The sequence below is a fragment of the Microbacterium sp. SORGH_AS_0969 genome (genome assembly GCF_030818255.1).
Taxonomy (GTDB): Bacteria; Actinomycetota; Actinomycetes; order Actinomycetales; family Microbacteriaceae; genus Microbacterium.
Genome location: NZ_JAUTAG010000001.1, coordinates 3540826 through 3597660 on the forward strand (window position 1 = coordinate 3540826; position 56835 = coordinate 3597660).

The following is a 56835-nucleotide window of genomic DNA, read 5'->3' on the forward strand; positions in this document are numbered from 1 at the left end:
GAGTGGTGTTCGGCTGCTCCCACGCCCCCGGCCCACGGGATGCGGATGACCAGTGGCATCCGGATCCGTCCGTTGCTGCGGTAGTGGAGTTTGGCGACCTGGCAGACGATCTGGTCGAACGCCGGGTACACGAAGCCGTCGAACTGGATCTCGACGACCGGGCGATATCCGCGCAGGGCCAGGCCGACGGCGGTGCCGACGATGCCCGCCTCGGCGAGGGGGGTGTCGACGACCCGCTGCGCGCCGAAGCGCTGCTGCAGACCGTCGGTCACGCGGAAGACGCCGCCGAGCTTGCCGATGTCCTCCCCCATGAGCAGGACTCTGTCGTCGTTCTCGAGCGCCTTCGCGAGGCCCGCGTTGATCGCGGCGCCGAGGGTAAGAGCGGTCATCGCGAGGTCTCCTCGTCGTCGTTCTCGAGCGCACGGAACAGCCCCGTGTTGATCGCGGCACCGAGAGTCAGCACCTTCATCGCGAGCCCTCACCCTCGAACCCGGCCAAGTACTCCACGTACTCCGCCTTCTGCCGCTCCAGCCCACCGTGGGGTTCCGCGTACACGTGGTCGAACATCGTCTCGGGCGCGCGCGTCGTGGCGCCGATGCAGGCCGCACGGACCTCGGCGGCGAGCGCGTCGGCGGCCCGGGCGACCTCCTCCAGCCCTCCGTCGTCGAGGATCCCCTCGGCCCGCAGGTAGGCCTCGAGCCGCTCGACGGGGTCGCGCTGTGCCCAGGCCTCGACCTCGGCCGGTTCCCGGTAGCGGGTCGGGTCGTCGCTCGTGGTGTGCGGGCCCATGCGGTAGGTGACCGCCTCGATGAACGAAGGCCCTTCTCCGCGCCGCGCGCGATCCAGCGCCCACCGCATCGCCGCGACGCACGCGAGCGCGTCGTTGCCGTCGATCCGCAGACTCGGGATGCCGAACCCCGGCGCGCGGCCCGCGATGGGGTACTTCGCCTGGACGGTGACGGGCTCCGAGATCGCCCACTGGTTGTTCGAGCAGACGAAGACGACCGGGGCACGGAACGAGGAGGCGAAGACCATCGCCTCGTTGACGTCACCCTGGCTCGTGGCACCGTCGCCGTAGTACGCGACGGCGACGTCGGTCGAGCCGTCGCGCTGCGCTCCCATGGCCCAGCCGGTGGCGTGCAGCGACTGCGCGCCGATGATGATCTGGGGCGGAGCGGCGTTGATGGTGGTGTGGTCGTAGGCGGAGTGCTCCTCCCCGCGCCACGCGAGCACGTAATCCGCGGGCTGCGCGCCTCGGCCGAGCAGAACCCCGTGCTCGCGGTAGCTCGGGAAGACGAAGTCGCCGGGGGCGAGTGCGTGCGCGGTACCGACCTGCACGGCCTCCTGGCCGCGGCACGGTGCCCACAGGGCGAGCTGACCCTGTCGCTGGAGGGCGACGCCCTCGGCATCCAGTCGCCGGGTCAGGACCATATCGCGGTGGAGGGCCCGCAGCTCGTGCGGCGAGAGGTCGGACACCCACGGGTCGAGGGTGGCGTCGGGCACGCGGGAGCCGTCGGGCTCGAGCACCCGCAGCACCTCTCCCTGGTCGGGGACTCCTCCGGTGAGAGAGTCCTGGGTCTGGGTGTACGTCATCGTCATCCCTCCAGCTGCGGCCCGAGCTCCTCGTGAGAGCCGGGGCGTTCCGGGTGTCGGCAACGTCGCCGACACGGCCGACCGTACGCGCGGAAGGCAGGGCGCTCAAGACCTCGGTACATAACTCAGCATTCTGCGCACTACGAGGGGTGGGTCCCCTGCTAATGTTTCGCAGCATGAGCAAGCTCGACGCCGTGGACCTCGACCTCCTCCGCGCTTTGTCCGCCGATCCGCGTGCCACCGTCGTCGCGCTCGCCGAGAAGCTCGGCCTCTCGCGCAACACCGTGCAGGCACGCATGAGTCGGCTCGAACGCGGGGGCGTGTTCCTCTCCTACGAGCGCACGCTGTCGGCCGAAGCCCTCGGGTTCCCGATCGAGGCGTTCCTCCAGGTCACGGTGCGGCAGGCCGAGCTCCCGGCGATCCGCGAGGAGCTCGCGAAGGTTCCCGAGGTGCTTCAGGCCCACGGCCTGAGCGGACAGGTCGACCTGCTCGTGCGGGTCGCGTGCCGCGACACTCAGCACCTGTTCGACACCGACGCGCGCATCCTCGCGATCGAGGGCGTCGAACGCACCGAGACGTCGCTCGTGATGGGCGAGGTCATCGGGTACCGCGTCGGCCCGCTGATGGACCTCGCGCGCGGCGAGATCTAGCCCGCGCGCCGCGTCCCCCGCGGGCGTCCGAGGTCCCTGAGCGTGCGAGCCCCAGGTCCCTGAGCCTGTCGAAGGGACCGGAACCCACTCCCGCGGTCCCCGCGAGCACCTGAGGCCCCCGAGCCTGTCGAAGGGACCGGAACCCCCTCCTGCGGCCCCCGCGAGCACCCGAGGTCCCTGAGCGTGCGAGCCCCAGGACCCTGAGCCTGTCGAAGGGACCGGAACCCCCTCCTGCGGTCCCCGCGAGCACCTGAGGTCCCTGAGCCTGTCGAAGGGACCGGAACCCGCCTCAGCTCACGGCGCCGGCACCACCGGGATGCTCGCCGTCTCGGTCTTCGGTTCGGCCGGGCTCCCGGCATCCAGCCGCACGAGCACAACCCCCACGAGGATCAGCGCCCCACCCGCGAACTGCACCGGAGCGGGAGTCTCGCCCAGCAGCAGCCAGGCGAAGCCGAGGGCGAAGAGCACCTCGCTGAGGCCGACGAACGACGCCAGGCGCGAACCGATGAGCGGCACCGCGATCACGCCGAGCGCGTAGCCGAGCGTCGTCGCCACGGCCCCCACCCAGAGCAGGGGCAGGATGCCGGGAACCTGAAGACCCGCGAGCGACACCGTGATCGAGGGAGCGGCGAAGGGAAGGATGCCGGTGCCCACGAGGATCCCCATGAGGACCGCGCCCACGATCAGCCCTCCTGCGGCGAGGGCCAGGGGCGGGAGGTCGTCGCCCGCGCGTCCCGCGATCACGAAGTAGGCCGCCGCGCAGACCGCCGCGCAGAGGGCGAAGACGGTGCCGAGCAGGTCGAAACGTGCGCCGCTGATGTCGACGACGAGAACGAGCCCCGTCATCGCGACGACCGACCCGATGAGCACCGCCTTCGATGGGGCTCGACGGGTGCGGACCCACACCGCGATGACGATGAGCACCGGCGCGATGTACTGGATGAGCAGGGCGACGGCCACCGGCATCCGCTGCATCGCGGCGAAGTAGAAGAGCTGGCACCCGGCGACGGCCGTGAGTCCGAACGAGACGATCAGCAGGCCGTGGCGTCGGAGGAACCCGCGCTGCCGACGGATCGCGACGACGAGAGCGGGCGAGAGCAGGAGAGCCGCGACGCTCATCCGCACCAGGAGCACCGTGCCGAGCGACCACCCGCCGTCGAGGAGCGGCTTCACGAACGGGCCGCTGCTCGAGAACGCGAGGGCGGAGGCGACCGCGATGGCGAGGCCCGTGACGGCGCCGGAGCCACGGTGAGTGGGGCGAGGGAGGGTGACGGACGACGTGGTCATGCGGGCCTGCTGTCAGGAGTGAAGAACGTTTACACTCGTGACAGTAGGACCTCGGCATGTCAGGAGTCAACATGGTCTTCATTCGTGACACCGAACTGGTGCTGCGCGCGACCGTCGAGCTGGTCAACACCCTGCCCCAGACCGACGTGAGCGGGGTCGACAGCCTGACCACGATGGCCGAGCTCGATGACTTCGCCGAGCGACACACCTACACCGGTTCGCGCGCGAGAGACGAGCACGAGCTCGCCGAGGTGCGTGGCATCCGTTCCCGCATCCAACAGCTGTGGAACGTCGATCGCGATGGAGCGGTACCCCTCGTCAACGCGATGCTGCGCGACGGACGGGCACTGCCGCAGCTCGTACGGCACGACGAGTTCGACTGGCACATCCACGCGTCGGAGCCCTCGGACCATCTCGCCCAGCGCATGCTCGTCGAGACGGCGATGGCTTTCGTCGACGTCATCCGCGCCGATGAGTACGCGCGCGTCCGCGTGTGCGACGCCGACGATTGCAACGGCGTCTACGTCGACTTCTCGAAGAACGGGTCCAAGCGATACTGCGACGCCGGCAATTGCGGAAATCGCATGAACGTCAACGCGTACCGCAAGCGGAAGGCGGAGACGACCTAGGGCTCTCGTCGCCCGAGCCGTGCGCGATCGGGCGCGTCAGCTGACGTCGAGGAACGTCCGGATGGCGGATGCCGCTGCCTCCGGCGTCTCGTAGTGGATCAGGTGGCCGACCTCGGGGATCTCGACCAAGGCGGCGTCGGGGAAGAGGGTCGCCAGGTGCCGCTCGGCCTCGATCGGCGTGATGTCGTCTTTCTCGGCCGCGATCAGGAGCGTGGGCTGCGCGATGCGCGGGGCGAACTCGCGCACGTCGTGCGAGACGCTCGTGACGAAGGCCTCGTGCAGCACGTCGCGGTCGGCGAACCGCGAGAAGTACTCGTCGTGCTGCTCGTGGACGAAGCGCCGCAGCGCGGGGTCTCGCGTCTTGGCCATCGCGTTGCTCATCACGCGGACGATGAGACCGTTGCGCAGCAGCGCGTCGCCCACGGCGCGCGGCAGCTTCGCCCCCGCGAGGTAGTAGAACACGGCGAGCCGGGTCAGGATGCCGCGCGGCCCCTCGAGCGCGGGCGCGCCGATCGGGTTGACCAGGATGAGCTTCGGCGTCGCGAGACCGCCCGCGACGGCCGCCGATGACACGATCGAGCCGAACGAATGGCCGAGGACGACGGCCCCCGGAGCCACGGCGTCGACGAACGCGCGCAACCACGCGGCGTAACCGTCGAGGTCGTGGGCACGTCCACGCAGCGGCGGCGTCTCGCCGAAGCCGGGCAGGTCGGGCGAGATCACGCGGATGCCAGGGAGGTGGGCGACCACCGGATCGAGCCCGTGGTGCTCACCGCGGAACCCGTGCACCGCCACGATCGTGGTCTCGGCGGCGTCATTACCGTAGACCCAGTACGCCGTCTCGCCCCCGAGCGCGTCGACCGTGCGGCGCTCGACCGGTATCGCGGCGAGGAGGTCGGCGTACGGGTTGGGCATGGCATCGAGTTTACGAGGGGGTTCCGACATCGCGGGTTCCGGCGGCGAAGCAGCCCGCCTGCACGACTGGGGGTTCCGACATCGCTGGTTCCGGAGGCGAGGCAGCCCATGTCCACAGCCGGGCGTGCCGGCATCCCCGGCGCCGGCGGCGAAGCAGCCCGCCTGCACGACTGGGGGTTCCGACCTCGCTGGTTCCGGAGGCGAGGCAGCCCGTGTCCACAGCCGTGCGTGCCGGCATCCCCGGCGCCGGCGACGAGGCAGCCCGCCTGCACGACTGGGGGTTCCGACATCGCTGGTTCCGGAGGCGAGGCAGCCCATGTCCACAGCCGGGCGTGCCGGCATCCCCGGCGCCGGCGGCGAGGCAGCCCGCCTTCACGACTGGGGGTTCCGACATCCCCGGCGCCGGCGGCGAGCACTCCCCGTGCACAACCCGGAGTTCCTGGCATCCCTCCCCCATTCCTGCGCGCCTCGCGGGTCGTGTCGGACCCCCGATCTACGGTGACCACATGACCCTGTGGCAGGCCGAGCCGCTTCCGCTCTTCCAGACCCCCGAATGGACGCGCCTCGTCGGCGTCTTTGATCTCGAGACGACCGGCGTCGACGTCGAGAACGACCGCATCGTGACCGCGCACGTGGGCGTGCTCGACGCGGACGGCCACGTGGTCGACGCTCGAGATTGGCTGGCCGACCCGGGAGTCGAGATCCCCGACGGCGCGGCCGCCATCCACGGGGTCACCACTGAGCGAGCGCGGGCCGACGGCGCTCCCGCGCCACGCGTCGTCGCCGAGGTGATCGAGGCGCTCAGTGCACTCTTCGCCGCCGGGATCCCGGTCGTCGCGTACAACGCGCCGTTCGACTTCTCGATGCTCAAGCACGAGGCGGTGCGGCACGGCATCGCTCCCATCGACTCCCCCTCTCCGGTGATCGACCCCCTCGTCGTCGACAAGACCTACGACCGCTACCGGCGTGGCAAACGCACGCTGTCGGTCGTGGCCGAGCATTACGCGGTGCCGTTGGAGTCGGCGCACGAAGCGTGTGCCGACGCGGTCGCCGCGGGCCGGCTCGCCCTGGCGCTCGCCGAACGCTTCGCGCCGTGGCTGCCTTCGACCGTCGAAGAACTGCACACGCGCCAGATCGCCTGGGCTCGCGCTCAGGCCGCGAGTCTCACCGAGTATTTCGTGAAGATCGGGCGTCTGGATGCCACGGCTCCCCCGCTCGACGGGGCGTGGCCGATCCGCTGAGACGCCTGCGGTTCTCCTCGATGTTCGGCGTCCCGGTCAATGTCGGAGGTCCCCGATAGCGTTTCGACATGGACACCTCCGCTCCACCCGCCGACCGGCCGTCGCCGGCGGTGCGGTCGTGCGATGGAGTCCCGTGGCCCGACGAAGACGAGCTCGAGAACGAGGCGGCATGGGCGCGCCTGTTGGATCTCGAAATGTCGATTCCCGCCGAGGCGTCGGAGCGTTTCGACGACGCCGACCTCACGTTCCCCGGCGGCGCTGACACCCGCGCCGAAGCCGCCTCTGCCGCGGTCTCCGATCTCGACGCCGTCCTCGGCCATCTCGAACTGATCGCCGCCGAACGGCACCGCCTCGCGGCCGAGGAGGGCCGCATCATCGCCGCTGTTCTCCGCGACGCCGCAGCCGACCCGACGCCCTGGGTCGGCCCCGACCCGACCCTCGACCTGGCGTGGAGCGATCCGCGAGGGCGCACCGTCCGCGCTGTCCGACGCGACCGCGTCGATCTCGCTCAGCGGGCCGCGGCAGCCGAGATGGCCGTGCGTCTGCGCGTATCCGAGCAGACCATCCGGACGCGCGCCACGCACGTCGAGGTGCTGCAAGAGCGCTGCCCCCGGCTGTGGGACGAGTTCGCCGACGGACGCACGTCCGAGCGTCACGCCGTCGAGACGGCCCGCCTCGCGACCTCTCTTCCCGAGGATGTCGGAGCCTGGAGCGCGTTCGACGAGGGCGTCGCCGACAGAGCGACGCAGCTGACCCCCACGAAGTTCGCCGTCTCTGCACGCGCTCTCCGTGAACGCGTCCACGCCGAGTCGATCGACGCCCGACACCGACGCGCCGCACGCGATCGCGGTGTGTGGATGACACCCGAGCTCGACGGCATGGCCTCGCTCACCGCGCTCCTGCCCGCCGACCGGGCGCGCAGCATCATGTCGCGCCTGGATCGCGCGGCCCGCCATCTCCACGCCGCGCCCGACGAGGAGCGCACCTTGGCGCAGCTACGGGCGGACGTCCTCGCGGATCTCGTGACCTCTCCCGAGCCCGACATGCCGGCTTCGGCGTCACTCCACGCCCCGTCCGCCGTCGCCGACGAGCGACCTGCCCCACCCGCCGCAGCGGAGCACCGCTCCCCGGCACCGCCCACCTCGCCCACCGTCGTCGTCACCATCCCCGCCCTGACTCTTCTCGGCGCCGACGCCGAACCCGCCACGCTCGAGGGGTACGGTCCGATCGACCTCGACACCGCGCGCCGCCTCGCCGGCGAAGCACGCTCGTGGGTCCGCCTGCTCACGCACCCCGTGTCCGGCGCTCCCCTCGTGCTGGATCGACAGACCTATCGGGTTCCCGCTGCGCTTCGTCGCTGGCTGGGGGTTACCTCACCCACCTGCATCTTCCCCGGATGCAACCGCACCGCTCGCGATTGCGACCTCGACCACCTCACCGCCTGGGCCGATGGCGGAACCACGGATGCCGACAACCTCGAGCCGGAATGCCGACACCACCATCGCCTCCGCCACGAGACCCGATGGACACCGACGCGCGATCCCGCCACGGGTCAGATGAGCTGGCATTCACCGCTCGGCGGAGCCTACGACGCCGATCCACCCCCGTTCTGAGCCCGCAGCACCCTCGCCCGCATGACCGTGTCACCGACCCGCATGACCGATGGCCTCTGCGCCTCTTGGCGCACCTGTGGGCGCCGCGGCGACCCTTCGAGGAGACGCCCAAGACTCACGCGCGGCCGCGCCGTGCGCGGCCTTCCGCAGCTCTCCACACGCTCGAAGGAGCAGCAGACAGAGCAGCGAAACAGAGCAGCGAAACAGAGCGGAGAAACAGCGCAGAGAAACAGAACGGCGAAACCACGCTCAAACGCTCCGTCAGCCCTCGACTGCCAGACTGATCCAGTGACCTGCCGCATCGCCACCGTCCAAATGGAGGCCGTTCCGAATGCCATCGACGGAAACGTCGCGCGCATCGCGCGCCTGGTCGAGGAGGCAGCGGCGGGAGGAGCCGACCTCGTGCTCTTCCCGGAAGCGGCCGTCACGGGTTATGACGACGGCACCTTCGCGCGACCACTGCCCGAGCTCGCCGATCCCACCTGGTGGGCTCGCCTTCAAGACGCCGTCGACCACGGCGGCGTCACCGCCATCGTCAACACCGCGATCCAGCGGGACGGATGCCGCTTCCTCGGCGACGTGATCCTGAGCCCGGGACGCGACCCGCTCCCCGCCTACGACAAGCAGCACCTGTACGACAGCGAGCGTTCCGTTTTCACGCCTGGCGCTCACGGCGCCTCCTTCACTCTCAAAGGCCTCCGGTTCGCGCTCTCCGTCTGTTATGACGCGAACTTCCCCGAGCACGCGGCCGCCGCGGCGCGAGCCGGCGCGCACGTGTACCTCAACAGCGGCGCCTACTTCCCCGGCGGTGAGCATCGCCGGGACCTCCACTACGCCGCGCGCGCCCTCGACAACGGCATGTACGTGGTCTTCAGCGGGCTCGTCGGCGCACCACACGACTTCATCGGTGGCGCCGCTGTCTTCGATCCGCTCGGTCGACGCATCACCGTCCCCGGTGAAGGCGAACACATCGCTTTCGCCGACCTCGATCCGGATGCCGTTGACGACGCGCGCCAGCACCAGCGCATGTGGGCGCAGCGTCGCGAGTCCCTCGGCGGCCATGAGCACGTGGGTTCGTTCGACAAGCCCGGCACCCGCCTCTGATCGCGAGCAACATCCGCACGAGGGGGCAAACACCCGCCCGACACGGTGCGGCGCCGTGCGCGTGGCCTTCGAGAGCATCCCTCACGCCCGAACAAGGTCGCCGAGCACCGCTCTCCCCCATGCCCACTCCCCGAGACCGCTCGCGGCGTTCAGGTGTCCGAGCGCACCGGCGTTCCGCAAGGTGCTCCCCCACCCGGAGGCGAGACCCTGCGCGACCTCCACCGAGCAGTACGGGTCGTCGGAACTCGCCACCACCGTGGTTGGACACGCCAGCGGCCGCACCGCGAGGCCGACGAAGCTCGGTGCCGCAGCTCGAGGAAAGGCATCGCCAGTCGGATCCGGAGGCGCCACGAGCAGCATCCCCGTCACCGGCGCGCGTTCGACCTGCTCGACTCGCTCGGGCTGCCTCTGGTCCCCGGTCCGCGCGTCCCACTCGGTCGCCGCCCAACACCCCAGACTGTGCGCGACGACGATCACCCGATCGGTCTGTCGCGCGAGGTCGGTCACGCATCGATCCACCGCGTCGACCCAGTCGTCGAGGTCGGGCTCATCCCACGATCGGGGCTCTACTCGCCGCGCATCACGGCCCCAACGCCGCTCCCAGTGCGTCTGCCAATGCTGCTCGCCTGACCCCCCGATGCCGGGAACGATCACATACGCCACCATCGACGACCACCTCTCGACTCTTGCGTCTTCAGTCGCGCTCTCCGTGAGCGCGCGACGCCGCTTCGGCGAGCATGATGGACTCACTCGCTCCGCGCATTTCGCGCGAGCGATCCATAAGCAAAGGGAACGGAACACGATGGAACCACTCGACGCGATCGACCGGCGCATCCTCGAACTCCTGCAGCACGACGGTCGACTGTCGGGTGCCGAGGTGGGGCGGAGAGTCGGCCTGTCGCAGCCCGCCGCGAGCGCGCGCATCCTGCGGCTCGAGCGCGCGGGCGTCATCGCCGGCTACCGCGCGGTGATCGACCCGGCCGCGGTGGGACTCGTCATCCACGCCGTCATCCGACTGCGCACGACCCACGCGCAGCTCTCGCCGGCCCGCGAGCTCGCCGAACGCCTCCCGGAGGTCACGGCGATGGTCCGCGTGACGGGCGAGGACTGTCTCCTCTTCGACGTCAACTGCCCCGATGCCGCGCGGCTGGAGAAGGTGGTCGACGCGCTGGCGCGATTCGGCCCGGTGACGACGTCGCTCGTGCTCAGCACCTACCCACCGAAGCCGCTGCTTCCCTCGCAGCGCGGGTGATCGAAGACCTTCGCGCACGCATCCCTTTCGAAGCCGCGGCTCCCCACCCCGCACGGCTGATCGAAGACCTTCGCGCACGCATCCCTTTCGAAGCCGCGGCTCCCCACCCCGCACGGCTGATCGAAGACCTTCGCGCACGCATCTCTTTCGAAGCCGCGGCTCCCCACCCCGCACGGCTGATCGACGACACCCGCACACCCCTACCCGCCCGGGCCACCCCCGCGCACACGCACCCGTCGCTGACAGCCCCCTCGAAACCAAAAGCCCCCATCCCGAAGGATGAGGGCTTTCGAAGCGAAACCGCTGAGGATCAACGACCGCCGAAGTTCTTGAAGCGCTGGTTGAACTTCTCGACACGACCGGCCGAGTCCATGATGCGCTGCTTGCCCGTGTAGAACGGGTGCGAAGCCGACGAGATTTCCACGTCGATGACGGGGTACTCCACGCCGTCCAGCTCGATCGTCTTGTCGCTCGAGACGGTCGAACGGGTGAGGAACGTGTCGCCCGAACCGAGGTCGCGGAACACGACGGCCTTGTACGTGGGGTGGATGTCAGTCTTCATGGGAGGTCCTTTGAGAAGTGGTGCCCTGGATTCTGCCAGGACGTCAAAGTCTGCGGCGCCGAAGGCACCAACAGGAGAGTCTACCAGGCGTGCGGAATGATTCGCGCGCAGTGATTCCCGCGCGACGTCAGACCGCGCGAGCGGCGTAGCGCCCCGCTTCGTGCGTGAGCGTGATCTCGAGGCCGAACGTCTTCGACAGGTTCTCGGCCGTGAGGGCCTCGCCGAGGGGCCCGGATGCCACGATCTCGCCGTCGCGGAGCAGGAGCACGTGCGTGAACCCGACGGGGATCTCCTCCACGTGGTGCGTCACCATCACCATGGCGGGCGTCGTGGGCGCCTGGGCGTACCCCGAGAGCAGCGCGAGCAGCTCTTCCCGGGCGCCGAGGTCGAGGCTGGCGGTGGGCTCGTCGAGCAGCAGCAGCTCGGGGTCGGTCATCACGGCCCGGGCGATCTGGACGCGCTTCTGCTCGCCGTCGCTCAGCGTGCCGAACGTGCGGTCCGCCAGGTGATCGAGTCGCCACTCCGCGAGCACGCGCAGCGCGCGACGCTCGTCGATGTCGTCGTACTGCTCGCGCCACCGACCCGTCACCGAGTACGCGGCGGTCAGCACGACGTCGAGCACCGTCTCCTCGGGCGGAACGCGTCGCGCCATCGCCGACGACGCGAAGCCGATACGCGGGCGCAGTTCGAAGACGTCGGTACGACCGAGCTGCTCGCCGAGGATCGTCACCGTGCCCGATGTGGGGTGCAGGAGGGTGTCCGCGAGCTGCAGAACCGTCGTCTTCCCCGCGCCGTTGGGGCCGAGCACGACCCAGCGCTCGTCATCGGCGACGCTCCAGTCGAGATGGGACACGATGTCCCGCGTGTTCCGGCGGACGACGACGTCGGAGAACTCGAGAACCTGGGGCATGGAACTAGCCTAGCCGCGACAAGACCGCGCCCCCGCGCGACGCGACGACCTGGGGAGAACCGCGCGACTACTTCCCCGAGACCTCCGCGTACAGAGCCGCCGTGGTCTGCGCGATCGCCGCCCAGCTGAAGTCGTCGATGGCGCGCTGACGACCGGCCTCACCGAAGGCGCGGGCCGTCTCGGCATCCGTCACGACCTCCGTCAGCACGCGGGCCAGGTCGGCGACGAAACGCTCGGGGTCGACGGGCGTCCCGGTGCCGTCCTGCACCTGCTCGATCGGCACGAGTCGTCCCGTGACGCCGTCGACGACGACCTCCGGGATGCCGCCGGTCGCCGTCCCCACGACCGCCGCGCCGCACGCCATCGCCTCGAGGTTGACGATGCCGAGCGGCTCGTACACCGACGGGCAGACGAACGTGGTCGCGGCGGTGAGGATCGCGCACAGCTCGTTGCGAGGGAGCAGACGATCGATCCAGACGACACCGTCACGCGTCGCCTGAAGCCCGCGGACCAGCTCTTCCACCTCGGCCATGATCTGCGGTGTGTCGGGCGCCCCCGCGCACAGGATCAGCTGCACGTCCGCCGGCAACAGCTCCGCCGCGCGGAGCAGGTAGGGCAGCCCCTTCTGGCGGGTGATGCGACCGACGAAAACCACCGACGGCCGCGACGGGTCGATGCCCACGGAGGCGAGGAAGGCGTCGTCCGACACTGGATGCCACGCCTCGGTGTCGATGCCGTTGTAGATCACGCGCACCTTGGCGGGATCCAGCGACGGGTAGCTGCGCAGGATGTCGTCGCGCATGCCCGAGCTCACCGCGACGACGGCTGCGGCGCCCTCGTAGGCCGTCTTCTCGATGTAGCTCGACACGGCATAGCCCCCGCCGAGCTGCTCCGCCTTCCAGGGGCGAAGCGGCTCGAGGCTGTGCGCGGTGACGACGTGCGGGATGCCGTGCAGAAGGGATGCCAGGTGCCCGGCGAAGTTCGCGTACCAGGTGTGCGAGTGCACGACGTCCGCGCCGGCGACGTCGGAGACGATCTCGAGGTCGGTGCCGAGCGTCTGGATCGCGCCGTTCGCGGAGGCGAGCTCTACGGGCACACCGTACGAGGTCGTGTCGGCTTCGTCACGCGCCGCACCGAACGCGCGGACCTGCACCTCGGTGCCCTCGGCGCGCAGTGCCTTGACCAGTTCGGTGGCGTGGACCCCGGCTCCCCCGTAGATCTCCGGCGGGTACTCCTTGGTCACGATGTCGACGCGCATGAGACGAACCGTAGTACAGCGAAAGGCACGCCGTGCACGTGTATCCGCGAGCCGCTACGACCCCTAGGGTGGTGCCATGCCTGCAGCGCCGAAGGTCTTCGGAATCATCCTCGCCGGCGGCGAGGGAAAGCGACTCATGCCCCTCACGGCCGATCGCGCGAAACCCGCCGTCCCGTTCGGCGGTCAGTACCGCCTGATCGACTTCGCGATCTCGAATCTCATCAACTCGGGCCTGCGTCAGCTCGTCGTGCTCACGCAGTACAAGTCGCACAGCCTCGATCGCCACATCTCGCAGACCTGGCGGATGTCGCCCATGCTCGGCTCGTACGTGGCATCCGTCCCCGCTCAGCAGCGCCTCGGCAAACGATGGTTCTCGGGCTCCGCCGACGCGATCCTCCAGTCGATGAACCTGATCCGCGACGAGAAGCCCGACATCGTCGTCGTCATCGGTGCCGACCACGTGTACCGCATGGACTTCAACCAGATGCTCGACGCGCACATCGCCTCGGACGCACGTGCCACCGTCGCCGGCATCCGCCAGCCCATTTCGCTGGCGAACCAGTTCGGCGTCATCGACACCGACCCCACCGACCCGACGAAGATCCGCGAGTTCCTCGAGAAGCCCCAGAGCCCGGCCGGCCTGGTCGACTCGCCGCACGAGGTGCTCGCCTCGATGGGCAACTACATCTTCGACGCCGACGCCCTCGTCGAGGCCGTCACTCACGACGGAGAGCTGCCGACCTCGGCGCACGACATGGGCGGCGACATCGTGCCCTACTTCGTCAATCGGGGCGAGGCGGCGGTGTACGACTTCCAGCGCAACGACGTTCCCGGCTCCACTCCGCGCGACCGGTCGTACTGGCGCGACGTGGGCACGATCGAGTCGTTCTACGACGCCCACATGGACCTGATCTCGACGCTGCCGGTCTTCAACCTGTACAACAACGACTGGCCGATCTACTCGCAGATCGTCAACGCGCCGCCCGCGAAGTTCGTGCGCGACTCGGTGGGTCGCATCGGCAACGCGATCGACTCCATCGTCTCCCTCGGCTCGGTCCTGTCGGGGACCCACCTCGAACGCAGCGTCGTGGGCCCCTGGGCCCTCGCCGGCGGCGGATCGACGATCACGGACTCGGTGCTGTTCGACGGCGTCCGGGTCGGGGCGGGAGCGCGCATCCACCGCGCCATCCTCGACAAGAACGTCGTCCTCGAACCCGGCGCGACCATCGGCGTCGACCGCGAGCGCGACATCGCGCGCGGCTTCACCGTCACCGAGACGGGCATCACCGTCGTCGGCAAGGACGTGCACGTCCACGCGTGAACCCGGATTCCGGATGCCAGAGGGGGCGGTGACCATCACGGTCACCGCCCCTTCCGTCTTCCTGTCTTCCTGCTTGTCAGACCCCGACGCGCTGGAAAGCGTCGCGCGAGATCCCCTTCTCGAGGACGACCTTCGACCACTCGCGCGCGCTGTGCAGGCTGTGGTCGCGGTAGTTGCCGCAGCTGAAGGCGTCGGTTCCGGGAACGTCGTCCCAGGTGACGTCCTCGGCGATCGCGCGGAGGGAGTCGGTGATTGCGTCGACCAACGTGGCGACCTCGGGCTCGCCCCACATGATGACGTGGAAACCGGTCCGGCATCCGAAGGGCGAGATGTCGATCAGCCCGTCGATGCGGTCGCGCACGAGGCTCGCGAGAAGGTGCTCGATCGTATGCAGACCCGCCGTGGGGATCTCTCCCTCGTTGGGCTGGACGAGGCGCAGATCGAAGTTCGTGATGACGTCGCCGCGGGGGCCCGTCTCGGTGCCGATTCGGCGCACGTAGGGGGCCAGCACGGCGGTGTGGTCCAGGGTGAAGCTCTCGACGTCGGCCATGGGTGTGGTCCCTTCAGTGGAGTCGGCGGTACCCGAAGAGCCTACGCGCGGCGGGTCGGCGCGAAGCTCCGCATGACGCCGCGCGACAGGCACGCGACCCGCTAGCGTGGATCGCGTGCCAGCGCCCGCCCGTTTCCTCGTCGTGCTCGATGCCGACTCCACACTGATCCGCAACGAGGTCATCGAATTGCTCGCCGACGAAGCGGGTCGAGGACCCGAGGTCGCCGCTGCCACGGAGGCCGCGATGCGCGGCGAGGTCGACTTCGCGACCAGCCTGCGCTCCCGGGTGAAGGCCCTCGCCGGGGTGCCCACCGAGGCGTTCGCCCGGGCGATCGCGCGCATCGAGCCGACCCCCGGGGTGCGCGACCTCGTCGCCGCCGTGCACGATCGCGGCGGCGTCGTGGGCGTCGTGTCGGGCGGGTTCCACGAGGTCCTCGACACCGTCGCCCCCGATCTCGGCGTCGACGCCTGGCGCGCCAACCGGCTCGTCGCCGTCGACGACGTGCTCACCGGCGACGTCGACGGGAAGATCGTGGATGCCACGGCCAAGGCCGACACTCTCCGGTCGTGGGCCGCGGAGCACGGCGTCCCCCTCTCGGCAACCTTCGCGATCGGCGACGGCGCCAACGACCTCGAGATGATGGCGGTCGCGGGCCTCGGACTCGCGTTCAACGCCAAGCCCGCCGTCCGCGAGCGGGCGGATCTCGTGATCGGTCCGGTCGACCTGTCCCAGGTCATCGCGCTGCTCCCCCGCTGAAGGTCCCTGAGCCCGCCGAAGGGACCACCCTCGACCCCACGGCTCCGACAGGTCCCTGAGCCTGTCGAAGGGACCCTCGACCCGACCCTCGCGAATGCCGGAGCCCCGTCCTACCCTCGACGCATGAAGGCCATCCTCGTTCCCGGTCTCTGGCTCACGGCGTCATCGTGGGACGCGGTTGTCCCCGCCCTGCTCGCCGCCGGGCATCATCCCGAACCGCTGAGCATGCCGGGCATCGGCGTTCCCGCGGCCGGCTCCGCGCAGGTCGGCATCGCGGACTGGATCGCCGAGGTCATCCGCGTCATCGACCGCGACGACGAGCCCGTCGTACTGATCGGCCATTCCGGCGGAGCCAACGTCGTCTGGGGTGCCGCCGACGCGCGACCCGACCGCGTCGCGCGGGTCGTCTTCGTCGACGCCGTTCCTCCCCTCGACGGAGCGGGCATCTGGGAGTTCCCGATCGTCGACGGCGTGGTCCCGTTCCCCGGGTGGGACTCCTTCGACGACGAGGAGGTCGCCGACCTCGACGCGCCCACGCGTCAGCGGGTCGAGGAGCAGGTCACCTGGATCCCCGCGCGGATCCCCACCGATCCGATCTCGCTGGGCGACGACCGCCGCCACGGCATCCCGATCACGGTGATCACGTGCCTCATGCCGTCCACTGACGTGCGGAGCATGATCGACGGCGGTGCGCCCTGGGTCGGCGAGCTCGCCGCGGCGGACGAGCTCGAGATCGTCGATCTACCCGGAGGACACTGGCCGCAGTTCGCTCAGCCCGAGGCTCTCGGGAAGGCGCTCGTCGCGGCGATCCGGTCCGAGCCGGTCGCCGAGAACTGAGCGTTCGTCTCGACGGGGCGCTCAGTGCCCCATGCCGAGGCCACCGTCGACCGGGATCACGGCGCCCGAGATGTATGCCGCGTCATCGCCCGCGAGCCACGTCACGACACCCGCGACCTCGTCAGGCGAGGCGAAGCGCCCCGCCGGGATGTTCTTCTTGTACTCGGCCTGCGTGTCGGCGGGAAGCTCGGCCGTCATGTCGGTCTCGATGAAGCCCGGCGCGACCACGTTGGCGGTGATCCCGCGGCCACCCAGCTCGCGGGTGAGCGAGCGGGCAAACCCGACCAGGGCGCTCTTCGACGCGGCGTAGTTGATCTGTCCCGCCGAGCCATACAGGCCGACGACGCTCGAGATGAGGATGACGCGACCCCAGCGCGCCTTGAGCATGCCCTTCGACGCACGCTTGACGACGCGGAACGCGCCGCCGAGGTTCGTGTTCACGACGCTGTCGAAGTCGTCCTCGCTCATGCGCAGCAGCAGGGTGTCCTTCGTGACGCCGGCGTTGGCCACGACGACCGCGATCGGGCCGAGCTCGGCCTCGACCTGGGTGAACGCGGCGTCGACCGCTGCGGCGTCCGTCACGTCTGCGCGGACGGTCAGCGTGCCCGCGGGGCCCTCGCCCGAACGTGCCGTCACGGCGACGCGCCACCCCTCGGCGACGAACCGCTCGGCGATGGCGCGCCCGATGCCGCGGTTTCCTCCGGTGACGACGACGACGCGGTCCTGCGACATGTGAACTCCTGCGATACGGCGGAATGGAACCGGCCCAGCCTATCCGCGCTCGCCCTGCAGCCGTGGCCTCGCACGCCTTCGCACGCCCTCGAACGGCTTCGCACCGTGCCACGCGAGGTTTGACACGACCCTCGCGGCGCTGGAAACCTGGAGCGGCGCGGGCAGACCACCGGGCGAGAAGAGGGAACGCCGTGAGCGACAACAGCACCCAGGACCCGAACACCGGCGAGACGGGCGCGACGTCGGGAATCGACGCTCCCTCCACCCCCGAGGCCTCCCCGAGCTCGACCAGCACGGACACGCCGCAGCCGGACGCATCGAGCACCTCCGCCTCGAACGCGGATGCCGCCGCGGCGGGCACCTCCACCGCGCCGCCGCTCCCGCCCGCGTACGGCGCTCCGACACCCGGCGACGCCGCCGCGACGCCCGCGCCCCCGCGCATATCCGGCGCCCGCGACCGACGCCCCTCCCGCATCCGGTTCGACCGGTTACGGGGCCCCCGCGACCGACGCCCCTCCCGCATCCGGTTCGACCGGTTACGGGGCCCCCGCGACCGACGCCGCGCCCGCCTACGGAGCGACGCCCTACGGAACCCAGGGATACCCGGCTCCCGCCTACGGGACGGCCGCCTACGGGGCGCAGGGCTACGCCGGCTACGGCACCCAGGGGTACGGCTCGTACGCGGCGACCGCGCGGACGAATGTCCTCGCGATCATCTCGCTCGTGGCATCCATCGCCGGTTTCGTCATGCTGCCGTTCGTCGGTCCGCTCGTCGGCGTCATCACCGGACACATCGGACTCGCTCAGATCAAGCGCAGCGGCGAGAAGGGGCGCGGCCTCGCTCTGACGGGTGTGATCCTCGGGTGGGTGAACATCGCGCTGATCGTGATCTCCATCGCTCTTTTCTTCACCTTCTTTCTCGCGACCAGCTCGAGCTACCGTTACTGAACGGTCAGCGTTCCTCAACGGTCCGCACTGTGCGCGAACGGGCGTACCCTGGGGGGACCGTGAAGACATCGTCCCGTGCCCAATCCGCGACGTCTCTCCCGCAGGCCCCGCGGGAAGACGCCGGCTCCCGTTTCACCAAGTACATGGTGATGATGGGGATCCGTATCGCGTGCTTCGTGCTCATGGCCGTGGTGCAGCCCTACGGGTGGTACACCTTCGTCTTCGCCGCGGGGGCGATCTTCCTCCCCTACCTCGCCGTGATCGTGGCGAACGTGGGCGCCGACGTGGGTGCACGTGCGGCCGAGGCACCCGAGCGGTCTCTCGAGGCGTCCGCCCCGGCTGCGCCGACGCCAGCGCCGGCCGCCCCCACCGTGATCCGTATCGCCGAGACGTCGCGACTCGACGCCGCTCGCGACGACCGCTCGTGACCGCCGAGGCCGCGGAGTGCTCGCGAGCCGGATGCCGAGACACCGCCGTGTGGGCGATCCTCTGGCGCAATCCGCGCATCCACACCGCCGAGCGCCGTAAGACGTGGGTGGCGTGCGAAGCGCACGTGTCGTATCTCCGCGAGTTCTTGAGCGCGCGCGACTTCCCCGTTGAGGTGCAGGCTCTGTCCGCGGTCGCCCGAGCAGGCGAGGCCCTGTGAGCGCGCGCGAGATGCCCACGGGTGCACGCTGGGCGATGTACGTCGGCATCGCGATCCTCTTCGCGATCGCGTGTGCGTACCTGTCGAACTGGCAGTTCTCGCGCAACGCCGAGCGCAGCGAGCAGCTGCAGCTCGTCACCGACAATTACGACGCGACACCGGTCGCGCTGGGTGATCTCCTCGCTCCCGGCGCCGACCTGGCGCCCTCCGACGAGTGGCGACCGGTCCGGCTCGAGGGCCAGTACCTCGCCGACGAGCAGTTGCTGGTGCGCAACCGGGCGCACAACGGCTCCGCCGCCTACGAGCAGCTCGTGCCGTTCCGCCTCACCGACGGCCGCGTCTTCCTCATCGACCGCGGCTGGCTCCCGCCGGGCAACAGCCAGTCGCTCCCCGACGACATCCCCGCTCCCCCCTTGGGCACCGTGACCGTCGAAGCGCGGTTGCGTCCCGGCGAGGCCGCGCCGACCTCGGGACGTACCGCTGAGGCGGGTCAGGTGCCGACGATCAATCTCGGCCTCGTCGCCGAGCAGACGGGTCCCATCGAACCCGGCGCCTACGGACTGCTCATGTCGGAGGACCCGGCTCCCGCCGACGCCCCGGCGCCCGTCGACCCGCCGAGCGACGACCCCGGTCCGTACCTGTCGTACGCGATCCAGTGGATCCTGTTCGCTCTCATGGGCTTCGGCTTCATCACCTACGTGATCGTCAGCGAGCGCAAGCTCCGCCGCGAGGAAGCCGACGACGATGACGACGAGCTCGCACCAGTCGCGCTGCCCGCGAGCGAGAGCACCGAACCCCGCCGTCGCGTCGACCCGGTCGCCCTGCACCGCGCACGCAAGCGCCCGAAAGATCGCGACGCCGACGACGAGGACGCCCTTCTCGACGCGCGCTGAACGGGAACGGATGCCGAATTCTTGGCCTCCGTGGTCCGGTCAGGCCAGCGTGACCAGGCGAGCGTGATCAACCCGGCGTGCCCGTCCAGCGAGACCGATCCGACACGCCAGGCCTGCGCGAGCAGGCCGGCGTCAAGCCAGCGTGATCAGATCCGCGTAGTCACGACCCCAGATGTCCTCGACACCGTCGGGGAGGATCAGCACGCGCTCGGGGTTGAGCGCCTCGACGGCGCCCTCGTCGTGCGAGACGAGCACCACGGCGCCCTCGTAGTGCGCGAGCGCGCCGAGGATCTCTTCGCGCGAGGCGGGGTCGAGGTTGTTCGTCGGCTCGTCGAGCAGCAGCATGTTCGCCGACGACACGACGAGCGTGGCGAGCGACAGACGCGTCTTCTCGCCACCCGAGAGGACACCGGCGGGCTTGAGCACATCGTCGCCGACGAAGAGGAACGATCCGAGCACCTTCCGGGCCTCGGTCGCCGTGATGTGTGGGGCCGACGACATCATGTTCTCGAGCACCGAGCGGTTGACGTCGAGGTTCTCGTGCTCCTGGGCGTAGTAGCCGATCTTCAGGCCGTGGCCGGGCTCGAGCTGACCCGTGTCGGGCTGGTCGACGCCGGCGAGGATGCGCAACAGCGTCGTTTTACCGGCACCGTTGAGGCCCAGGATCACCACGCGCGAGCCACGGTCGATCGCGAGGTCGACGTCGGTGAAGATCTCCAGCGAGCCGTACGACTTCGACAGTCCTGACGCCATGAGCGGCGTCTTGCCGCAGGGCGCGGGCTTGGGGAACCGGAGCTTCGCGACCCGCTCGTCCTGGCGCACCTCGTCGAGGCCGGACAGCATCTTCTCGGCGCGCGCGACCATCTGGTGAGCGGCGGCGGCCTTCGAGGCCTTGGCGCCGAACCGCGCCGCCTGCAGCTGCAGGGCGGTGGCCTTCTTCTCGACGTTGACGCGCTCCTTCTTGCGGCGCTCCTCGTCGGCCACCCGCTGGCGCAGGTAGTTCTTCCAGTTCATGTTGTAGACGTCGATGACCTGGCGATTGGCATCCAGGTAGAAGACCCGGTTCACGGTCTCGCCGACGAGCTCGACGTCGTGCGAGATCACGATGAGCCCGCCCTTGTAGCCCTTGAGGAATTCGCGCAGCCACACGACGCTGTCGGCGTCGAGGTGGTTGGTCGGCTCGTCGAGGATCATCGTCTGCGCGTCGGAGAAGAGGATGCGCGCGAGCTCGATACGGCGGCGCTGCCCACCCGAGAGGGTCTTCAGCGGCTGGTCGAGGATGCGGTCGGGCAACGAGAGGTTATGGGCGATGGATGCCGCCTCGGCCTCGGCCGCATAGCCGCCCGCCGCCTCGAACCGCTCGGTGAGGTTGCCGTACTTCTTCATCGCCTTCGCCGCGACGGCCGGGTCGTCGTCGCCCATCGCCATCGACGCCTCATGCATACCGAGGGCGAGCGAGCCGAGCCCGCGCGCGTCGAGGATGCGCGTACGCGCGAGCATCTCGGGGTCGCCGGAGCGGGGGTCCTGCGGGAGGTAGCCGAGCTCGCCCGAGCGGTCGACGCCGCCGTTCGAGGGCAGGAGATCGCCCGCCAGCACCTTGGTCAGGGTGGTCTTTCCCGCACCGTTGCGCCCGACGAGTCCGATCTTGTCGCCATCGGAGACGCGGAACGACACGTCGGACATGAGCACGCGGGCGCCCACGCGGATCTCGAGGTCGTGCACGGCAAGCACAGCGAACGTCCGTTCTTCGGGGTCGGGGATCGGCCAGAGAAAGGCCAGCCACCCAGTATACGGCCGGGTCGCCGAACGTCCCCCGACAACGAGCGGGGCCGCCCCGAGCCTCGATACCTCGGCGTCGAGACGATGGCCCGGGTTCTCGGCATCCGGGTTTGCGTTGACACCCGAAGCCTGACCTAAACTAAGCCAATCCTTACCTAACACGCAGGAGGCTCTTCGTGTCCCGATTCCGCGCTCTGGCGGCTCTCGCCGTCGGTTCCGCCCTCGTCCTCTCCGGCTGCGCCGGCACCACGGCCGCCCCCGGCTCCTCGGAGGGATCCACCGGGGCGGACGGCGCCTTCCCCGTGACCCTCAGCAACGTGTTCGGTGAGGCGACCATCTCCGCCAAGCCCGAGCGGGTCGTCACCGTCGACTGGGGCAACCAGGACGTCGCTCTGGCGCTCGGTGTCGTTCCGGTCGCCATGCCGAAGGTGACCTACGCGGACGAGGACGGCGACGGCCTGCTGCCCTGGACGAAGGACAAGCTCGCCGAGCTCGGCGCCGAGACCCCGGTGCTCATGGACGAGACCAACGGCTACGACTACGAGGCCATCGCCGACGCGCAGCCCGATGTCATCCTCGCCGCGTACTCCGGCATGACGCAGGAGCAGTACGACACACTCAGCAAGATCGCGCCGGTCGTGACCTTCCAGAATGTCGCGTGGGGCACCACCTGGCAGGACATGACCATCCTGGACGGCACCGCGCTCGGCCTGAAGGACGAGGCCGAGGCACTCGTCGCCGACAAGGAGAAGCACATCACCGACGAAGCGGCGAAATATCCCGCCATCGCCGACAAGAAGTCGCTCCTCACGTACTACGACCCGACCAACCTGTCGACGCTCGGCTTCTACAACACGCTGGACCCGCGCATGGGCTACCTCGAGGAGCTCGGGCTCGCGCCGTCCTCCTACGTCGCCTCGCAGTCGGCGGCATCGGACACCTTCTGGTTCACCCCCTCCACCGAGCAGATCGAGAACTTCGCCGACGTCCAGGTCATGGTGGCCTACGGAGCCGACGGCATGATCGCCGCGATGCAGGCCGACCCGCTACTGTCGAAGATCCCGGCCGTGGCGAACGGGGCGATCGCTGTGATCGAGAGCGGCTCGACCCTCTCGTCGGCCATCACCCCGACGCCGCTCAACATCGGCACGAGCTACGGCGATGAGTACATCGGCCTCGTCGGGGCCGCCGCGGAGAAGGCCGCGTCCTGATGCGGCTCACCCGCCCGTCGGCCCGATGACCGCTGTCTCCCCGACACTCGCCGCCCCCGGCGACGCCCGCGCGCGTCACTGGGGGCGGCGGCGTGCCGTCGGCGTCACGGCGCTCGTCGTCGTGCTCGTCATCGCCGCGGTCCTGTCGGTGACCTTCGGCGCGCGCGACGTCACAGCCGTTGACGTCTGGGCCGGGCTCACCGGTTCCACCGACACCGCTTCGGCGGCCGCGGTCGCCAAGCGCGTTCCGCGCACGCTGCTGGCGATCCTCGTCGGCGCGGCTCTCGCGGTCTCTGGCGCGGTCCTGCAGGGGGCCACGCGCAATCCCCTCGCCGACCCGCAGATCCTGGGCATCAACGGCGGAGCGGGACTCGCGATCGTCGTGGGGATCGCCTTCTTCGGCCTCGGATCTGCCACGTCATACATCTGGGTCGGCATGATCGGTGCCGCCGCGGCCGCGGTCCTCGTCTATGCGATCGGCTCGCTCGGCCGCGGTGGAGCCACGCCGCTGCGTCTTGCGCTCGCCGGCGCCGTGAGTGCCGTGGCCTTCAGCTCTCTCACCAGCGCCGTCCTCCTTCCGCGCATCAACGTCATGAACGATTTCCGTTTCTGGCAGATCGGCGGCGTCGGCGGCGCGACGTTCGAAACCATCCTTCAGGTGTTTCCTTTTCTCCTCGCCGGGCTGGTGATCTGCCTCGCCTGCGCATCGACGCTCAACACCCTGGCCCTCGGCGATGAGCTCGCCGCGGGGCTCGGTGCGCGCGTGCGCACGGCGCGGCTCGTCTCCACCGGTGGCGCCGTCATCCTGTGCGGAGCCGCGACCGCGGTCGCCGGGCCCATCGGCTTCGTCGGTCTCGTCATCCCCCACATGATCCGCCTCGTCGTCGGTGTCGACCATCGCTGGCTGCTCCCCGTGTCGGCTCTCGGCGGAGCCACCCTGCTCACTCTCGGCGACATCGTCGGCCGCGTCGTCGCACGACCCGAGGAGATCGAGGTCGGCATCGTCACCGCCCTGGTCGGTGCCCCGTTCTTCATCGCCCTCGTCCGGCGCCAGAGGATGAGAGCGCTGTGACCGTCACCCTCGTCTCCCCCTCATCCCCCGCGCTGACCTCCGTCATCGCCGGGCGTCAGCGCCGCCGCCGCAGGTGGGCACTGATCACCGGCATCCTCGTGCTCCTCGTGATCGCCGCCTTCTCACTCTCCCTCATGCTCGGGCAGACGGCCTACTCCCCCGTTCAGGTGTGGGGGGTCCTCACCGGGCAACGCGTGTCCGGAGCGTCGTTCACGGTGGGCGAGCTGCGCCTTCCCCGCGCGGTGACCGGGCTGTTCACGGGTCTGTGCTTCGGAATGGGCGGCGTCATCTTCCAGTCGATGCTGCGCAACGCCCTCGCGAGCCCCGATGTGATCGGCATCAACACCGGCGCGAGCGCGGCAGCCGTGATCGGCATCGTCGTGCTCGGGCTCGGAGAGACGGCCGTGTCGTTTCTGGCGATGGCTGCCGCCCTCGCAGCCGCCCTCGCGATCTATCTCCTCGCCTACCGAAACGGCGGATCGGGCGCGCGGCTGATCCTCGTGGGCATCGGCGTCGCCGCGATGTGCCAGGCCGTGGTGTCCTACGTCATCGCGCGCGCCGCGGAGTACGACCTGCCCGCCGCCATGCGCTGGATCACGGGCAACCTCAACGATGCGACGTGGGATCGGGCGCTGCCCGTGATGGTCGCTGTCCTCGTGCTCGGACCGGTGGTGCTCTCCCTCTCGGGCCGGCTCGAGATCCTGCGCATGGGCGACGAGACGGCCGCCGCGGTGGGGCTGCCCGTCGAACGTAGTCGCGTCCTGCTCATCGTCGCCGCCGTGGGGCTGCTCGCCTTCGGCACCGCCGCCGCCGGCCCCATCGCGTTCGTGTCTTTCCTCGCGGGCCCGATCGCGGTGCGACTCCTCGGGCCCGTCGGCTCCCCCATTCTCCCCGCGGGCCTCATCGGCGCGTTGCTGGTCCTCGTGGCCGACTTCTGCGGCCAGTACGCCTTCGGCACCCGCCTTCCCGTGGGCGTCATCACCGGCGTTCTCGGGGCGCCCTATCTCATCTACCTGCTCGTGCGCAGCAGCCGATCCGGAGGAACTTCGCTATGACCGTCGAGCGCTCCCTGGTGGCCGAGGGTGTCACCCTCGGCTACGGAGACAGGACCATCGTCGACACGCTCGACCTCCGGATCCCGCCTGGCCGGGTGACCACGATCGTCGGGGCGAACGCGTGCGGCAAGTCCACGCTACTGAAGGCCATGGCACGCCTGCTCACGCCCTCGGCGGGCCAGGTCCTTCTGGACGGCAAGGCGATCCACCGCCAACCCACCAAGCAGGTGGCGCGCGTGCTGGGACTGCTCCCGCAGTCCCCGATCGCCCCCGACGGCATCGCCGTTTCGGATCTCGTCAGCCGAGGCCGCCACCCTCATCAGGGTGCGCTGTCGCGGTGGACGAGCGCTGACGACGCCGCCGTGGCGCGCGCCCTCGCGGCGACCGACACTGCGCACCTCGCGGATCGTTCCGTGGACGAGCTCAGCGGCGGGCAGCGCCAGCGCGTCTGGATCGCCATGGCGCTCGCGCAGGAGACCGACGTCCTGCTGCTCGACGAGCCGACCACGTTCCTCGACATCAGCCACCAGATCGACGTGCTCGACCTCCTCACCGATCTCAACCACGAGCGCGGAACGACGGTGGCGATGGTGCTGCACGACCTGAACCTCGCCGCGCGCTACGCCGACCACCTCGTGGCGATGGCGCAGGGTCGCGTGGTCGCGGCGGGCGATCCGTCCGAGGTGCTCACCGAGACGATCGTGCGCGAGGTTTTCGGCCTCGACAGTCGCGTTGTTCCCGACCCCCTGACCGGTCGCCCGATGGTCATCCCGATCGGCCGGCACCACACGGTGACCGAGCCGGAGCAGGCGCTGAGCTGACCTGAGCTGAGGAGTGCGGATGCCGGCATCCCGGCATCCGCATTCTGGCGAACCCTCCTCGGGGGTGTAGCTGCATGGCCGTCAGGCATGGCTTCGTGCGCGGCTCGTCCGCTTGCGCGGGCGCAAGACCAGCGCTGCCCTTCGAGATGGACCTCGAGATCGCGAGGAGATCTGCGGGGGTTAGGAGAAGTCGACGATGGACTTCACTCTCATCGTCTGCTCGTGCAGCGACGGGTAGGAATGCATCTGTGACGGGTCGATCAAATATCCTGCCGCGTCCATCACGCCGAGCGATTCGAGCTCACTGTCGTTTCGCCATGCGGCGGCAAACTGCGCAGGTGTATCGATCGCGTATGCGACGGTGAAATCGCCGACGTGACCGATCGCTACTTGTGCCGATTCTCCGTCGATCGAGAGCGGAGCCGGTCGCCACGACACGTCGTTCGCGGCCGCATCGATGGCGATTCCTCGGAAGAGTCGAGACCGATCCAGAGAATTGGCAGCCAGGAGTGCGGCTATCCGAACACCCCACTCATCTGCCCACAGACCCGAAGTGACCAGGGCACGTCCCGCGGGAGCTGAAGCTGCCAGCGTGACATCCGTGGCAGCCTCAGTGACAAGACCGTTCCAGCCATACAGCCATCGCGTGGTGTTGTTCTCGGACCGATTGAATCGAGCCTCGAGGAGCGGAAATGCCGGCGGGCGATAGCCTTCCACCTTGGTCGTCATCCTCGCGAGGATACCGTGACCGCGGAATAGGCCGCCCCGGCGTCTTGCGCCCGTGCAAGATCTGACCTTCTGGGAGATCGTCGCAGCGATCCCACGTTCACGCAGCCGAGCCCGGTTCGCCTTCGAAGGACGGGAGGCCGTTCCGCAACAGGTCCTAGGCCGACCGCTCCGTCTGCCCCTCGCGCCAGTACCCCATGAAGGCGACGCGCTTGCGGTCGACGCCGCATCCCTGCACGAGCATCCGGCGCAGCGTCTTGACGGTCGACGACTCCCCCGCGATCCACGCGTAGAACTCGCCCTCTCCGTCCTCCGGGCTGTCCCAGAGCAGCTCCTTCTCGAGGTCGATATCCTCGAGCTCCTGCGGCCGCGGGGCCGCAGCCCGGGCGAGCACGTCGCCGGACGCTCGCGTCCACCCCTCGACGGCTTCGATCAGGGCCTCGCCGTGCGAGCGGTCGTCGCGGGCGAGCCAGGTCACCCGCGCATCGCCGACCGCCAGTGGAAGAGCGTCGTCGATGGTCGGCACCTCGATGAACGCGTCGACGTCCATGTCGGGCTCGAGTCCCTCGAGCACCGCGCACATCGCCGGAGCGGCGGTCTCGTCGCCGGCCAGCAGAAGGCGCCGAGCCGTGCCCGGGTGGAAGTCGATCCCCTGCGCCGACTCGGGGCTGCGCGCGTCGGGACCGACGACGAGGATCGAGTCCCCCGGCGCCGCGGCCTCGGCCCACGCCCCCGCGGGCCCGGCGTCGTGGTGCAGCACGAAGTCGACGTCGAGCTCGCGCGCCTCGGGATCGATCCGCCGCACGGTGTACGTGCGGAACGGCATCCGCTCCGCGTCGGGCAGATCCCTCCAGCGGACGTACCACTCGCCGTTGTCGATCGCCGACGGATCGTTCTGACCGATGTCGCACAACTGTCCGTCCGGCCCGGGCAGCACGATCTTGATCCGCTGGTCACGTCGGTCGGTGCCGAAAACGTCGAAATCCGCGGAGGTGAACGTGATTCGCGCGAAGTGCGGCGACAGCCTGCGTGCCTCCTTCACCACGGCGACGTAAGGACGGTAGGCGGGGCGCGTGGCGGTGGCGGTCACCGAATAAGGATACCCTTACCTATCTCCGGATGCCAGGACCCCGGCATCCATTACCCCACGGTCGAGACGACCGACCGTTCATGCTTCGCGCGCGAGCCGGCCGATCCGCTCGATCGCCTCGCGCAGAACCTCGGGCGCGCACCCGACGTTGATGCGGACGTGTCCCACGCCCTCCGTCCCGAAGAGCGGACCATGATGCAGGGCGACCTTGGCCTCCCGGCGGATGTGCGGCGCCGGGTTGTCGCCCCAGCCGTAGGCCGACACGTCCACCCAGGCGAGGAAGCCCGCCTCGGGCATGCGGTATCGCGCGAGCGGCAGATGCTCAGCGAGCAGCTCCGCCAGAAGGCGGCGGTTCTCATCGAGGGCGACCAGCAGTTGCTCGAGCCACGCGTCGCTCTCGGCCGCGAAGGCGGCACGGTTGGCGATCACACCGAAAAGCCCTGCCCGCCACTCCACCTCCCACGGCAGCCCCCGCACCACCGCCGCGGTCTCGTCCGAGCCGGTCACGATCACGGCGCACTTCAGCCCCGCCAGGTTGTACGTCTTGCTCGCGCTCGTGACCGCGTACCCGACAGCAGCCGCCTCGGGTGCGGCATCCAGGAACGGGGTGAAGACGGACGGGGCGTGCGTCAGGGGCGCATGGATCTCGTCGCTGACGACCGTGGCCCCGTGGCGGTGCGCCAGACGCGCGAGAGCGGCCAGGGATTCTCGCGTGTGGACGGTGCCGGTCGGATTGTGCGGATTGCACAGCAGCACCGAACGGGCACCGGCGGCCAGCGCGCGCTCGATCCCCTCGAGGTCGAGAGACCAGCGCTCGCCGTCGTCGAGGAGCGGGACGCGCTCGACCACAGCTCCGGCTTCCTCGACGGTGTCGTAGAACGGGGGGTACACCGGCGGGGTGACGATCACGCGGTCGCCCGGCGAGGTGACCGCGCGCAGCACCTCGACGACGCCCATCATCACGTCGCCCGTCCAGCGGATACGCGACGGGTCGGGACGCCATCCCCAACGACGGTCGGCGTACGCGGCGAAGTCCAGATCGATACCGGGTCGCGGGGGCGTGTAGCCGGTGTCACCGATCTCGACGGCCCGATACAGGGCGGCGGTGATCGCGGGTGCGAGGGCGAAATCGGTCTCGGCGACGAACATCGGAATGACGTCGTCGCCGTAGGAGCGCCACTTGGTGCTGCTGCGCTGGCGGAGGAGATCGAGCGGCAGGGCTTTCAAGGGGGGAACGCTCATCCCGAAAGCCTAATGAGAGCCTCGGATGCCACGGAATCCGGGTGTCAGAGGAGGAAACACGAATGCCCACCCCGCGAGGGGTGGGCATTCGTGGAAGGTGTTCAGATCGCGAAGCCGAGGGCACGCATCATGTCGCGGCCGTCGTCGGTGATCCGTTCAGGGCCCCACGGCGGCATCCACACCCAGTTGATGCGGAAGCGATCCACGACGTTGTCGAGGGCCTGGGCCGTCTGCTCTTCGAGCACGTCGGTCAGCGGGCAGCCGGCCGAGGTGAGGGTCATGTGGATGACGAGCGCGTCGTTCTCGTCGTCCCACGCGAGGTCGTAGATGAGGCCGAGGTCGACGACGTTGATCCCCAGTTCGGGGTCCATGACGTCTTTCAGGGCCTCGGTGACCTCGTCGTACTTCTCGGGAGCGAGGGTTGCGGTCATGTAACGATCTTACGCGTCGATCGGCGGTACCGGCCTCGAGGAAGCGGTCGTAGCCCTCTTCCTCGAGACGGTCGGCGAGCTCGGGGCCGCCCTCTTCGACGATCCGGCCCTTCACGACCACGTGCACGTAGTCGGGGCGGATGTAGCGCAGGATGCGGGTGTAGTGCGTGATGAGCAGCACACCGAGGTCGGTCCGCTCCTTCGCACGGTTCACGCCCTCGGACACGATCTTGAGCGCGTCGACGTCGAGGCCCGAGTCGGTCTCGTCGAGGACGGCGATCTTCGGCTTCAGCAGCTCGAGCTGGAGGATCTCGTGGCGCTTCTTCTCGCCGCCTGAGAAGCCCTCGTTGACGTTGCGCGAGGCGAACTTCGCGTCCATGCGCAGGTTCTCCATGGCGCCCTTGACGTCCTTGGTCCAGCTGCGGATCGCCGGCGCCTCGCCGTCGATGGCCGTCTTGGCCGTGCGCAGGAAGTTGGTGACCGTGACACCGGGGATCTCGACGGGGTACTGCATCGCGAGGAAAAGGCCGGCGCGAGCGCGCTCGTCGACGCTCATCTCGAGCACGTCCTCACCGTCGAGGGTGATCGAACCGCTCGTCACGGTGTACTTCGGGTGACCGGCGATCGTGTACGCCAGGGTCGACTTACCGGAGCCGTTCGGGCCCATGATGGCGTGGGTCTCGCCGGTGCGCATGGTCAGCGTCACACCGTTGAGGATCGGGGTCGTACCGTTCTCCGTCTCGACCGTCACGTGGAGGTCGCGGATCTCGAGGACAGACATGGTGTTCCTTACTCGTAAAGTCTTCAGGTCGTGGGCGTCGTCGTGGGCGTCGTCGTGAGCGGCGTCGTGGGCGGCGCTCAGGCCGTCGCCTTGGTGACGGACGGATCGATGAGCACGTCGTCTCCGTCGATCACGACCTCGTACACGGGGACCGGCTCGTAGGCCGGGAGGTTCAGCGGGCGGCCGGTCTTCAACGAGAAGGCGGAGCCGTGTGCCCAGCACTCCAGCGTCTCTCCCTCGACGAAGCCGTCGGACAGCGAGATGTCGCCGTGCGTGCAGACGTCGCCGATCGCGTGGACATCGCCGTTACCGTCGAGCACGACGGCGATCGCGACGCCGTCGATCTCGACACGCCGCGCCTCGTCCTGGACGAGGTCGCTCAGCGCGCAGGCACGCGTCGCGCTCACGCGGCAGCCCCCTCGGCCAGCTCGCGCTCGATCGCGGCGATGAGCTCGCTCTCGAGTTCCGGGATGCCGATGCGCTGGACGATCTCGCTGAGGAAGCCGAGCACGACGAGACGCCGCGCCTCTTCCTCTGCGATGCCGCGGGCCTGGAGGTAGAACAGCTGCTCGTCGTCGAAGCGACCCGTGGCGCTGGCGTGGCCGGCGCCCTGGATGTCGCCCGTCTCGATCTCGAGGTTGGGGATCGAGTCGGCGCGCGCACCATCGGTGAGCACGAGGTTGCGGTTGGCCTCGTACGAGTCGGTGCCCGTGGCATCCGATCCGATGAGGACGTCGCCGATCCACACGCTCCGGGCGCTCTCGCCCTGGAGCGCACCCTTGTAGAGCACGTCGCCGACGGTGTGCGGGCCCTTGTGGTGCAGGTAGACCTGCGACTCGAGGTGCTGGCCGGCGTCCGAGAACGACAGGCCGTACAGGCGTCCCTCGCTGCCAGCGCCGGCGAGCTCGACCGACGGGTTGACGCGGACGACGCCGCCACCGAAGCTCACCACGACGTGGGTGAGCTTCGCGTCGCGGTCGACGCGAGCCTGATGCGAGGCGGCGTGAATCGCGTCGTCGTTCCAGTTCTGCACCGACACGACCGTGAGCTCTGCGCCGTCGCGGACGAGGATCTCGACGTTCTGAGCGTGCTGCGCGCTGCCCTCGTGCCGCAGCACGACGGTGCCGCGCGAGTGCGGCTGGGCCTCGATCACGACGTGAGCGTGCGCGAGGCCGCCCGTGCCGTTGAGGTGGACGACGATCGGCTCGTCGAGCTCGACCTCGGCGGGGATGCGGAGAAGAGGAGCCTCGGCTTCGTGGGTCCAGGCGAGGGCGGCGAGCCGATCCTCGGGACGGAAGTGCTCGCCGCGCGGGGCATCGCCCGCCGCGAGACGCAGCTGCTCGACCGCCGCGGGCGCCTGGAGGTCGACCTCGATGACGCCGGTGGGGCCGGCCTCGTCGACGAAGAGCGGCGCGAGCCGATCGACCGGGCTCAGCTTCCAGTTGACCTCGCGGCCGGTGGGAACGCCGAAGTCGGCGGGGTCGAACGACGTGGGTCGCTCCGAGCGCGTCTGCACCGGGACGACGGATGCCACGAGGGCTGCCGGGTCGACATGACCGCTGGCGGCTGCGGGAGTTTCAGTCGCAGTCGTCACTTAACCAACACTGCCTTCCATGCCCATTTCGATGAGCTTGTTGAGTTCGAGCGCGTACTCCATGGGGAGCTCGCGGGCGATCGGCTCGATGAACCCGCGCACGATCATGGCCATGGCCTCGTCTTCGGGAAGGCCGCGGGACTGCAGGTAGAAGAGCTGCTCCTCGCTGACCTTCGAGACGGTCGCCTCGTGGCCGAGCTGCACGTCGTCGACGCGGATGTCGATCGCCGGGTACGTGTCGGAACGTGAGATCGTGTCGACCAGGAGCGCGTCGCAGCGCACGGTGTTCGCGGAGTGGTGCGCATTGGCATCCACCCGCACTTCACCGCGGTAACCGGCGCGACCGCCGCCGCGGGCGATCGACTTCGAGACGATCGACGACTGGGTGTACGGCGCCATGTGGATCATCTTGGCGCCGGCGTCCTGGTGCTGACCGGGACCGGCGAAGGCGACCGAGAGGGTCTCGCCCTTGGCGTGCTCGCCCATGAGGTAGATGGAGGGGTACTTCATCGTCACCTTGGAGCCGATGTTGCCGTCTACCCACTCCATGGTCGCGCCCTCGTGGGCGACGGCGCGCTTGGTGACGAGGTTGTAGACGTTGTTCGACCAGTTCTGGATCGTCGTGTAGCGCACGCGGGCGTTCTTCTTCACGATGATCTCGACCACGGCCGAGTGGAGGGAGTCCGACTTGTAGATCGGAGCGGTGCAGCCCTCGATGTAGTGGACGTAGCTGTCTTCGTCGGCGATGATCAGCGTCCGCTCGAACTGGCCCATGTTCTCGGTGTTGATGCGGAAGTACGCCTGCAGCGGGATCTCGACGTGCACGCCCTTCGGGACGTAGACGAACGATCCGCCCGACCACACCGCCGTGTTCAGCGCCGCGAACTTGTTGTCGCCCGCGGGGATGACGGTGCCGAAGTACTCCTCGAAGAACTCGGGGTGCTCGCGCAGGGCCGTGTCGGTGTCCATGAAGATGACGCCCTGCTGCTCCAGGTCCTCGCGGATCTGGTGGTAGACGACCTCGGACTCGTACTGGGCGGCGACACCGGCGACGAGACGCTGGCGCTCGGCCTCGGGGATACCGAGCTTCTCGTACGTGTTGCGGATCTCCTCGGGGAGGTCCTCCCACGACTGCGCCTGCTTCTCGGTCGAGCGCACGAAGTACTTGATGTTGTCGAAGTCGATGTCGGAGAGGTCGGCGCCCCACGTCGGCATCGGCTTGCGACCGAAGAGCTGGTACCCCTTCAGACGGGTCTTCAGCATCCACTCGGGCTCGGACTTGAGTGCGGAGATGCCGCGCACCACGTCCTCGTTGATCCCGCGCTGGGCCACCGCGCCGGCGGCGTCGGTGTCGTGCCAGCCGAACTCGTATTGCCCCAGGCTCTCGAGCTCTGGTCGGTCGATGAGGACATCGGACATGGTGATCACTCTCCTTCTCGGGCTGCAACGGTGTCATCCGCCCCGACATTCCGGACTCCGGTCGAAGTCTCAGGAAGGTCGCTGGTGAGCCCGCTCGAAGGCGCTGGCTGCGCGCCTAGACTGTCTCTGGTGCCGAACGCGTGAGCGCTGCACCCGGACCCTTTGATTCTACAGGCAAGACCCGCTCCTGGCACGGCAGCACCGCTGCCCCGACGGCCCCGAGCGGCCCGCTGCCAGGAAGCCCGACGCATGTCCTCCGCCTCGACCTCCCCCGCCCGCTCTCGCCTCGCCGGAGGGCTCCGCCGCTTCGTCGAATGGCTACCGGCCGACGTCGACCGCCGCGTGCGGGTCTTCGCGTGGCTCTCGTTCGTCGCGGAGGTCCTGATCATCGGCACCGGCGGCGCCGTCCGTCTGACCGGTTCGGGGCTCGGCTGCCCCACCTGGCCGCGTTGCACCGCCGACTCGATCGTCAACACCCCCGAAATGGGAATCCACGGGGTCATCGAATTCGGAAACCGGACGCTGACGGGGCTCGTCGGCATCCTGGCCCTCGTCGTGGTCGTCCTCGTCTGGCGAATGCGACGCGAGCGCCGCGCGCTGTTCGTGCTCGCGCTGATCGTGCTCGGCGGCGTCGTCGCGCAGGCGCTCGTGGGCGGGGTCACCGTCCTCACGGGCCTCAATCCCTTCATCGTCGGCTTCCACTACATCGCCTCGGTGTCGCTGGTCGCCGTGTGCGCCGCCTTCCTGGTGCTGATGTCGGGTCCGGCCGGGAGCCGCGTCCTCGCCGTGCCGCGCTGGTTCGCCGGCCTCGTCCACGCGACCACGGGCGTCCTCGCCCTCACCATCGTGTTCGGTGTCCTCACCACCGGGGCCGGCCCCCACTCGGGCGACGCCGCGGCCGGTCGCAACGGGTTCGACGCCGAGATCCTCGAGCACGTGCACTCCTGGCCGGGGTACGCCCTCTTCATCCTGACGCTGGTCGTCGTCGTCGCGGCGTGGCGTCTGCGACTGCCCGTGCGCCGGTGGGCGACCGCCCTCCTTGCGGTCGAGGTCGTGCAGATCGCCGTCGGCCTGTACCAGGCGCGCAACGGCCTGCCCGAGATCGCCGTCGGCACCCACATGGTGCTCGCGGCCCTCGCCGCTTCCGCGATGACCGTGGTCGTGCTGCGCCTCAAGGAGCCCGCGGCCGCGGTCGCCGCCGCCGACCGACGCGAGACGGCGTCCGCTCGCGGCTGACGAACGTCGAGATCGCGAAGGTCGCCCCGGATGCCGTGCGCAGGGGCGGCCTTCGCGTTTGGCGAGGAGTGCCCCTTATACGCTCATAGGGGATTCATCGGCGACCCCTAGCCACCGCCATGACGCGTGCGACACCGTGGACTGTCCGGTGCACCCCTGCGCCCGGATCCCCGGTGCCTTGCCACCGGAAACCGCATCCGCGCCTCCCCCGGGCGCGGAACGACAAGGAGTACATCTCATGCAGACCCGTCCCCGTCTGGTCACCAACGTCCCGTTCTGGGTTCTCGTGATCGCGTCGCTCGCCGCAGTGATCGGCGGACTCGTCCTCGTCCTGGCTCAGGTCAACGCGATCCAGGCCCTGGTCAACGACCCGAACGCCACGGTCGTCACCGTCTACGTCGCCCAGTCCTGGGTGTCGGTGGGTGCCGCCGTGCTCGCCGCTGGCGCGATCGGCCTCGCCTCGGCCCTCGCCGTCGCCACCGTCGTCTCGACGCGCACGAACCCCGAGGTCGCCATCGAGACCATCGACTGGACCAGCGACGAAGAAACGGCGCCCGAGCAGGCCCCGGACTTCGCGACCCCTCCCTCCGCGGCCCCGACCACCGCGGCCCCGATCGCCGTCGAGGACGCCGACATCGAGACGCCCTCGACCGCTCCCGCCCCGCCGCAGGCGGCAGCTCAGAAGGACGACACCGACTCCGCCGCGCGCTGAGTCACAACGAGAAAGCGCCCGCCCCGATGGCGGTTTCTAGGGGTCGTCGCAACACCAACTGAACTAAACGAGTTCTAGCAGACGCTGGGCTGGGGTGTCCCAGCCCAGCGTTTTGCGTGGGCGGCCGTTGAGCTTCTGGGCGACGTGCTCGAGGTCTTCCGGACCGTAGACGGACAGGTCGGTGCCTTTCGGGAAGTACTGCCGGAGCAGGCCGTTGGTGTTCTCGTTCGATCCGCGCTGCCAGGGGCTGGCGGGGTCGCAGAAGTAGACGGGGACGTCGGTGGCGACCGTGAACGCCTTGTGCGCGGCCATCTCCGTCCCTTGGTCCCAGGTGAGCGACCCCCGCAGGTGCGCCGGGAGGCTGCCGATCAGGCCCACCAGGACGTCGCGGACGGTTTCGGCGGTGTGATCACGGGCGGGCAGATGCCCGAGCATGACGTAGCGGGTGGCGCGTTCGACGAGGGTGACGATCGCGGACTGATTACCAGCTCCCATGATCAGATCCCCCTCCCAATGCCCGGGGACGGCGCGATCTGCGACCTCCGGCGGTCGCTCACTGATCATCACCATCGGATCAACGAAACGGCTCGTGCGGTGCTCGGGCGTGCGGTGCGGTTTGCGGCGGGCGCGCCCGGTGCGCAGCGCATCGGCGACCTCGCGTTTCAAACCGCCGCGAGCCTGGACGTAAATCGCCTGGTAAATCGTCTCCGCGCTCACCTGCATACTCTCGTCGCCCGCGTGATCTCGCGACAGGACGCCGCTGATCTGTCCCGGAGACCATTGTTCCTTCAGCCGGTCCGAGACGTACTCCCGCAACCGTCCGGGCTGGGCCAGCTTCGCGGGCTTCGGCCGGACCCTCTTCGCCGCGGCATCGCGGTGAGCGGCGTGCGGCAGGTAACGCCCGTTCGCATCCCTGCGCGCGTCGAGTTCGCGCTTGATCGTCGACGCTGCCCGGTCCAACTCCCGGCCAATCGACCGCAACGTCCACCCGAGCCGCCGTAAATCGGCGATCTTCTCCCGCTCCTGCAGAGACAGCAGCCGAGAACCGATCTGCGCCGGAACCCGGGGCGGTGGGGTCGTCATGGACTCCATCGTGGTGCGCCCAGTCGAGTAGTCAACGCGTCGCCCGTCCGGGTAGAACCGCGAGTTCCGCGAATGCCGGACCCCGTGATCCCAATCCCGTGCGGTGCGCTCGTGGATGCCGACCTGCGCTGCGGCGTCCCGCCGCGACACACCTTCCCCGCGCAGCCGGGCATACTCGCCCCGACGCGGATGCGGCCGCGCCGGGAACTTCCCCTCGGAACGGAACCCCGCCTTCCTGGCCCAGGTGAAACCCGTATTCCGATTTATCCCGAGCTCTCGCGCAGCCAACGTCACACTGCCGAGTTCCTTCAACAGCGTCAGGAACTCATCCCGACGACGATCCTTCTCCTCCGAAAACGACACGGTGGTCGCAACCTCCCAAAATCTGGGGTGTTGCGACCACCGTTAGAACCCGCGGATATCGGGGCGGGCGCTTTCTCGTGGACGCAGACCGTCAGAACGGCAGCAGCGGATCCACGGCGATCGCGACGAACAGGAGCGTGAGATACGTGATCGAAGCGTGGAACACGCGCATCGGCCGCGGCTCTCCACCGCGCACGGCGCGCGAGTACAGGCGGTGCGACTCGTAGATGAACCACCCGCCGAAGACGACCGCCGAGACCGTGTAGACGAGACCCATGGATGCCACGGGGATGAGCAGCAGCGAGCACGCCACGGTGGCCCACGCGTACAGGATGACCTGGAGGCCCACCTGCGATCCACTACGGGTCGCGCCGAGCATCGGCACATCGACCTCGTCGTACTGGTCGGCGTACTTCATCGACAGCGGCCAGTAGTGCGGAGGCGTCCACAGGAACACGAGCGCGAAGAGGATGAACGGCGCCCAGGAAAGGGATCCGGTCACGGCCGACCAGCCGATGAGCACGGGGAAGCATCCGGCGATGCCGCCCCACACGATGTTCTGCTCGGTGCGGCGCTTGAGGATCATCGTGTAGATCACGACGTAGAAGAAGATGGCCGCGGCTGACAGACCAGCGGCGAGGGTGTTCGTGAACGCCCACAGCCACACGGTCGAGAAGACCGCGAGAGTCCACGCGAAGGCGAGCGCTCCCCGCGGCGACACCTCGCCGGTGACCAGCGGCCGGTTCTCGGTGCGCTGCATGTGCGCGTCGATGTCGCGGTCGAGGTACATGTTGAACGCCGCGGCGGATCCGGCGCTCAGCGAACCGCCGATCACCGTGGCGAAGATCAGCCACAGGTTCGGCAGGCCGCCCTGCGCGAGGATCATGACCGGCACCGTCGTGACGAGCAGGAGCTCGAGCACACGCGGCTTCGTCAGAGCGACGTAAGCGCGAATGGTTCGTCCGACGGAGCGGCGATCGGTCGTCGCAATGACGTGCGACGTCGTCGAGATGTCCATCGTCCCCCGGGGTAGCGCGTATGAAACCTCCACGATTCTACGCCATGCCCACCACACGACCGGCCGCCTGTCGACCCCCGTCACGGACCGCAACGGTCGCGGTCGATCTCGCTATGCTGGCCGTGAACGCGCGCCCCGCGCCGACACCCCACCCCTCTCCCACTCCTACGGTGGTGAGTGCGGCGTCGGAAGTGATCCGGGCGCAAAGTATCGAGAAAGGCGACCCTGTTGTCGGACTTCGAATGGGACGAGATCGATCGGCGCGCGGTGGACACCGCTCGCATCCTCGCGGCGGATGCCGTTGAGAAGGTGGGCAACGGCCACCCGGGAACGGCGATGTCGCTCGCTCCCGCCGCGTACCTGCTGTACCAGCGCGTGATGCGGCATGACCCGGCCGACACGCACTGGCCGGGCCGCGACCGTTTCATCCTCTCGGCCGGTCACTCCTCGCTCACGCAGTACGTGCAGCTCTACCTCGGCGGTTTCGGCCTCGAGCTGAAGGACCTCGAGGCGCTGCGCACCTGGGGTTCGCTCACCCCCGGTCACCCCGAGTACGGCCACACCGACGGCGTCGAGATCACCACCGGCCCGCTCGGCCAGGGCCTCGCCTCCTCGGTCGGCTTCGCCTATGCGGCGCGCTACGAGCGCGGCCTCTTCGACCCCGAGAGCCCCGCCGGCGAGAGCCCCTTCGACCACTACGTCTACGTCATCGCCGGTGACGGCGACCTCCAGGAGGGCGTGACCAGCGAGGCGTCCTCGCTGGCCGGCCACCAGGAACTCGGCAACCTCATCGCGATCTACGACTCCAACCAGATCTCGATCGAAGACGACACGAACGTCGCCTTCACCGAGGACGTGCAGAAGCGCTACGAGGCCTACGGCTGGCACGTCCAGACCGTCGACTGGAAGAAGACGGGTCAGTACGTCGAGGACGTCGCCGAGCTCTACTCCGCGATCGAAGCGGCCAAGGGCGAGACGAGCAAGCCGTCGCTCATCATCCTCAAGACGATCATCGGCTGGCCCTCCCCCGGCAAGCAGAACTCCGGCAAGATCCACGGCTCCGCCCTGGGTGCCGACGAGCTCCGCGCGACCAAGGAGGTGCTCGGCTTCGACCCCGAGCAGAACTTCGCCGTCGCCGACGACGTCATCGCCCACACCCGCGAGCTCGTCGAGCGTGGCGAGGCCGAGAAGGCCGCCTGGCAGCAGAAGTTCGACGCGTGGGCCGCCGCCCACCCCGAGCGCAAGCAGCTCTGGGACCGCCTTCAGGCCCGCGAACTGCCCGCCGATATCGCCGACGCGCTTCCCGCCTTCGAGGCCGGCAAGGACGTGTCGACCCGCGCCGCCTCCGGCACCGTCATCAACGCGCTGGCCGCCGAGCTCCCCGAGCTCTGGGGCGGCTCGGCCGACCTCGCCGAGTCGAACCTGACGACGATCAAGGATGCCAAGTCCTTCATCCCGTCCGAGTGGTCGACGCACGAGTGGTCGGGCGACCCCTACGGTCGCGTGCTGCACTTCGGTATCCGCGAGCACGCGATGGGCGCCATCCTGAACGGCATCGTCCTGCACGGGCCCACCCGCCCCTTCGGCGGCACGTTCCTGATCTTCAGCGACTACATGCGCCCGCCGGTGCGTCTGGCCGCGCTGATGAACATCCCGACGATCTTCGTCTGGACGCACGACTCGGTCGCCCTCGGCGAGGACGGACCGACGCACCAGCCGATCGAGCAGCTCGCGACGCTCCGCGCGATCCCCAACTTCGCTCTCGTGCGTCCCGCGGACGCCAACGAGACGAGCGTCGTGTGGCTCGAGATGCTCCGCCGCACCGCCGGCCCCGCCGGTATCGCCCTGACCCGCCAGAACATCCCGGTGTTCGCGCGCGGCGAGGGCGAGGCATCCGGTGACGAGTTCGCTTCGGCCGCGGGTGCGGTGAAGGGCGCGTACGTCCTGGCCGAAGCCGCGAACGGCGAGCCCGACGTCATCCTCATCGCCACCGGCTCCGAGGTGCAGCTGGCGGTCCAGGCGCGCGAGACCCTCGCCGCCGAGGGTGTCCACGCCCGCGTGGTGTCGGCTCCGTCGCTCGAGTGGTTCGCCGAGCAGGACGAGGCGTACCGCGAGTCGGTGCTCCCCTCCTCGGTCAAGGCGCGCGTGTCGGTCGAGGCCGGCTCCGCGCTCAGCTGGCACGGCATCGTCGGCGACGCCGGACGCTCGGTCGCGATCGAGCACTTCGGTGCGTCGGCCGACTACAAGACCCTTTTCCAGAAGTTCGGCATCACGGCTGAGGCCGTCGTCGAGGCCGCGCGCGAGTCGCTGGCTGCCGCGAAGAAGTAATCCGAGGAGAACAGACACATGAGCACTCCCACCGAAGACCTGTCCGCCGCGGGCGTCAGCATCTGGCTCGACGACCTCTCGCGTCAGCGCATCCAGTCCGGCAACCTCGCCGAGCTCATCCAGTCCCGCAACGTCGTCGGCGTGACGACCAACCCGACGATCTTCGCCGGCGCCCTCTCGAAGGGCGAGGCCTACGAGGGCCAGGTGAAAGAGCTCGCCGCTCAGGATGCCAGCGTCGACGAGGCGATCTTCTCGATCACCACCGACGACGTGCGCGACGCGTGCGACATCTTCCTGCCGGTCTTCGACGCCACCGACGGCGTCGACGGCCGCGTGTCGATCGAGGTCTCCCCCGACCTCGCGCACGACACCGAGGGCACCATCGCCCAGGCGAAGGACCTCTCGGCGCGGGTCGACCGCAAGAACGTCCTCATCAAGATCCCCGCGACCAAGGCGGGACTGCCGGCCATCACCGAGGTCATCGGTGCCGGCATCTCGGTCAACGTCACGCTGATCTTCAGCCTCGAGCGGTACGCCGAGGTCATCGACGCGTACCTCGCCGGTGTCGAGAAGGCGCAGGCCGCCGGTCACGACATCTCGACCCTGCAGTCGGTCGCCTCGTTCTTCGTCTCGCGCGTCGACACCGAGATCGACAAGCGTCTGGCCGCCATCGGCACCGACGAGGCCGCGGCGCTCAAGGGCAAGGCCGGCATCGCCAATGCCCGCCTCGCGTACGAGCTCTACGAGCAGAAGTTCGCGGAGGACCGCGCGAAGGCTCTCCTGGCCGCCGGTGCCACCGTCCAGCGCCCGCTCTGGGCCTCGACCGGCGTCAAGGACCCGGCTCTGCCCGACACGCTCTACGTCACCGAGCTCGTCGCTCCCGGCACCGTCAACACGATGCCCGAGAAGACGCTCGAGGCGACCTTCGACCACGGCGTCATCACGGGCGACACGGTCACGGGCGCGTACGCCGAGGCGCACGAGGTCTTCGACCGTCTCGCCGCCGTGGGTGTCGACGTCACCGACGCGACGCAGACGCTCGAGGACGAGGGCGTCGAGAAGTTCATCGCCTCCTGGCACGAGCTGCAGGACACCGTGAAGACCGCCCTCGACGCCGGAAGCGCCCAGGCCGCGCAGTGACGTTCGAGGTCAAGGTCACCGGCCACGTCAAGTCGGTCGTCGACGCCGAGCTGCCCGGCTTGGTCGGCTCGCTCGTGGCATCCGGTATCACCGCCGGAGACGCGAGCCTGTGGGGGCCGGCCGCCGAAGACGAGGCGACTCGTCGGCTCGGGTGGGTGCAGGCGGTCTCCGTCTCGCGCCCGCTCGTGCCCGAGATCACCGCCCTGCGCGACGAGTTCGTCGCGCAGGGCGTGACCCGCGTCGTGCTCGCCGGCATGGGCGGTTCTTCGCTCGCACCCGAGGTCATCGCGCAGTCCGCGGGCGTCCCGCTGGTGATCCTCGACTCCACCGCCCCCGGACAGGTGCTCGCCGCGATCGACGGTGACGCTGAAGCGGGCGGGCTCGCCCAGACGCTCCTCGTGGTCTCCAGCAAGTCGGGCTCCACGATCGAGACCGACTCCGCCAAGCGGGCGTTCGAGGCGGCCTACCGCGACCTCGGCATCGACCCCGCCGAACGCATCGTCGTCGTCACCGACCCCGGTTCCCCGCTCGAGCAGGCCGCTCGCGCCGACGGCTACCGCGTCTTCACGGCCGACCCCACCGTGGGCGGTCGCTACTCGGCACTCACGGCTTTCGGTCTGGTCCCGGCGGGTCTCGCGGGCGTCGACATCGATGACCTCCTGAACGAGGCCGATGCCACCCTTCTCGAGGTCGCGATCGACTCCCCCGAGAACCCGGCGCTCGTGCTGGCTGCGGCCATCGCCGGCGGAGGAGAACACCGCCGCGACAAGCTCGGTCTCGTGATGGACGACGCTCACCTCCCGGGCCTTCCGGACTGGATCGAGCAGCTCATCGCCGAGTCCACGGGCAAGCAGGGTACCGGCATCCTCCCGGTCGTCCTGCTCCCCGTGTCTCCCGAGGTCGAATCGACTCCCGACGACCTGCAGGTCGCTCGCTTCGTCGAGGACGCCCACAAGCTGCACCTGTTCGAGCACCACCACGGTGAGATCCTCGTCAGCGGTTCGCTCGGCGCGCAGTTCGTCGTCTGGGAGTACGCCACGGCGATCGCCGGTCGGATGCTGGGGATCGATCCTTTCGATCAGCCCGACGTCGAGTCGGCGAAGGTGGCGACGCGAGGTCTGCTCGACGCGAGACCGGAACCCACTCCTCCCGCTTTCGTGGTCGACGGCGTCGAAGTGCGTGTGTCCGACCCCGCGCTGGCCGCGAGCGGGACCATCGCGGGCGTCCTCGAGGCCCTGTGGGCCACGGTTCCCGCCGACGGTTACGTCAGCATCCAGGCGTACGTGAACCGGCTCGATGTTCCGCAGCTGCACGGCCTGCGCGAGCTCGTCGCCGCCGATGCGGGACGCCCCACCACGTTCGGGTGGGGACCGCGGTTCCTGCACTCGACCGGGCAGTACCACAAGGGAGGGCCCGCCACCGGTGTCTTCCTCCAGATCACCGAACGCACCGACGTCGACCTCGAGATCCCGGGGCGCCCGTTCACGTTCGGCGAGCTCATTCAGGCACAGGCTGCGGGTGACGCGAGCGTGCTGGCGGACGGCCACGGCCGCCCCGTCGTCACGCTGACGCTGACCGACCCGCAGCTCGACGTTCTTTCACTCTTCGAGGCGGCACAGTAGAGCATGGTCGTAGAGATCACCCCGGGTCATAACCCCCTCCGCGATCCCGAGGATCGCCGGCTGAGCCGGATCGCCGGCCCCAGCGCACTCGTCATCTTCGGCGTGACAGGAGACCTGTCGCGCAAGAAGCTCATGCCGGCGGTCTACGACCTCGCCAACCGCGGGCTCCTGCCCCCGGGCTTCGCTCTCGTGGGCTTCGCGCGCCGGGACTGGGAAGACCAGGACTTCGCGAAGGTCGTCTACGAGTCGGTCAAGCAGTACGCCCGCACCGAGTTCCGCGAAGAGACCTGGAAGGAGCTCCTCGAGGGCATCCGGTTCGTCCAGGGCGAGTTCGACGACCCGGCGGCGTTCCAGCGTCTGCGCGAAACGGTCGATCGTCTCGACGTGGAGCGCGGGACGATGGGCAACCACGCCTACTATCTGTCGATCCCCCCGAAGGCGTTCCCGCTCGTCACCACGCAGCTCAAGGCCTCGGGCCTCGTCGGCGGAGACGCCGACAAGACGAGCGGGTGGCGACGCGTCGTCATCGAGAAGCCCTTCGGCCACGACCTCGCCTCGGCGCGCGCGCTGAACGAAGTCGTCGAGAGCGCGTTCCCGGCCGACTCGATCTTCCGGATCGACCACTACCTCGGCAAAGAGACGGTGCAGAACATCCTGGCGCTGCGCTTCGCGAACGAGCTCTACGAGCCGATCTGGAACCGCAACTACGTCGACCACGTCCAGATCACCATGGCCGAAGACATCGGCGTGGGTGGACGTGCGGGCTACTACGACGGGATCGGCGCCGCTCGCGACGTCATCCAGAACCACCTCCTGCAGCTGCTCGCCCTCACGGCAATGGAGGAGCCCATCAGCTTCAACGCCGCCGACCTGCGTGCCGAGAAGGAGAAGGTGCTCGCCGCCGTCCGCCTCCCGGAGAACCTCGCGGAGGCGACCGCTCGCGGCCAGTACGCGGGCGGCTGGCAGGGCGGCGAAGAGGTTCGCGGCTTCCTCGAGGAAGACGGGATGAACCCCGAATCGGTCACCGAGACCTACGCCGCGATCAAGCTCGAGATCAACACGCGTCGCTGGTCGGGCGTGCCGTTCTACGTCCGCAGCGGAAAGCGTCTCGGACGCCGCGTGACCGAGGTGGCCGTCGTCTTCAAGCGTGCGCCGCAGCAGTTGTTCTCGCGCAGCCAGACGCAGGAACTGGGGCAGAACGCCCTCGTCATCCGCGTGCAGCCCGACGCAGGGCGTCACGATCCGCTTCGGTTCGAAGGTCCCTGGCGACGGCACACAGGTGCGCGATGTGACGATGGACTTCGGTTACGGCCACGCCTTCACCGAGGCGAGCCCCGAAGCGTACGAACGACTCATCCTCGACGTCCTTCTGGGTGACCCGCCGCTCTTCCCCCGCCACGAGGAGGTCGAGCTCAGCTGGAAGATCCTCGACCCCATCGAGGAGTTCTGGGCCGCCCAGGGCGGTCCGCTCGAACAGTACTCGCCCGGATCGTGGGGCCCGTCGTCCGCCGACGAGCTCCTCGCCCGCGACGGCCGCACCTGGAGGCGCCCGTGATCATCGACCTGCCCGACACCACCGTCAGCGCGATCTCGAAGAAGCTCGTCAGCGTCCGCGAAGAAGGCGGAGCCGTCGCTCTCGGGCGCGTCCTGACCCTCATCATCGTCACCCACCACGGTGCCGAGGAAGAGGTCATCGAGGCCGCGAACGACGCCTCGCGCGAGCACCCGATGCGCGTCATCGCCGTGCTCTTCGGGGACGAAGACGAGGCTCCCCGTCTCGACGCGCAGATCCGCGTCGGCGGAGACGCCGGCGCGAGCGAGGTCGTGGTGCTGCGCGCCCACGGCGCCGCGGGCTCCAACGCCGAGAGCCTGGTCACCGGGCTTCTCCTCCCGGATGCGCCCGTCGTGGCGTGGTGGCCCGCCGACGCCCCCGAGAACCCCTCGAGGTCGGCGATCGGGCGCATCGCGCAGCGGCGCATCACCGACGCTTCGTCGCAGGAGGATCCTGCCGCCTGGGTCGCCCGCCTGGGCGAGCACTACGCGCCCGGAGACACCGACTTCGCCTGGACGCGTCTCACGCGGTGGCGTGAGCAGCTCGCGGCGGTGCTCGACCAGCCCCCGTACGAGCCGGTCACGGCCATCGAGGTCAAGGGTGCGGCGGACTCCCCCTCCACCGCTCTGCTCGCCGCCTGGCTCGGCCTCAAGCTCGAGGCTCCCGTCGACTACACCTACCTGTCGGAAGAGGAGTGGGCTACCGGCATCAAGTCGGTCCGTCTGACCCGCGAGAGCGGCAACACGCTCCTCGAACGACCCGAACCCGCGGTCGCCGTGCTGACCCAGCCGGGCCAGCCCACGCACGACCTCGCGTTCCCGCGGCGGACGTTGCGCGAGTGCCTCGCCGAGGAGCTCCGTCGCCTCGACCCCGACGTGCTCTACGGCCGCGTCATCACCGAGTGCGCGCACCTTCTGCGCACGGCGGATGAGCGGAGCGACGCATGAGCGAGAACGGTGCGTCGAAGCGCGTCATCATCAAGCGCGACCCCGACACCCTCGCGGACTACGTCGCGACGCGGTTCGTGAACCGCATCGTCAAGCGTGTCGCCGAGGGGAAGCGCATGCACGTGTGCCTCACGGGGGGAACGATGGGCGGCGCGGTCCTGCGCACCGCCGCGCGCGACCCCCGCGTCGCCGAGATCGACTGGTCGCTCGTGCACTTCTGGTTCGGCGACGAGCGCTTCGTGCCGCGCGACTCCGACGACCGCAACGAGAAGCAGGCGCGCGAGGCGTTCCTCGACCGGCTCGACATCCCCGCCGCGAACATCCACGCTGTCGCGTCGTCGGACGAGGGTCTCGACCTGGATGCCGCCGCCATCGCGTACGCGGACGAGCTCGCGCAGTTCGCCCCCTCCGACCGCAGCGAGACCGGCCCGTGGCCCTCGTTCGACATCTGCTTCCTCGGTGTGGGGCCGGACGCGCACATCGCTTCGCTCTTCCCCGACCGTTCCGAGATCTCGGTGACAGATCGCGCGACGGTGCCCGTGCGCGACTCCCCCAAGCCGCCGAGCGACCGTGTGTCGCTGACGCGACCGGTCATCAACTCGTCGAAGCGGGTGTGGATGGTCATCGCCGGGGCCGACAAGGCCGCCGCACTCGGTCTCGCCCTCGCCGGCGCGAGCTACCGGAGCGTCCCCGCCGCGGGCGCCAAGGGTCGCCGCCGCACCGCGTTCTTCGTGGACGAGTCCGCCGCCGATCAGGTTCCCCCGCAGCTCATCGACCGCGAGTACTGATCCTTCACGCGGTGAACACGAAAGAGACCGGATGCCGATGGCATTCGGTCTCTTCTCGTTACGGCGAAGCGTCGCTCGGGCGTTACTGACCGCGGCGCTCGCGCAGCTGCTGCAGCGCGTCGTCGAGGAGCGACGCCGCTTCCTCGTCGGTGCGGCGTTCCTTCACGTACGCGAGGTGCGTCTTGTAGGGCTCGGACTTCGCGAGAGCCGGAGGGTTGTTCTTGTCGCGGCCGGCGGGGAGGCCGGAGTGCGGTGAGTCGATGGTCTCGGGGATCTCGTCGTCCGGGATCCCGGCGGCGAAGTACCGCACCGTCTCGTTACCGAGGGCGTCCCAGTACGAGACCGCGACGCGATCGGCGTGGAAACCGTGGTCCTGCTCACCCATGGGGCCGGCGCCCACCCGGGAGCCGCGAATCGCGTTGCCGCCAGTAGCCATGTCAGATCTCCGCGAACTTGGTCAGCAGACCGAGGCCGACGATGGTGACGAACCACACCAGCGCGAGCACGATCGTGAAACGGTTGAGGTTGCGCTCCGCGAGTCCGGACGAGCCGAGGGCGGAACTCATCCCGCCGCCGAACATGTCGGAGAGACCGCCACCGCGACCCTTGTGGAGCAGGATCAGCAGGGTCAGCAGGAGGCTGGTGACGCCCAGCAGCACCTGCAGGACGAACTCGAGAATCTGCACTGTCGAAAGCCTTTCGCGAGCGACCTGGTCGGCCGCACAAGCGTCAAGTATACGGGGAGGCGGGGCGGACACACGGATGCCCGCGACGAAGCGCCGCGGGCATCCGGTACGGGGTCAGACCCCGACGTGCTTCTGGTAGCGGATGATCGCGGCGAACTCATCGACGACGAGGCTCGCTCCACCGACCAGGGCGCCGTCCACATCGGGCTCGCGCATGAACGCGGCGATGTTGTTCGACTTGACTGACCCGCCGTAGAGCACGCGCGTGCGCGCTGCCGCGTCGGCACCGAGCTTGTCTGCCACGACGGCGCGAAGCTTCGCGCAGACCTCCTGCGCCTGGTCGGGCGTTGCCGCCTGGCCCGAGCCGATGGCCCAGACCGGCTCGTACGCCACGACGATGTCGGCATCGGATGCCACGCCTTCGAGCGCGACCTCGAGCTGGCCCACGGGCACGGCGCTCGCGCCGAACTTCTCGAGGTCTTCCGACGTCTCACCCACGCAGATCACCGGGACGAGACCGTGACGGAGAGCCGCCTGGGTCTTGGCCGCGACGACCTCGTCGGTCTCGTTGTGGAACTGGCGGCGCTCCGAGTGACCGATGATCACGTAGCGCGCGTTCAGCTTCGCGAGGAACTGACCCGAGATCTCACCGGTGTACGCACCGGAGTCGTGGGCGGACAGGTCCTGACCGCCGAGAGCGAACTCGATCTTGTCGGCATCCAGGAGAGTCTGCACGGTCCGCAGGTCGGTGAAGGGCGGGAAGACCGCCACCTCGACACTGCCGTTCTCGTGCTTCGCTTCCTTCAGCGTCCAGTGCAGCTTCTGGACGAACGCGACCGCCTGCAGGTGGTCGAGGTTCATCTTCCAGTTGCCGGCGATGAGGGGGGTTCTGGTCACTGCCATCCGAGGACCTCCAGTCCGGGGAGCTTCTTACCTTCGAGGAACTCCAGGCTGGCACCGCCACCGGTGGAGATGTGACCGAACTGGTCGTCCGCGAAGCCGAGCTGTCGCACGGCAGCCGCGGAGTCGCCGCCGCCGACGACGCTGAGACCGTCGACCTCGGTGAGCGCCTGCGCGACGGTCTTGGTGCCGGCCTCGAACGCCTTCATCTCGAACACGCCCATCGGGCCGTTCCAGAAGACGGTGCGGGATCCGCGGATCGCGTCGGCGAACAGCTCCGCCGTGCGAGGACCGATGTCGAGGCCCAGGCCGGACGCGCCGAAGGGTGTGTCCTCCAGCTTGTCGGCATCGGCCACGACGTGCTCGGCGTCCGCCGAGAACGAGGCCGCGACCACGGCGTCGACCGGAAGCACGATCTCGACGCCGCGCTCCCGCGCCGTGGCGAGGTAGCCCTTCACCGTGTCGATCTGGTCCTGCTCGAGCAGGCTCGAACCGACCTTGTGCCCCTCGGCGACGAGGAAGGTGAACATCATCCCGCCGCCGACGAGAAGCTTGTCGACGCGCGGGAGCAGGTGCTCGATGACCCCGAGCTTGTCGCTGACCTTCGAGCCGCCGAGGACGACCGTGTACGGACGCTCGGGGTTCTCGGTCAGGCGGTCGAGGACCTCGAGTTCCTTCTGGATGAGAAGGCCCGCGGCGGACGGCACGATCTGGGCGAGGTCGTAGACGCTCGCCTGCTTGCGGTGCACGACACCGAAGCCGTCCGACACGAGAGCGTCGCCGAGACGGGCGAGCTCCCGGGCGAACGCCTGGCGTTCGGTCTCGTCCTTCGAGGTCTCCCCCGCGTTGAAGCGGAGGTTCTCGATGACGGCGACCTCACCGTTCTCCAGAGCGGCCACGGCATCCTGAGCCGACTCGCCCACCGTGTCGCGTGCGAACGCGACGGGCTGGCCGAGCAGCTCGGAGAGGCGCTGCGCGACCGGCTCGAGCGAGTACTTCGGGTCGGGCGCGCCGTCGGGACGGCCCAGGTGCGAGCACACGACCACACGCGCGCCGGCGTTGATCAGTGCGTTGAGAGTCGGCAGCGACGCCCGCACGCGGCCATCGTCCGTGATGACGCCATCCTTGAGAGGAACGTTCAGGTCACAACGGACGATGACGCGCGTGCCGGCGAGCGACCCCAGCGAATCGAGGGTGCGCAGAGCCATGAAGGGTTACAGGCGCTCGGCGACGTACTCGGTGAGGTCGACGAGGCGGTTCGAGTAGCCCCACTCGTTGTCGTACCACGACGACACCTTGACGAGGTTGCCGCTGACGTTGGTCAGCTCCGCGTCGAAGATCGACGAGTGCGGGTTGCCCTGGATGTCGCTCGAGACGATCGGGTCCTCGGTGTACTGCAGGATGCCGTTGAGGCGACCCTCGGCAGCGGCCTGCTTGTACACGGCGTTGATCTGGTCGGCGGTCAGGCCCTCGGTGGGCGTGACGATGGTGAGGTCGACGATCGAGCCGGTGGGGACCGGAACGCGGTACGACGAGCCGCTGAGCTTGCCGTTGAGCTCGGGGAGCACGAGGCCGATGGCCTTGGCCGCACCGGTCGAGGCGGGGACGATGTTGATCGCGGCGCCGCGGGCACGACGGAGGTCGCTGTGCGGACCGTCCTGCAGGTTCTGGTCGGCGGTGTACGCGTGAGCGGTCATCATGAAGCCACGCTCGATGCCGAAGGCGTCGTTGAATACCTTCGCCAGCGGGGCGAGGCAGTTCGTGGTGCACGAGGCGTTCGAGATGATGACGTCGGTCTCGGGGTTGTACGTCTCTTCGTTCACACCCATGACGATCGTGGCGTCGTCACCCGTGGCCGGAGCCGAGATGAGGACCTTCTTGGCGCCACCGGCGACGTGCTTCTTGGCGTCTTCCGCCTTGGTGAAGCGACCGGTCGACTCGATGACGATGTCGACGCCGAGCTCGCCCCAGGGGAGGTTCGCCGGGTCGCGCTCTTCGAAGACCTTGATGGTCTTGTCGCCGACGGTGATGGAGTCTTCGGTGTACGAGACGTCCTCGGCGAGCACGCCGCCCACGGAGTCGTACTTGAGGAGGTGCGCGAGGGTCTTGTTGTCGGTGAGGTCGTTCACCGCCACGATTTCGAGGTCGGCACCCTGCGCGAGAGCCGCGCGGAGGTAGTTGCGTCCGATACGGCCGAAGCCGTTGATTCCGATCTTGACGGTCACGGAATATCTCCTGAATCAGTTGTGCGCGAGAAGCGCGTGATTGCGGTGTTCGCTAGCGGACAACGGCGTCCCGGTGGGGTGTCCCACCGGGACGCCCGCACCGTTTACGACAGTACCAGCAGACCCGTGGTCTTCTCACGGGCAGCGGCGAAGCGCTCCTGAGCGTCGGCCCAGTTCGCGATGTTCCAGAACGCCTTCACGTAGTCGGCGCGGACGTTCTTGTAGTCGAGGTAGTAGGCGTGCTCCCAGACGTCGAGCAGCAGCAGCGGCACGGTGCCGGCGACGATCTGGCCCTGCTGGTCGAAGAACTGCTGGATGAGCAGGTTCTGGCCGATCGAGTCCCAGAACAGACCCGCCCAGCCCGAACCCTGCACGCCGAGGGCCGCGGCCGTGAACTGCGCCCGGAAGGCGTCGAACGAACCGAACTGGTCGTCGATCGCGGCCTCGAGGTCGCCGGTCGGCTTGTCGCCGCCGTTGGGCGAGAGGTTCGTCCAGAAGATCGAGTGGTTCGTGTGGCCGCCGAGGTTGAAGGCGAGATCCTTCTGCAGGCGGTTGATGTTGGCGAAGTCGCCCTTCTCACGCGCTTCCGCGAGCAGGTCGAGGGTGGCGTTCGCGCCGTTCACGTACGTCTGGTGGTGCTTGCTGTAGTGCAGCTCCATGATCGTCGCACTGATGTGCGGCTCCAGCGCGGCGTAGTCGTAGGGGAGTTCGGGCAGTGTGTACTTCGCCATGGTCTCTACTTCCGGATCGGTCGCAGCACGGACGCCTCAACGCGAGAAACGGCGTGCAGCGAGGGTGACTTTTTCATCCTAGTGACGGGTAACGCCGCACCCACGGGGTTGCTTCCCCGCATGACGGAAGATAGCTCTCCCGGGCGCGTCGCACGACCGCAACGCGGATGATGACGGATGCCGGAGGCGTGGCATCCGACGCCCTGCGTGCCGCGAGAACTCGACGCGCGCTCAGCCCTCGATGCCGACGGGAACAGCGGCTTCGGTGCCGGGGATGCCCTCGACTTCGGCCTTCTTATCGGCCATGGCCAGCAGGCGGCGGATGCGGCCGGCGACGGCGTCCTTCGTCAGCGGCGGATCGGCGTGGTGACCGAGCTCGTCGAGGCTCGCGTCGCGGTGAGCGAGGCGGAGCTCACCCGCCTGCTGGAGGTGCTCGGGCACCTCGTCACCGAGGATCTCGAGGGCGCGCTCGACGCGGGCGCAGGCGGCCACCGCGGCTTGCGCGGAGCGACGGAGGTTGGCGTCGTCGAAGTTCACAAGACGGTTGACGCCCGCGCGCACCTCGCGGCGCTGGCGCATCTGATCCCACTCCCCCGCCGTGCGACGAGCGCCCATCTCGTAGAGCGCACCGCGGATCGCCTCGCCGTCGCGGACGACGACGCGCGGGACTCCGCGCACCTCGCGAGCCTTCGCGGGGATGCCGATGCGGTGACCCGCACCGACGAGCGCCATCGCCGCCTCGGACGAGGGGCACGAGATCTCGAGCGCTGCGGAGCGGCCGGGATCGCTCAGCGAGCCGCTCGCGAGGAAGGCGCCGCGCCAGATCGCGCTCAGGTCGGGTCGCGATCCGGTCGTGAGCTTGTTCGGGAGTCCGCGAACGGGACGACGGCGCTGGTCGAGGAGGCCGGTCTGGCGCGCGAGCGTTTCGCCCGCCTCGATGACGCGCACCGCGTAGTAGCCGCCCGTGCGCCCGCCGGATCCCTGCACGTGGTGAAGTTCGGGACGGACGCCGTACAGCTCGACGAGGTCGCGGGCGACGCGGCGGGCGAGGACATCGGAGTCGAGCTCGGCCTCCACCGCGACGCGATTGGCGATGGAGTGCAGTCCGCCGGAGAAGCGCAGGATGGCCGTGAGCTCCGCGACGCGCGCGGTGGGGCGCGGGTCGCGGACGGTGATGAGCTCGGCCTTCACGTCGGCGGTCAGCGGCACGGTACTCCTCGGTTCGGGGGGGTGGGGGCGGGGGACGAGGGTACAGCCTACTCGCGGCCGAGGTCGCGGTGAGCCACGCGAACGGCCACCCCCGGGATCTCCTCCAAACGCTCAGCCAGCTCACGGGACATGACCACCGACCGGTGCTTCCCGCCCGTGCACCCGATGGCCACGACCGAGTGGCGCTTGTTCTCGCGCTGGTATCCCTCGAGCACCGGGCGCAGCGCCGCCGCATACGCCTCGAGGAATTCCGTGGCTCCCTCCTGCCCCAGAACGTTCGCCCGCACGGCGGGATCTTCTCCCGTGAGCGGGCGCAGCTCCTCGTTCCAGAACGGGTTCGGCAGGAACCTCATGTCCGCGACCAGATCGACGTCGGGCGGCAGCCCGTACTTGAAACCGAAGCTCATCAGCGTCACGGTGTGACGCGCCGCTCCCTCTTCACCGAAGAGTTGCACCGCGCGCAGAGACAGCTGGTGCACATTGAACATCGACGTGTCGATGACGATGTCGGCCGCTTCCCGTACCGGGGCGAGGCGGTCGCGTTCGCGGCGGATACCGTCGAGGATCGTCCCCTCCCCCTGCAGCGGGTGCGGACGGCGGACGGCTTCGAACCGCCGGACGAGCACCGCATCGGAGGCGTCGAGGAACACCAGCCGCACTTGACGACCGGCCTGCAACGACCGCAGCGCTTCGGGCAGGTCACTGAACAGCGTGCGCCCGCGCACATCCACCACCACCGCGACCTTCGGCACGGCCCCACCGGCCAATTCTGCAAGCTCGAGCAGAGGGCGCAGCATCTGCGGGGGGAGGTTGTCGACGACGTACCAGTCGAGGTCTTCGAGGGCGTTCGCCACGGTCGAGCGACCGGCTCCCGACATGCCCGTGACGATCAGCACGTCCCCTGGTTCGTCACGCCCCGGTTCCATCGCGGTCGCCTCCCGTCGTCGAATCCAGCCTATCGAGACAGGTGCGCGTGGATCGCCTCGGCCAGAGCCGGACCGATACCGGGAAGCGCCGTGATCTCGTCGGGCGTGGCGTTCTTGAGAGCCGTGACCGAGCCGAAATGCCGAAGCAGTGCCTTGATCCTGGTGTCGCCGAGACCGGGGACCTCGGCCAGCACGCTCGTGATGTCGCGCTTACGCCGTTTGCGCTGGTGGACGATGGCGAACCGGTGCGCCTCGTCGCGCAGGCGCTGCAGCAGGTACAGCGCCTCCGACGTGCGCGGCAGGATCACCGGGTACTCCTCCCCGGGCAGCCAGACCTCTTCGAGGCGTTTCGCGATGCCGCAGAGCGCGATCTCTTCGTGTCCCGCATCGGCGAGCGCCCGTGCGGCGGCGGCGACCTGCGGCTGCCCGCCGTCGACCACCAGCAGCTGGGGCCGATAAGCGAAGCGCGGTCGCTTGCGCGCCGTGACCACCTCGCCGTCGGCGGTCGCTTCCGCAGAGTCCGGAGCGGCGACGATCGCTCCCCCGATCGTCTCGGGCTCGTTCTCTTCGGGCCGGTCGAGGTACGCGAGCCGTCGGGTGAGCACCTGGTACATCGAATCGGTGTCGTCCGTCGTCTCCGCCACCCCGAAGGACCGGTACTGATCCTTGCGCGGGAGGCCGTCCTCGAACACGACCATGGATGCCACGACATTCGTGCCGGAGAGGTGCGAGACGTCGAAGCACTCGATGCGCAACGGCGCCTCGGCGAGGCCGAGGGCCTCCTGGAGGTCGGTGAGCGCCTGCGAACGGGCCACATAATCGCTCGTACGGCGCGTCTTGTGCAGCATGAGCGCCTGCTGCGCGTTCAGCGTCGCAGTCTTCAGAAGGTCGGCCTTCCGACCCCGCTGGGCCACTTGCAGGGTGACGGGGCGGCCTCGCCGCTCCCGCAGCCAGGCCTCCAGCTGATCGGCGTCGTCGGGCAGCTCGGGAACCAGGACCTGACGCGGGATGTCGGTGGCATCCGCGTCTCCGTAGGTGCGCTGCAGCACCTGGTCGACGAGGTCGGCGCCCGAGATGTCGATCTCTTTCTCGATCGTCGTCGCGCGGACACCGCGCACGCGGCCGCCCCGGACGACGAAGTGCTGCACGGTCGCCGCGAGCTCGTCTTCGGCGATACCGAACAGGTCGGCGTCGGTGTCGGACGCGAGCACGAGGGCGCTCTTGCCGAGCACGGCCTCGATCGCTTGCAGGCGGTCGCGGTACAGGGCGGCCGACTCGTAGTCCATCGCCGCGGACGCCTCCTTCATGCGTGCTGTCAGCTGCTTGGCGAAGCGCTGATCGCCGCCCGACATGAACGCGACGAAGTCGTCGACGATCGCGCGGTGCTCCTCGATGGTCACCTTCATCGAGCAAGGTCCGCCGCAACGGCCGATCTGGCCGGGGAAGCACGGCCGCCCCGACTGCATCGCCTTCTTGTACGACGAGTCGCTGCACGTGCGGATCGGGAAGACCTTGATCATCAGGTCGATGGTGTCGTGGACGGCCCACACCTTCGGGTACGGCCCGAAGTACTTGGCCCCGCGGATCTTGTGATTGCGCGTCACGATGACGCGAGGGGCCTCATCGGCGAGGGTGATCGCCATGTAGGGGTACGACTTGTCGTCCTTGTACCTCACGTTGAACGGCGGATCGAACTCCTTGATCCACATGTACTCGAGCTGGAGCGAGTCGACGTCGCTCGGGACGACCGTCCACTCCACGCTCGCCGCGGTGGTCACCATGCGGCGCGTGCGCTCGTGCAGCGAATGCAGGGGGGCGAAGTAGTTCGACAGGCGCGCCCGGAGGTTCTTGGCCTTGCCGACGTAGAGCACTCTCCCCTCGGCATCGCGGAATCGGTAGACCCCCGGGTTCGTGGGGATCTCGCCCGGCTTCGGCCGGTACGGCAGGTGCGACACCCGTTCTCGGGATGCCACGACTCAGACCCCCTGGCCGGCCAGCTCCGGCTCCCGGGCGCGGTCGGCCGGCGCCGCCGTGTTGCGCTGCGTGCCCGTGCGTCCGGTCTCGAGGAGCTCGGCCAGGAAGGCCCCCGTGTGACTCGCCTCGACCTTGGCGACCTGCTCGGGCGTGCCGGTCGCGACGATCGTGCCTCCGCCTGCACCGCCCTCGGGACCGAGGTCGATCACCCAGTCGCTGCTCTTGATGACGTCGAGGTTGTGCTCGATGACGATGACCGTGTTGCCCTTGTCGACGAGTCCGTTCAACACCTTCAACAGCAGCGAGACGTCTTCGAAGTGCAGACCCGTGGTCGGCTCGTCGAGCACGTAGATCGATCGCCCGTTGCTGCGACGCTGGAGTTCGGTGGCGAGCTTGACGCGCTGCGCCTCGCCGCCCGACAGCGTCGTCGCCGACTGTCCCAGACGCACGTACCCCAGGCCGACGTCGACGAGGGTCTTGAGGTAACGGTGGATCGCCTGGATGGGCTCGAAGAACTCCGCGGCCTCCGAGATCGGCATCTCGAGCACCTCGGCGATGTTCTTGCCCTTGTAGTGCACCGAGAGCGTGTCGCGGTTGTACCGCTTGCCGTGGCACACCTCGCAGTCGACGTAGACGTCGGGAAGGAAGTTCATCTCGATCTTCAGCGTGCCGTCACCCGAACAGGCCTCGCAGCGACCGCCCTTGACGTTGAAGCTGAAGCGCCCGGCCTGATAGCCGCGCACCTTCGCCTCGGGCGTCTCGGCGAACAGGCTCCGGATACGGTCGAACACACCCGTATAGGTGGCCGGGTTCGAGCGCGGGGTGCGACCGATCGGCGCCTGGTCGACGTGAACGACCTTGTCGAGGTTGTCGAGACCCGTGACGCGGGTGTGCTTACCCGGTACGCGGCGTGCCCCGTTGAGCTTTGAGGCGAGGACCTCGTACAGGATGCCGTTCACCAGCGTCGATTTGCCGGAACCGCTCACGCCGGTCACCGACGTCAGCACCCCAAGGGGGAAGTCGACCGTGACGTTCTGCAGGTTGTTCTCGCGGGCACCCACGACGGTGACCTGACGCTTCTTGTCGATCTTGCGCCGCTTCTTCGGCGCCTCGATCGCGCGGCGGCCCGAGAGGTACGCGCCGGTGAGGGACCGCTCGTCGTCCAGGAGCTCGGCGAGCGGCCCGGAATGCACGACGTTTCCTCCATCGACCCCGGCCCGAGGGCCGATGTCGACGACCCAGTCGGCCGCGTGGATGGTCTCTTCGTCGTGCTCGACGACGATCAGCGTGTTGCCGAGGTCGCGCAAGGTCTCGAGCGTCTGGATGAGGCGACGGTTGTCACGCTGGTGCAGACCGATCGAGGGCTCGTCGAGCACGTAGAGCACGCCGGTCAAGCCGGAGCCGATCTGCGTGGCGAGGCGGATGCGCTGCGCCTCACCGCCCGACAGGGTGCCGGCGGCGCGACCGAGGCTGAGGTAGTTGAGGCCTACCTGCAGCAGGAAGTCGAGGCGCGCGCGGATCTCGCGCAGCACCGCCGCGGCGATGGTCGCCTCGCGGTCGGTCAGCGTGAGCTTCGAGAAGAACTCGCGCGCGTCGGCCAGGCTCATACGCGACGCTGCCGCGATCGACGTGTTGTCGACGAGCACCGCGAGCACCTCGGGCTTCAGGCGGTCGCCGTCGCACACCGCACACGGCACCTCGCGAAGGTACTCCGACCACCGCTGGCGCTGCGCGTCGGACTCGGCCTGGAGATACTGACGCTCGATGTAGGGGACGACGCCCTCGAAGCCGGACGAGTAGCGCATCTCGCGGCCGTAGCGGTTCTTCCACTTGACCGTGACCTTGTAGTTCTCTCCGCGCAGCACCGCCTGCTGCACGTCGTGCGAGAGGTCTTTCCACGGAGTGTCGAGCGAGAAGTCCAGGTCGCGGGCGAGACCCTCGAGCAGCCGCTCGTAGTACTGGAACAGGCCCTTGCCCTGCGTGGTCCACGGCAGGATCGCACCGTCGCGGATCGACAGCTCTTCGTCGCCCAGCATCAGGTCGACATCGACCGACATGCGCGTGCCGAGGCCCGAGCACACGGGACACGCGCCGAACGGAGCGTTGAATGAGAAGGTACGCGGCTCGATCTCGGTGAGCTGCAGCGGGTGCCCGTTCGGACACGCGAGCTTCTCGGAGAACGACTGCCAGGCGTCGTCGCCCTCTTCGTCGACGAAGTTCACCTGCATGATGCCGCCGGCAAGGCCCATGGCGGTCTCGACCGAGTCGGTCACCCGGCTGAGGTTGTCACCGGATGCCACCAGCCGGTCGACCACCACGGCGATGTCGTGCTTGTAGCTCTTCTTCAGCGTGGGCGGCTCGGAGAGCTGGACGAGCTCGCCGTCGACCACGGCGCGCGCGTAGCCCTTCGCGCTCAGCTCCTTGAACAGGTCGACGAACTCGCCCTTCTTCTGCGTCACGACGGGAGCGACGATCT

At 69.0% G+C, this 56835-nt stretch carries 54 protein-coding genes and 2 pseudogenes (2 of these 56 cut by a window edge); 25 read left to right on the top strand and 31 right to left on the bottom strand.

The genetic code is table 11. The features are described from left to right. Both QE388_RS16575 and pdhA read right to left on the bottom strand, forming a co-directional pair. Nucleotides 1-389, bottom strand: the start of a protein-coding gene (locus QE388_RS16575; protein WP_307386552.1) for an alpha-ketoacid dehydrogenase subunit beta. The gene continues 613 nt to the left of window position 1, outside the view; the window shows 389 of its 1002 coding nt (coding positions 1-389); the start codon lies at nucleotides 387-389; its stop codon lies off the left edge, out of view. Nucleotides 390-465: 76 nt separating this feature from the next. Then, nucleotides 466-1593 (bottom strand): pyruvate dehydrogenase (acetyl-transferring) E1 component subunit alpha, encoded by a 1128-nt coding sequence (gene pdhA / locus QE388_RS16580; RefSeq protein ID WP_275800184.1) that lies wholly within the window; start codon nucleotides 1591-1593, stop codon nucleotides 466-468. Nucleotides 1594-1769: 176 nt separating this feature from the next. Between pdhA and QE388_RS16585 the strand changes: the two genes are divergently transcribed. Next, the gene (locus QE388_RS16585) at nucleotides 1770-2243 is read left to right on the top strand and encodes an Lrp/AsnC family transcriptional regulator (RefSeq protein ID WP_307386555.1); all 474 of its coding nucleotides are present in this window, start codon (nucleotides 1770-1772) and stop codon (nucleotides 2241-2243) included. A 294-nt stretch (nucleotides 2244-2537) separates the two neighbouring features. Here QE388_RS16585 and QE388_RS16590 read toward each other — a convergent pair whose 3' ends face one another. Further along, nucleotides 2538-3530, bottom strand: a complete 993-nt coding sequence (locus QE388_RS16590) for a DMT family transporter (RefSeq protein WP_275800188.1) — start codon at nucleotides 3528-3530, stop codon at nucleotides 2538-2540. A 71-nt stretch (nucleotides 3531-3601) separates the two neighbouring features. Here QE388_RS16590 and QE388_RS16595 point away from each other — a divergent pair, with 71 nt between their 5' ends. Beyond that, nucleotides 3602-4159 (top strand): CGNR zinc finger domain-containing protein, encoded by a 558-nt coding sequence (locus QE388_RS16595; protein WP_307386557.1) that lies wholly within the window; start codon nucleotides 3602-3604, stop codon nucleotides 4157-4159. Nucleotides 4160-4195: 36 nt separating this feature from the next. Here QE388_RS16595 and QE388_RS16600 read toward each other — a convergent pair whose 3' ends face one another. After that, nucleotides 4196-5074 carry an alpha/beta fold hydrolase gene (locus tag QE388_RS16600; RefSeq protein WP_307386558.1) on the bottom strand — a complete coding sequence of 293 codons (879 nt, stop codon included), beginning with the start codon at nucleotides 5072-5074 and terminating at the stop codon, nucleotides 4196-4198. Between the two features lie 506 nt (nucleotides 5075-5580). Here QE388_RS16600 and QE388_RS16605 point away from each other — a divergent pair. From QE388_RS16605 to QE388_RS16615, 3 genes are all read left to right on the top strand, one after another. Next, nucleotides 5581-6315 carry an exonuclease domain-containing protein gene (locus QE388_RS16605; RefSeq protein WP_307386560.1) on the top strand — a complete coding sequence of 245 codons (735 nt, stop codon included), beginning with the start codon at nucleotides 5581-5583 and terminating at the stop codon, nucleotides 6313-6315. Between the two features lie 68 nt (nucleotides 6316-6383). After that, on the top strand, nucleotides 6384-7928 hold the full coding sequence (locus QE388_RS16610; RefSeq protein ID WP_307386561.1) for an HNH endonuclease signature motif containing protein: 1545 nt from the start codon (nucleotides 6384-6386) through the stop codon (nucleotides 7926-7928). A gap of 288 nt (nucleotides 7929-8216) precedes the next feature. Next, nucleotides 8217-9032, top strand: a complete 816-nt coding sequence (locus QE388_RS16615; protein ID WP_307386563.1) for a carbon-nitrogen hydrolase family protein — start codon at nucleotides 8217-8219, stop codon at nucleotides 9030-9032. A gap of 81 nt (nucleotides 9033-9113) precedes the next feature. Here QE388_RS16615 and QE388_RS16620 read toward each other — a convergent pair whose 3' ends face one another. Beyond that, nucleotides 9114-9866, bottom strand: coding sequence for an alpha/beta hydrolase (locus QE388_RS16620; protein ID WP_307386565.1), 753 nt, complete (start codon nucleotides 9864-9866; stop codon nucleotides 9114-9116). Between QE388_RS16620 and QE388_RS16625 the strand changes: the two genes are divergently transcribed. Next, entirely contained in the window at nucleotides 9835-10284 is a 450-nt protein-coding gene (locus QE388_RS16625; protein ID WP_307386567.1) for an Lrp/AsnC family transcriptional regulator, read from the top strand. The two genes, QE388_RS16620 and QE388_RS16625, sit on opposite strands and share 32 nt — an antisense overlap. A 310-nt stretch (nucleotides 10285-10594) precedes the next feature. Here QE388_RS16625 and QE388_RS16630 read toward each other — a convergent pair whose 3' ends face one another. The 3 genes from QE388_RS16630 to glgA all read right to left on the bottom strand — a co-directional run bounded on the left by QE388_RS16630 (nucleotide 10595) and on the right by glgA (nucleotide 13014). Beyond that, nucleotides 10595-10846, bottom strand: coding sequence for a type B 50S ribosomal protein L31 (locus tag QE388_RS16630; RefSeq protein ID WP_013586710.1), 252 nt, complete (start codon nucleotides 10844-10846; stop codon nucleotides 10595-10597). A 127-nt stretch (nucleotides 10847-10973) separates the two neighbouring features. After that, the gene (locus tag QE388_RS16635) at nucleotides 10974-11756 is read right to left on the bottom strand and encodes an ABC transporter ATP-binding protein (protein ID WP_058598059.1); all 783 of its coding nucleotides are present in this window, start codon (nucleotides 11754-11756) and stop codon (nucleotides 10974-10976) included. A gap of 67 nt (nucleotides 11757-11823) precedes the next feature. After that, nucleotides 11824-13014, bottom strand: a complete 1191-nt coding sequence (glgA, locus tag QE388_RS16640; protein ID WP_275800202.1) for a glycogen synthase — start codon at nucleotides 13012-13014, stop codon at nucleotides 11824-11826. A gap of 76 nt (nucleotides 13015-13090) precedes the next feature. On the opposite strand from glgA, the gene glgC reads away from it, so the two are divergent. Then, entirely contained in the window at nucleotides 13091-14335 is a 1245-nt protein-coding gene (glgC, locus tag QE388_RS16645; RefSeq protein ID WP_275800204.1) for a glucose-1-phosphate adenylyltransferase, read from the top strand. Nucleotides 14336-14411: 76 nt separating this feature from the next. On the opposite strand, the gene QE388_RS16650 is transcribed toward glgC, so the two are convergent. Continuing rightward, nucleotides 14412-14885, bottom strand: a complete 474-nt coding sequence (locus QE388_RS16650; RefSeq protein ID WP_275799358.1) for an S-ribosylhomocysteine lyase — start codon at nucleotides 14883-14885, stop codon at nucleotides 14412-14414. 115 nt (nucleotides 14886-15000) lie between these two features. Here QE388_RS16650 and serB point away from each other — a divergent pair, with 115 nt between their 5' ends. Beyond that, nucleotides 15001-15642, top strand: coding sequence for a phosphoserine phosphatase SerB (gene serB / locus QE388_RS16655; RefSeq protein WP_307386571.1), 642 nt, complete (start codon nucleotides 15001-15003; stop codon nucleotides 15640-15642). A gap of 123 nt (nucleotides 15643-15765) precedes the next feature. Beyond that, nucleotides 15766-16479, top strand: coding sequence for an alpha/beta fold hydrolase (locus QE388_RS16660; RefSeq protein WP_307386573.1), 714 nt, complete (start codon nucleotides 15766-15768; stop codon nucleotides 16477-16479). A gap of 21 nt (nucleotides 16480-16500) precedes the next feature. Here the strand turns inward: QE388_RS16660 and fabG are convergent, their stop codons facing one another. After that, nucleotides 16501-17211 carry a 3-oxoacyl-ACP reductase FabG gene (fabG, locus tag QE388_RS16665; protein WP_275799361.1) on the bottom strand — a complete coding sequence of 237 codons (711 nt, stop codon included), beginning with the start codon at nucleotides 17209-17211 and terminating at the stop codon, nucleotides 16501-16503. 342 nt (nucleotides 17212-17553) lie between these two features. Between fabG and QE388_RS16670 the strand changes: the two genes are divergently transcribed. The 4 genes from QE388_RS16670 to QE388_RS16685 are packed head-to-tail and all read left to right on the top strand — an operon-like array spanning nucleotide 17554 to nucleotide 19698. Next, the gene (locus QE388_RS16670; protein WP_307386575.1) at nucleotides 17554-18159 is read left to right on the top strand and encodes a DUF4190 domain-containing protein; all 606 of its coding nucleotides are present in this window, start codon (nucleotides 17554-17556) and stop codon (nucleotides 18157-18159) included. A 59-nt stretch (nucleotides 18160-18218) separates the two neighbouring features. After that, nucleotides 18219-18587 (top strand): DUF3099 domain-containing protein, encoded by a 369-nt coding sequence (locus QE388_RS16675; RefSeq protein ID WP_275799363.1) that lies wholly within the window; start codon nucleotides 18219-18221, stop codon nucleotides 18585-18587. Next, complete coding sequence (locus tag QE388_RS16680) at nucleotides 18584-18805, top strand: hypothetical protein (protein WP_275799364.1); 222 nt, start codon at nucleotides 18584-18586, stop codon at nucleotides 18803-18805. Before QE388_RS16675 ends, QE388_RS16680 begins: the two co-directional genes overlap by 4 nt. 11 nt (nucleotides 18806-18816) lie before the next feature. Then, the gene (locus QE388_RS16685; protein ID WP_307387166.1) at nucleotides 18817-19698 is read left to right on the top strand and encodes an SURF1 family protein; all 882 of its coding nucleotides are present in this window, start codon (nucleotides 18817-18819) and stop codon (nucleotides 19696-19698) included. A 132-nt stretch (nucleotides 19699-19830) separates the two neighbouring features. Here the strand turns inward: QE388_RS16685 and QE388_RS16690 are convergent, their stop codons facing one another. Beyond that, on the bottom strand, nucleotides 19831-21429 hold the full coding sequence (locus QE388_RS16690; RefSeq protein WP_307386576.1) for an ABC-F family ATP-binding cassette domain-containing protein: 1599 nt from the start codon (nucleotides 21427-21429) through the stop codon (nucleotides 19831-19833). Between the two features lie 224 nt (nucleotides 21430-21653). Between QE388_RS16690 and QE388_RS16695 the strand changes: the two genes are divergently transcribed. From QE388_RS16695 to QE388_RS16710, 4 genes are read left to right on the top strand one after another with little or no spacing between them, the layout of a single operon-like run. Next, the gene (locus QE388_RS16695; protein ID WP_307386578.1) at nucleotides 21654-22688 is read left to right on the top strand and encodes an iron-siderophore ABC transporter substrate-binding protein; all 1035 of its coding nucleotides are present in this window, start codon (nucleotides 21654-21656) and stop codon (nucleotides 22686-22688) included. A gap of 25 nt (nucleotides 22689-22713) precedes the next feature. Continuing rightward, on the top strand, nucleotides 22714-23760 hold the full coding sequence (locus tag QE388_RS16700) for an iron ABC transporter permease (protein ID WP_307386580.1): 1047 nt from the start codon (nucleotides 22714-22716) through the stop codon (nucleotides 23758-23760). Next, nucleotides 23757-24815: an iron chelate uptake ABC transporter family permease subunit gene (locus QE388_RS16705; protein WP_307386582.1), complete on the top strand. Its 1059-nt coding sequence runs from the start codon at nucleotides 23757-23759 to the stop codon at nucleotides 24813-24815. The genes QE388_RS16700 and QE388_RS16705 overlap by 4 nt, the downstream gene beginning before the upstream one ends. Beyond that, nucleotides 24812-25636: an ABC transporter ATP-binding protein gene (locus tag QE388_RS16710; protein ID WP_307386584.1), complete on the top strand. Its 825-nt coding sequence runs from the start codon at nucleotides 24812-24814 to the stop codon at nucleotides 25634-25636. Before QE388_RS16705 ends, QE388_RS16710 begins: the two co-directional genes overlap by 4 nt. Nucleotides 25637-25816: 180 nt before the next feature. Here QE388_RS16710 and QE388_RS16715 read toward each other — a convergent pair whose 3' ends face one another. From QE388_RS16715 to sufB, 8 genes and pseudogenes are all read right to left on the bottom strand, one after another. Continuing rightward, nucleotides 25817-26365: a hypothetical protein gene (locus tag QE388_RS16715; RefSeq protein ID WP_307386585.1), complete on the bottom strand. Its 549-nt coding sequence runs from the start codon at nucleotides 26363-26365 to the stop codon at nucleotides 25817-25819. A 154-nt stretch (nucleotides 26366-26519) separates the two neighbouring features. Further along, nucleotides 26520-27452, bottom strand: coding sequence for a siderophore-interacting protein (locus QE388_RS16720; protein ID WP_307386587.1), 933 nt, complete (start codon nucleotides 27450-27452; stop codon nucleotides 26520-26522). A 78-nt stretch (nucleotides 27453-27530) separates the two neighbouring features. Further along, nucleotides 27531-28694, bottom strand: coding sequence for a MalY/PatB family protein (locus tag QE388_RS16725; protein ID WP_307386590.1), 1164 nt, complete (start codon nucleotides 28692-28694; stop codon nucleotides 27531-27533). A gap of 101 nt (nucleotides 28695-28795) precedes the next feature. Continuing rightward, complete coding sequence (locus tag QE388_RS16730) at nucleotides 28796-29125, bottom strand: metal-sulfur cluster assembly factor (RefSeq protein ID WP_013586729.1); 330 nt, start codon at nucleotides 29123-29125, stop codon at nucleotides 28796-28798. Nucleotides 29126-29134: 9 nt separating this feature from the next. Next, nucleotides 29135-29906 (bottom strand): annotated as a pseudogene (sufC, locus tag QE388_RS16735) (Fe-S cluster assembly ATPase SufC). A gap of 77 nt (nucleotides 29907-29983) precedes the next feature. Continuing rightward, nucleotides 29984-30313 carry a non-heme iron oxygenase ferredoxin subunit gene (locus QE388_RS16740; protein WP_275799373.1) on the bottom strand — a complete coding sequence of 110 codons (330 nt, stop codon included), beginning with the start codon at nucleotides 30311-30313 and terminating at the stop codon, nucleotides 29984-29986. Then, nucleotides 30310-31500, bottom strand: a complete 1191-nt coding sequence (gene sufD, locus QE388_RS16745) for a Fe-S cluster assembly protein SufD (protein ID WP_307386592.1) — start codon at nucleotides 31498-31500, stop codon at nucleotides 30310-30312. The genes QE388_RS16740 and sufD overlap by 4 nt, the downstream gene beginning before the upstream one ends. Next, nucleotides 31501-32919, bottom strand: coding sequence for a Fe-S cluster assembly protein SufB (sufB, locus tag QE388_RS16750; RefSeq protein ID WP_058597729.1), 1419 nt, complete (start codon nucleotides 32917-32919; stop codon nucleotides 31501-31503). It abuts the gene before it with no gap. A gap of 249 nt (nucleotides 32920-33168) precedes the next feature. On the opposite strand from sufB, the gene QE388_RS16755 reads away from it, so the two are divergent. Both QE388_RS16755 and QE388_RS16760 read left to right on the top strand, forming a co-directional pair. After that, on the top strand, nucleotides 33169-34155 hold the full coding sequence (locus tag QE388_RS16755; protein ID WP_307386595.1) for a heme A synthase: 987 nt from the start codon (nucleotides 33169-33171) through the stop codon (nucleotides 34153-34155). 238 nt (nucleotides 34156-34393) lie between these two features. Continuing rightward, complete coding sequence (locus QE388_RS16760; protein WP_275799376.1) at nucleotides 34394-34867, top strand: hypothetical protein; 474 nt, start codon at nucleotides 34394-34396, stop codon at nucleotides 34865-34867. Between the two features lie 63 nt (nucleotides 34868-34930). On the opposite strand, the gene QE388_RS16765 is transcribed toward QE388_RS16760, so the two are convergent. Continuing rightward, on the bottom strand, nucleotides 34931-36100 hold the full coding sequence (locus QE388_RS16765; RefSeq protein WP_307382296.1) for an IS30 family transposase: 1170 nt from the start codon (nucleotides 36098-36100) through the stop codon (nucleotides 34931-34933). Between the two features lie 304 nt (nucleotides 36101-36404). Continuing rightward, nucleotides 36405-37331 (bottom strand): heme o synthase, encoded by a 927-nt coding sequence (locus QE388_RS16770; protein ID WP_307386598.1) that lies wholly within the window; start codon nucleotides 37329-37331, stop codon nucleotides 36405-36407. A gap of 228 nt (nucleotides 37332-37559) precedes the next feature. Between QE388_RS16770 and tkt the strand changes: the two genes are divergently transcribed. The 6 genes and pseudogenes from tkt to pgl all read left to right on the top strand — a co-directional run bounded on the left by tkt (nucleotide 37560) and on the right by pgl (nucleotide 45708). Beyond that, a complete protein-coding gene (gene tkt, locus QE388_RS16775; protein ID WP_307386600.1) occupies nucleotides 37560-39659 on the top strand; it encodes a transketolase in 2100 nt (699 codons plus the stop codon). Nucleotides 39660-39677: 18 nt separating this feature from the next. Beyond that, nucleotides 39678-40799, top strand: coding sequence for a transaldolase (tal, locus tag QE388_RS16780; RefSeq protein ID WP_307386601.1), 1122 nt, complete (start codon nucleotides 39678-39680; stop codon nucleotides 40797-40799). Continuing rightward, nucleotides 40796-42421, top strand: coding sequence for a glucose-6-phosphate isomerase (locus tag QE388_RS16785; RefSeq protein WP_307386603.1), 1626 nt, complete (start codon nucleotides 40796-40798; stop codon nucleotides 42419-42421). Before tal ends, QE388_RS16785 begins: the two co-directional genes overlap by 4 nt. Nucleotides 42422-42424: 3 nt before the next feature. Next, a pseudogene (gene zwf, locus QE388_RS16790) lies at nucleotides 42425-43976 on the top strand (glucose-6-phosphate dehydrogenase). After that, the gene (locus tag QE388_RS16795; RefSeq protein ID WP_307386605.1) at nucleotides 43973-44920 is read left to right on the top strand and encodes a glucose-6-phosphate dehydrogenase assembly protein OpcA; all 948 of its coding nucleotides are present in this window, start codon (nucleotides 43973-43975) and stop codon (nucleotides 44918-44920) included. Before zwf ends, QE388_RS16795 begins: the two are co-directional and overlap by 4 nt. Further along, nucleotides 44917-45708 (top strand): 6-phosphogluconolactonase, encoded by a 792-nt coding sequence (gene pgl, locus QE388_RS16800; protein ID WP_307386607.1) that lies wholly within the window; start codon nucleotides 44917-44919, stop codon nucleotides 45706-45708. The genes QE388_RS16795 and pgl overlap by 4 nt, the downstream gene beginning before the upstream one ends. Before the next feature lie 82 nt (nucleotides 45709-45790). On the opposite strand, the gene QE388_RS16805 is transcribed toward pgl, so the two are convergent. From QE388_RS16805 to uvrA, 10 genes are all read right to left on the bottom strand, one after another. Continuing rightward, nucleotides 45791-46144 (bottom strand): RNA polymerase-binding protein RbpA, encoded by a 354-nt coding sequence (locus tag QE388_RS16805; protein ID WP_013586743.1) that lies wholly within the window; start codon nucleotides 46142-46144, stop codon nucleotides 45791-45793. A gap of 1 nt (nucleotide 46145) precedes the next feature. Further along, nucleotides 46146-46394: a preprotein translocase subunit SecG gene (gene secG / locus QE388_RS16810; protein ID WP_013586744.1), complete on the bottom strand. Its 249-nt coding sequence runs from the start codon at nucleotides 46392-46394 to the stop codon at nucleotides 46146-46148. Nucleotides 46395-46508: 114 nt separating this feature from the next. Beyond that, entirely contained in the window at nucleotides 46509-47297 is a 789-nt protein-coding gene (gene tpiA / locus QE388_RS16815) for a triose-phosphate isomerase (protein WP_307386610.1), read from the bottom strand. Then, nucleotides 47288-48502 carry a phosphoglycerate kinase gene (gene pgk, locus QE388_RS16820; protein ID WP_307386612.1) on the bottom strand — a complete coding sequence of 405 codons (1215 nt, stop codon included), beginning with the start codon at nucleotides 48500-48502 and terminating at the stop codon, nucleotides 47288-47290. Before pgk ends, tpiA begins: the two co-directional genes overlap by 10 nt. A 6-nt stretch (nucleotides 48503-48508) precedes the next feature. Next, nucleotides 48509-49519, bottom strand: a complete 1011-nt coding sequence (gene gap, locus QE388_RS16825; RefSeq protein ID WP_275798644.1) for a type I glyceraldehyde-3-phosphate dehydrogenase — start codon at nucleotides 49517-49519, stop codon at nucleotides 48509-48511. A 104-nt stretch (nucleotides 49520-49623) separates the two neighbouring features. After that, nucleotides 49624-50250, bottom strand: coding sequence for a superoxide dismutase (locus QE388_RS16830; RefSeq protein ID WP_058596648.1), 627 nt, complete (start codon nucleotides 50248-50250; stop codon nucleotides 49624-49626). A 231-nt stretch (nucleotides 50251-50481) separates the two neighbouring features. Beyond that, nucleotides 50482-51459: a DNA-binding protein WhiA gene (whiA, locus tag QE388_RS16835; RefSeq protein WP_058596649.1), complete on the bottom strand. Its 978-nt coding sequence runs from the start codon at nucleotides 51457-51459 to the stop codon at nucleotides 50482-50484. Between the two features lie 47 nt (nucleotides 51460-51506). After that, nucleotides 51507-52385 carry an RNase adapter RapZ gene (rapZ, locus tag QE388_RS16840; protein WP_275801555.1) on the bottom strand — a complete coding sequence of 293 codons (879 nt, stop codon included), beginning with the start codon at nucleotides 52383-52385 and terminating at the stop codon, nucleotides 51507-51509. A gap of 29 nt (nucleotides 52386-52414) precedes the next feature. After that, nucleotides 52415-54358, bottom strand: a complete 1944-nt coding sequence (gene uvrC / locus QE388_RS16845; RefSeq protein WP_307386616.1) for an excinuclease ABC subunit UvrC — start codon at nucleotides 54356-54358, stop codon at nucleotides 52415-52417. A gap of 3 nt (nucleotides 54359-54361) precedes the next feature. Further along, nucleotides 54362-56835, bottom strand: partial view of an excinuclease ABC subunit UvrA gene (uvrA, locus tag QE388_RS16850; protein ID WP_307386618.1) — the 3' portion only. 496 nt of this gene lie beyond the right edge of the window; the window shows 2474 of its 2970 coding nt (coding positions 497-2970); the start codon falls outside the window, past its right edge; the stop codon is at nucleotides 54362-54364.

Coding starts and splice junctions, on each gene's coding strand:
- pdhA (WP_275800184.1), bottom strand. CDS start 1,593: ATGACGTACACCCAGACCCAGGACTCTCTCACCGGAGGAGTCCCCGAC.
- QE388_RS16585 (WP_307386555.1), top strand. CDS start 1,770: ATGAGCAAGCTCGACGCCGTGGACCTCGACCTCCTCCGCGCTTTGTCC.
- QE388_RS16590 (WP_275800188.1), bottom strand. CDS start 3,530: ATGACCACGTCGTCCGTCACCCTCCCTCGCCCCACTCACCGTGGCTCC.
- QE388_RS16595 (WP_307386557.1), top strand. CDS start 3,602: ATGGTCTTCATTCGTGACACCGAACTGGTGCTGCGCGCGACCGTCGAG.
- QE388_RS16600 (WP_307386558.1), bottom strand. CDS start 5,074: ATGCCCAACCCGTACGCCGACCTCCTCGCCGCGATACCGGTCGAGCGC.
- QE388_RS16605 (WP_307386560.1), top strand. CDS start 5,581: ATGACCCTGTGGCAGGCCGAGCCGCTTCCGCTCTTCCAGACCCCCGAA.
- QE388_RS16610 (WP_307386561.1), top strand. CDS start 6,384: ATGGACACCTCCGCTCCACCCGCCGACCGGCCGTCGCCGGCGGTGCGG.
- QE388_RS16625 (WP_307386567.1), top strand. CDS start 9,835: ATGGAACCACTCGACGCGATCGACCGGCGCATCCTCGAACTCCTGCAG.
- QE388_RS16620 (WP_307386565.1), bottom strand. CDS start 9,866: ATGCGCCGGTCGATCGCGTCGAGTGGTTCCATCGTGTTCCGTTCCCTT.
- QE388_RS16630 (WP_013586710.1), bottom strand. CDS start 10,846: ATGAAGACTGACATCCACCCCACGTACAAGGCCGTCGTGTTCCGCGAC.
- QE388_RS16635 (WP_058598059.1), bottom strand. CDS start 11,756: ATGCCCCAGGTTCTCGAGTTCTCCGACGTCGTCGTCCGCCGGAACACG.
- glgA (WP_275800202.1), bottom strand. CDS start 13,014: ATGCGCGTCGACATCGTGACCAAGGAGTACCCGCCGGAGATCTACGGG.
- glgC (WP_275800204.1), top strand. CDS start 13,091: ATGCCTGCAGCGCCGAAGGTCTTCGGAATCATCCTCGCCGGCGGCGAG.
- QE388_RS16650 (WP_275799358.1), bottom strand. CDS start 14,885: ATGGCCGACGTCGAGAGCTTCACCCTGGACCACACCGCCGTGCTGGCC.
- QE388_RS16660 (WP_307386573.1), top strand. CDS start 15,766: ATGAAGGCCATCCTCGTTCCCGGTCTCTGGCTCACGGCGTCATCGTGG.
- fabG (WP_275799361.1), bottom strand. CDS start 17,211: ATGTCGCAGGACCGCGTCGTCGTCGTCACCGGAGGAAACCGCGGCATC.
- QE388_RS16670 (WP_307386575.1), top strand. CDS start 17,554: ATGCCGCCGCGGCGGGCACCTCCACCGCGCCGCCGCTCCCGCCCGCGT.
- QE388_RS16685 (WP_307387166.1), top strand. CDS start 18,817: ATGCCCACGGGTGCACGCTGGGCGATGTACGTCGGCATCGCGATCCTC.
- QE388_RS16700 (WP_307386580.1), top strand. CDS start 22,714: ATGACCGCTGTCTCCCCGACACTCGCCGCCCCCGGCGACGCCCGCGCG.
- QE388_RS16710 (WP_307386584.1), top strand. CDS start 24,812: ATGACCGTCGAGCGCTCCCTGGTGGCCGAGGGTGTCACCCTCGGCTAC.
- QE388_RS16715 (WP_307386585.1), bottom strand. CDS start 26,365: ATGACGACCAAGGTGGAAGGCTATCGCCCGCCGGCATTTCCGCTCCTC.
- QE388_RS16725 (WP_307386590.1), bottom strand. CDS start 28,694: ATGAGCGTTCCCCCCTTGAAAGCCCTGCCGCTCGATCTCCTCCGCCAG.
- QE388_RS16730 (WP_013586729.1), bottom strand. CDS start 29,125: ATGACCGCAACCCTCGCTCCCGAGAAGTACGACGAGGTCACCGAGGCC.
- sufB (WP_058597729.1), bottom strand. CDS start 32,919: ATGTCCGATGTCCTCATCGACCGACCAGAGCTCGAGAGCCTGGGGCAA.
- QE388_RS16755 (WP_307386595.1), top strand. CDS start 33,169: ATGTCCTCCGCCTCGACCTCCCCCGCCCGCTCTCGCCTCGCCGGAGGG.
- QE388_RS16760 (WP_275799376.1), top strand. CDS start 34,394: ATGCAGACCCGTCCCCGTCTGGTCACCAACGTCCCGTTCTGGGTTCTC.
- QE388_RS16770 (WP_307386598.1), bottom strand. CDS start 37,331: ATGGACATCTCGACGACGTCGCACGTCATTGCGACGACCGATCGCCGC.
- tal (WP_307386601.1), top strand. CDS start 39,678: ATGAGCACTCCCACCGAAGACCTGTCCGCCGCGGGCGTCAGCATCTGG.
- pgl (WP_307386607.1), top strand. CDS start 44,917: ATGAGCGAGAACGGTGCGTCGAAGCGCGTCATCATCAAGCGCGACCCC.
- QE388_RS16805 (WP_013586743.1), bottom strand. CDS start 46,144: ATGGCTACTGGCGGCAACGCGATTCGCGGCTCCCGGGTGGGCGCCGGC.
- tpiA (WP_307386610.1), bottom strand. CDS start 47,297: ATGGCAGTGACCAGAACCCCCCTCATCGCCGGCAACTGGAAGATGAAC.
- pgk (WP_307386612.1), bottom strand. CDS start 48,502: ATGGCTCTGCGCACCCTCGATTCGCTGGGGTCGCTCGCCGGCACGCGC.
- QE388_RS16830 (WP_058596648.1), bottom strand. CDS start 50,250: ATGGCGAAGTACACACTGCCCGAACTCCCCTACGACTACGCCGCGCTG.
- rapZ (WP_275801555.1), bottom strand. CDS start 52,385: ATGGAACCGGGGCGTGACGAACCAGGGGACGTGCTGATCGTCACGGGC.